Annotated in this window: 52 protein-coding genes, 6 tRNA genes, 3 rRNA genes and 2 pseudogenes (2 of these 63 only partly in view); 50 read left to right on the top strand and 13 right to left on the bottom strand. The window is 59.9% G+C overall.

The features are described 5' to 3' along the window. The 4 genes from RA167_RS11705 to RA167_RS11690 all read left to right on the top strand — a co-directional run. Positions 1 to 375: the 3' portion of a fimbria/pilus chaperone family protein gene (locus RA167_RS11705; protein ID WP_076785673.1), read on the top strand. The gene continues 345 nt to the left of window position 1, outside the view; the window shows 375 of its 720 coding nt (coding positions 346-720); its start codon lies beyond the left edge, outside the window; the stop codon is at positions 373 to 375. Between the two features lie 19 nt (positions 376 to 394). After that, positions 395 to 2,848, top strand: coding sequence for a fimbria/pilus outer membrane usher protein (locus RA167_RS11700; protein ID WP_083705997.1), 2,454 nt, complete (start codon positions 395 to 397; stop codon positions 2,846 to 2,848). 488 nt (positions 2,849 to 3,336) lie between these two features. Further along, complete coding sequence (locus RA167_RS11695; protein WP_076785671.1) at positions 3,337 to 3,990, top strand: peroxiredoxin; 654 nt, start codon at positions 3,337 to 3,339, stop codon at positions 3,988 to 3,990. Positions 3,991 to 4,170: 180 nt separating this feature from the next. Then, positions 4,171 to 4,818, top strand: coding sequence for a LysE family translocator (locus RA167_RS11690; RefSeq protein WP_076785670.1), 648 nt, complete (start codon positions 4,171 to 4,173; stop codon positions 4,816 to 4,818). A gap of 478 nt (positions 4,819 to 5,296) precedes the next feature. Here the strand turns inward: RA167_RS11690 and argC are convergent, their stop codons facing one another. The 3 genes from argC to RA167_RS11675 form a co-directional block, all read right to left on the bottom strand. Next, the gene (gene argC, locus RA167_RS11685) at positions 5,297 to 6,244 is read right to left on the bottom strand and encodes an N-acetyl-gamma-glutamyl-phosphate reductase (protein ID WP_076785668.1); all 948 of its coding nucleotides are present in this window, start codon (positions 6,242 to 6,244) and stop codon (positions 5,297 to 5,299) included. A gap of 90 nt (positions 6,245 to 6,334) precedes the next feature. After that, complete coding sequence (locus tag RA167_RS11680; protein WP_083703744.1) at positions 6,335 to 6,907, bottom strand: YbhB/YbcL family Raf kinase inhibitor-like protein; 573 nt, start codon at positions 6,905 to 6,907, stop codon at positions 6,335 to 6,337. A gap of 313 nt (positions 6,908 to 7,220) precedes the next feature. Next, positions 7,221 to 7,907 (bottom strand): orotate phosphoribosyltransferase, encoded by a 687-nt coding sequence (locus RA167_RS11675; protein ID WP_076785667.1) that lies wholly within the window; start codon positions 7,905 to 7,907, stop codon positions 7,221 to 7,223. Positions 7,908 to 8,127: 220 nt separating this feature from the next. Here RA167_RS11675 and RA167_RS11670 point away from each other — a divergent pair, with 220 nt between their 5' ends. Beyond that, positions 8,128 to 10,398: an NADP-dependent malic enzyme gene (locus RA167_RS11670; protein WP_076785666.1), complete on the top strand. Its 2,271-nt coding sequence runs from the start codon at positions 8,128 to 8,130 to the stop codon at positions 10,396 to 10,398. Between the two features lie 397 nt (positions 10,399 to 10,795). Further along, positions 10,796 to 11,054 (top strand): annotated as a pseudogene (locus tag RA167_RS11665) (Lrp/AsnC ligand binding domain-containing protein); the annotation flags it as partial. A gap of 46 nt (positions 11,055 to 11,100) precedes the next feature. Here the strand turns inward: RA167_RS11665 and RA167_RS11660 are convergent. From RA167_RS11660 to paaA, 8 genes are all read right to left on the bottom strand, one after another. Beyond that, complete coding sequence (locus RA167_RS11660) at positions 11,101 to 11,766, bottom strand: GNAT family N-acetyltransferase (protein ID WP_083705996.1); 666 nt, start codon at positions 11,764 to 11,766, stop codon at positions 11,101 to 11,103. A gap of 219 nt (positions 11,767 to 11,985) precedes the next feature. Beyond that, entirely contained in the window at positions 11,986 to 12,612 is a 627-nt protein-coding gene (locus tag RA167_RS11655) for a TetR/AcrR family transcriptional regulator (protein ID WP_076785664.1), read from the bottom strand. A 53-nt stretch (positions 12,613 to 12,665) separates the two neighbouring features. Then, positions 12,666 to 13,457: a DUF1835 domain-containing protein gene (locus tag RA167_RS11650; RefSeq protein ID WP_076785663.1), complete on the bottom strand. Its 792-nt coding sequence runs from the start codon at positions 13,455 to 13,457 to the stop codon at positions 12,666 to 12,668. A gap of 169 nt (positions 13,458 to 13,626) precedes the next feature. Further along, positions 13,627 to 14,715, bottom strand: a complete 1,089-nt coding sequence (paaE, locus tag RA167_RS11645) for a 1,2-phenylacetyl-CoA epoxidase subunit PaaE (protein ID WP_076785662.1) — start codon at positions 14,713 to 14,715, stop codon at positions 13,627 to 13,629. A 1-nt stretch (position 14,716) separates the two neighbouring features. Further along, entirely contained in the window at positions 14,717 to 15,262 is a 546-nt protein-coding gene (gene paaD, locus RA167_RS11640; protein WP_076785661.1) for a 1,2-phenylacetyl-CoA epoxidase subunit PaaD, read from the bottom strand. A gap of 68 nt (positions 15,263 to 15,330) precedes the next feature. Continuing rightward, positions 15,331 to 16,131, bottom strand: a complete 801-nt coding sequence (gene paaC, locus RA167_RS11635; protein WP_076785660.1) for a 1,2-phenylacetyl-CoA epoxidase subunit PaaC — start codon at positions 16,129 to 16,131, stop codon at positions 15,331 to 15,333. A 20-nt stretch (positions 16,132 to 16,151) separates the two neighbouring features. Then, positions 16,152 to 16,436 carry a 1,2-phenylacetyl-CoA epoxidase subunit PaaB gene (gene paaB, locus RA167_RS11630; protein WP_076785659.1) on the bottom strand — a complete coding sequence of 95 codons (285 nt, stop codon included), beginning with the start codon at positions 16,434 to 16,436 and terminating at the stop codon, positions 16,152 to 16,154. A gap of 31 nt (positions 16,437 to 16,467) precedes the next feature. Then, positions 16,468 to 17,466: a 1,2-phenylacetyl-CoA epoxidase subunit PaaA gene (gene paaA / locus RA167_RS11625; RefSeq protein ID WP_076785658.1), complete on the bottom strand. Its 999-nt coding sequence runs from the start codon at positions 17,464 to 17,466 to the stop codon at positions 16,468 to 16,470. A 610-nt stretch (positions 17,467 to 18,076) separates the two neighbouring features. On the opposite strand from paaA, the gene RA167_RS11620 reads away from it, so the two are divergent. The 6 genes from RA167_RS11620 to RA167_RS11595 all read left to right on the top strand — a co-directional run bounded on the left by RA167_RS11620 (position 18,077) and on the right by RA167_RS11595 (position 23,961). Then, positions 18,077 to 19,609 (top strand): 16S ribosomal RNA (locus tag RA167_RS11620). Positions 19,610 to 19,677: 68 nt separating this feature from the next. Then, a tRNA-Ile gene (locus RA167_RS11615) sits at positions 19,678 to 19,754 on the top strand. Between the two features lie 53 nt (positions 19,755 to 19,807). After that, positions 19,808 to 19,883 (top strand) — tRNA-Ala (locus tag RA167_RS11610). Positions 19,884 to 20,144: 261 nt separating this feature from the next. Next, positions 20,145 to 23,029 (top strand): 23S ribosomal RNA (locus RA167_RS11605). A 109-nt stretch (positions 23,030 to 23,138) separates the two neighbouring features. Continuing rightward, positions 23,139 to 23,252: ribosomal RNA gene (rrf, locus tag RA167_RS11600) — 5S ribosomal RNA — on the top strand. Together the 16S, 23S and 5S rRNA genes with 2 tRNA genes alongside form the textbook arrangement of a ribosomal RNA operon. Before the next feature lie 466 nt (positions 23,253 to 23,718). Beyond that, complete coding sequence (locus tag RA167_RS11595) at positions 23,719 to 23,961, top strand: hypothetical protein (RefSeq protein ID WP_076785656.1); 243 nt, start codon at positions 23,719 to 23,721, stop codon at positions 23,959 to 23,961. Positions 23,962 to 24,121: 160 nt separating this feature from the next. Here RA167_RS11595 and RA167_RS11590 read toward each other — a convergent pair. Further along, a pseudogene (locus RA167_RS11590) lies at positions 24,122 to 24,629 on the bottom strand (integrase core domain-containing protein); the annotation flags it as partial. 542 nt (positions 24,630 to 25,171) lie between these two features. On the opposite strand from RA167_RS11590, the gene RA167_RS11585 reads away from it, so the two are divergent. From RA167_RS11585 to rplL, 12 genes are all read left to right on the top strand, one after another. Continuing rightward, positions 25,172 to 25,855: a hypothetical protein gene (locus RA167_RS11585; RefSeq protein ID WP_175972415.1), complete on the top strand. Its 684-nt coding sequence runs from the start codon at positions 25,172 to 25,174 to the stop codon at positions 25,853 to 25,855. A gap of 221 nt (positions 25,856 to 26,076) precedes the next feature. Beyond that, a tRNA-Tyr gene (locus RA167_RS11580) sits at positions 26,077 to 26,162 on the top strand. A 36-nt stretch (positions 26,163 to 26,198) separates the two neighbouring features. Then, a tRNA-Gly gene (locus RA167_RS11575) sits at positions 26,199 to 26,272 on the top strand. A 15-nt stretch (positions 26,273 to 26,287) separates the two neighbouring features. Further along, a tRNA-Thr gene (locus tag RA167_RS11570) sits at positions 26,288 to 26,362 on the top strand. A 62-nt stretch (positions 26,363 to 26,424) separates the two neighbouring features. Further along, positions 26,425 to 27,615 carry an elongation factor Tu gene (tuf, locus tag RA167_RS11565; protein ID WP_076785645.1) on the top strand — a complete coding sequence of 397 codons (1,191 nt, stop codon included), beginning with the start codon at positions 26,425 to 26,427 and terminating at the stop codon, positions 27,613 to 27,615. A 55-nt stretch (positions 27,616 to 27,670) separates the two neighbouring features. Beyond that, positions 27,671 to 27,746, top strand: a tRNA-Trp gene (locus tag RA167_RS11560). A 39-nt stretch (positions 27,747 to 27,785) separates the two neighbouring features. Further along, the gene (gene secE, locus RA167_RS11555; RefSeq protein ID WP_076785654.1) at positions 27,786 to 28,166 is read left to right on the top strand and encodes a preprotein translocase subunit SecE; all 381 of its coding nucleotides are present in this window, start codon (positions 27,786 to 27,788) and stop codon (positions 28,164 to 28,166) included. A 1-nt stretch (position 28,167) separates the two neighbouring features. Then, complete coding sequence (gene nusG / locus RA167_RS11550) at positions 28,168 to 28,725, top strand: transcription termination/antitermination protein NusG (protein ID WP_013434764.1); 558 nt, start codon at positions 28,168 to 28,170, stop codon at positions 28,723 to 28,725. A 141-nt stretch (positions 28,726 to 28,866) separates the two neighbouring features. Next, positions 28,867 to 29,298, top strand: coding sequence for a 50S ribosomal protein L11 (gene rplK, locus RA167_RS11545; protein ID WP_041753253.1), 432 nt, complete (start codon positions 28,867 to 28,869; stop codon positions 29,296 to 29,298). After that, positions 29,299 to 29,994, top strand: coding sequence for a 50S ribosomal protein L1 (gene rplA / locus RA167_RS11540; protein ID WP_076785653.1), 696 nt, complete (start codon positions 29,299 to 29,301; stop codon positions 29,992 to 29,994). A 310-nt stretch (positions 29,995 to 30,304) separates the two neighbouring features. Next, positions 30,305 to 30,802, top strand: a complete 498-nt coding sequence (rplJ, locus tag RA167_RS11535; protein WP_076785652.1) for a 50S ribosomal protein L10 — start codon at positions 30,305 to 30,307, stop codon at positions 30,800 to 30,802. Positions 30,803 to 30,878: 76 nt separating this feature from the next. Beyond that, positions 30,879 to 31,259 carry a 50S ribosomal protein L7/L12 gene (rplL, locus tag RA167_RS11530; protein WP_076785651.1) on the top strand — a complete coding sequence of 127 codons (381 nt, stop codon included), beginning with the start codon at positions 30,879 to 30,881 and terminating at the stop codon, positions 31,257 to 31,259. A 40-nt stretch (positions 31,260 to 31,299) separates the two neighbouring features. On the opposite strand, the gene RA167_RS11525 is transcribed toward rplL, so the two are convergent. Next, positions 31,300 to 31,503, bottom strand: a complete 204-nt coding sequence (locus tag RA167_RS11525) for a hypothetical protein (protein ID WP_139337013.1) — start codon at positions 31,501 to 31,503, stop codon at positions 31,300 to 31,302. A 124-nt stretch (positions 31,504 to 31,627) separates the two neighbouring features. Between RA167_RS11525 and rpoB the strand changes: the two genes are divergently transcribed. The 26 genes from rpoB to rplF form a co-directional block, all read left to right on the top strand. Then, on the top strand, positions 31,628 to 35,740 hold the full coding sequence (gene rpoB / locus RA167_RS11520) for a DNA-directed RNA polymerase subunit beta (RefSeq protein ID WP_076785650.1): 4,113 nt from the start codon (positions 31,628 to 31,630) through the stop codon (positions 35,738 to 35,740). Positions 35,741 to 35,761: 21 nt separating this feature from the next. Further along, entirely contained in the window at positions 35,762 to 40,012 is a 4,251-nt protein-coding gene (rpoC, locus tag RA167_RS11515) for a DNA-directed RNA polymerase subunit beta' (RefSeq protein ID WP_076785649.1), read from the top strand. A gap of 506 nt (positions 40,013 to 40,518) precedes the next feature. After that, on the top strand, positions 40,519 to 42,420 hold the full coding sequence (locus RA167_RS11510; protein WP_237574238.1) for a type III effector HrpK domain-containing protein: 1,902 nt from the start codon (positions 40,519 to 40,521) through the stop codon (positions 42,418 to 42,420). Between the two features lie 20 nt (positions 42,421 to 42,440). After that, positions 42,441 to 42,938: a GNAT family N-acetyltransferase gene (locus RA167_RS11505; protein ID WP_076785648.1), complete on the top strand. Its 498-nt coding sequence runs from the start codon at positions 42,441 to 42,443 to the stop codon at positions 42,936 to 42,938. 115 nt (positions 42,939 to 43,053) lie between these two features. Beyond that, positions 43,054 to 44,904 (top strand): DNA helicase RecQ, encoded by a 1,851-nt coding sequence (gene recQ, locus RA167_RS11500; protein WP_076785647.1) that lies wholly within the window; start codon positions 43,054 to 43,056, stop codon positions 44,902 to 44,904. A gap of 281 nt (positions 44,905 to 45,185) precedes the next feature. Further along, a complete protein-coding gene (gene rpsL / locus RA167_RS11495) occupies positions 45,186 to 45,566 on the top strand; it encodes a 30S ribosomal protein S12 (protein ID WP_041754145.1) in 381 nt (126 codons plus the stop codon). A gap of 163 nt (positions 45,567 to 45,729) precedes the next feature. Further along, positions 45,730 to 46,200, top strand: a complete 471-nt coding sequence (gene rpsG, locus RA167_RS11490; RefSeq protein ID WP_013434778.1) for a 30S ribosomal protein S7 — start codon at positions 45,730 to 45,732, stop codon at positions 46,198 to 46,200. Positions 46,201 to 46,332: 132 nt separating this feature from the next. Next, on the top strand, positions 46,333 to 48,435 hold the full coding sequence (gene fusA / locus RA167_RS11485; RefSeq protein ID WP_076785646.1) for an elongation factor G: 2,103 nt from the start codon (positions 46,333 to 46,335) through the stop codon (positions 48,433 to 48,435). 46 nt (positions 48,436 to 48,481) lie between these two features. Then, positions 48,482 to 49,672 (top strand): elongation factor Tu, encoded by a 1,191-nt coding sequence (gene tuf, locus RA167_RS11480; RefSeq protein WP_076785645.1) that lies wholly within the window; start codon positions 48,482 to 48,484, stop codon positions 49,670 to 49,672. A gap of 128 nt (positions 49,673 to 49,800) precedes the next feature. Next, positions 49,801 to 50,112 carry a 30S ribosomal protein S10 gene (gene rpsJ / locus RA167_RS11475; protein WP_013434780.1) on the top strand — a complete coding sequence of 104 codons (312 nt, stop codon included), beginning with the start codon at positions 49,801 to 49,803 and terminating at the stop codon, positions 50,110 to 50,112. Between the two features lie 207 nt (positions 50,113 to 50,319). After that, the gene (gene rplC / locus RA167_RS11470) at positions 50,320 to 50,976 is read left to right on the top strand and encodes a 50S ribosomal protein L3 (RefSeq protein ID WP_076787490.1); all 657 of its coding nucleotides are present in this window, start codon (positions 50,320 to 50,322) and stop codon (positions 50,974 to 50,976) included. A gap of 2 nt (positions 50,977 to 50,978) precedes the next feature. Next, entirely contained in the window at positions 50,979 to 51,599 is a 621-nt protein-coding gene (gene rplD / locus RA167_RS11465; RefSeq protein WP_076785644.1) for a 50S ribosomal protein L4, read from the top strand. Next, positions 51,596 to 51,910: a 50S ribosomal protein L23 gene (gene rplW / locus RA167_RS11460; protein ID WP_076785643.1), complete on the top strand. Its 315-nt coding sequence runs from the start codon at positions 51,596 to 51,598 to the stop codon at positions 51,908 to 51,910. Before rplD ends, rplW begins: the two co-directional genes overlap by 4 nt. A gap of 2 nt (positions 51,911 to 51,912) precedes the next feature. Next, on the top strand, positions 51,913 to 52,740 hold the full coding sequence (gene rplB, locus RA167_RS11455) for a 50S ribosomal protein L2 (protein ID WP_076785642.1): 828 nt from the start codon (positions 51,913 to 51,915) through the stop codon (positions 52,738 to 52,740). 10 nt (positions 52,741 to 52,750) lie between these two features. Then, positions 52,751 to 53,026 carry a 30S ribosomal protein S19 gene (gene rpsS / locus RA167_RS11450; protein ID WP_076785641.1) on the top strand — a complete coding sequence of 92 codons (276 nt, stop codon included), beginning with the start codon at positions 52,751 to 52,753 and terminating at the stop codon, positions 53,024 to 53,026. 12 nt (positions 53,027 to 53,038) lie between these two features. Then, on the top strand, positions 53,039 to 53,368 hold the full coding sequence (gene rplV, locus RA167_RS11445; protein WP_076785640.1) for a 50S ribosomal protein L22: 330 nt from the start codon (positions 53,039 to 53,041) through the stop codon (positions 53,366 to 53,368). Between the two features lie 11 nt (positions 53,369 to 53,379). Then, a complete protein-coding gene (rpsC, locus tag RA167_RS11440; protein WP_076785639.1) occupies positions 53,380 to 54,183 on the top strand; it encodes a 30S ribosomal protein S3 in 804 nt (267 codons plus the stop codon). Between the two features lie 2 nt (positions 54,184 to 54,185). Next, positions 54,186 to 54,602: a 50S ribosomal protein L16 gene (gene rplP / locus RA167_RS11435; RefSeq protein ID WP_076785638.1), complete on the top strand. Its 417-nt coding sequence runs from the start codon at positions 54,186 to 54,188 to the stop codon at positions 54,600 to 54,602. 11 nt (positions 54,603 to 54,613) lie between these two features. Further along, the gene (gene rpmC, locus RA167_RS11430; RefSeq protein ID WP_013434789.1) at positions 54,614 to 54,808 is read left to right on the top strand and encodes a 50S ribosomal protein L29; all 195 of its coding nucleotides are present in this window, start codon (positions 54,614 to 54,616) and stop codon (positions 54,806 to 54,808) included. Then, the gene (gene rpsQ, locus RA167_RS11425; protein ID WP_076785637.1) at positions 54,805 to 55,077 is read left to right on the top strand and encodes a 30S ribosomal protein S17; all 273 of its coding nucleotides are present in this window, start codon (positions 54,805 to 54,807) and stop codon (positions 55,075 to 55,077) included. Before rpmC ends, rpsQ begins: the two co-directional genes overlap by 4 nt. A gap of 298 nt (positions 55,078 to 55,375) precedes the next feature. Further along, positions 55,376 to 55,744, top strand: a complete 369-nt coding sequence (gene rplN, locus RA167_RS11420; RefSeq protein ID WP_013434792.1) for a 50S ribosomal protein L14 — start codon at positions 55,376 to 55,378, stop codon at positions 55,742 to 55,744. A gap of 10 nt (positions 55,745 to 55,754) precedes the next feature. Next, positions 55,755 to 56,063, top strand: coding sequence for a 50S ribosomal protein L24 (rplX, locus tag RA167_RS11415; RefSeq protein WP_013434793.1), 309 nt, complete (start codon positions 55,755 to 55,757; stop codon positions 56,061 to 56,063). A gap of 14 nt (positions 56,064 to 56,077) precedes the next feature. After that, positions 56,078 to 56,617 carry a 50S ribosomal protein L5 gene (gene rplE / locus RA167_RS11410; protein WP_076785636.1) on the top strand — a complete coding sequence of 180 codons (540 nt, stop codon included), beginning with the start codon at positions 56,078 to 56,080 and terminating at the stop codon, positions 56,615 to 56,617. 7 nt (positions 56,618 to 56,624) lie between these two features. Beyond that, on the top strand, positions 56,625 to 56,930 hold the full coding sequence (gene rpsN, locus RA167_RS11405; protein WP_013434795.1) for a 30S ribosomal protein S14: 306 nt from the start codon (positions 56,625 to 56,627) through the stop codon (positions 56,928 to 56,930). A 12-nt stretch (positions 56,931 to 56,942) separates the two neighbouring features. Then, a complete protein-coding gene (gene rpsH / locus RA167_RS11400) occupies positions 56,943 to 57,338 on the top strand; it encodes a 30S ribosomal protein S8 (protein WP_076785635.1) in 396 nt (131 codons plus the stop codon). Between the two features lie 21 nt (positions 57,339 to 57,359). Beyond that, a protein-coding gene (rplF, locus tag RA167_RS11395) for a 50S ribosomal protein L6 (protein WP_076785634.1) crosses the window boundary here: on the top strand, positions 57,360 to 57,362 show its beginning. It continues 531 nt past the right edge of the window; only the first 3 of its 534 coding nucleotides appear in the window; the start codon lies at positions 57,360 to 57,362; its stop codon lies off the right edge, out of view.

The raw sequence follows: 57,362 nt of genomic DNA, 5'->3' as shown, positions 1-57,362 counted from the left end.
TTCGAGGGGCTGCCACCCGAACTATCCAGCCATAATGCAGTCGATTTGATCGTGCGGCAAGACCTTCCGGTCATTGTCAAGCCGGCAGCTTTGCCCGTAGACAAGGAACCGTGGAAACGATTAACGGCACAGGTCCGGGACGGCATGGTGACTTTATCGAACCCGTCTAACTATGTCGTACGACTGGAACAGCGTGCCCAGCTTCTGCCGCGCAAGACCACGGTTACGTTATCCCGTCGCTATATTCTGCCCGGCGAACAAGTCCGGGTCGGTGAGGCGAGGCAAGCCGGCACTAAGACGATTCGTTTATTCCCGATGACGCGCTACGGCTATACAGCCAGTGCATATGATCTGCAAGTGACGGCCTCGCACTAAGCCTGGGCGGGGACCCATCGTGCAGCACCGTAACACCGCCACAGGGCACGCTTGGCCGGGTGTGCGATGCGCCCCCGCTGTATTGCTGTATGTCAGCATCACGAGCGCGAGCGCCGCTGCGTGGGCCACCGATAGTGAAGTCAAATTTGACCTGGATAGGCTGCGCGCTCGCGGTCTGCCGGTGGAACTTGCGAACTACTATGAACGTGGCGCCCGCTTCGATCCCGGTTACAACCGCGTATCGCTTTGGGTAAACGGCGCATCACGAGGAGAAATCCAAGCGTATTTCAAGCCGGATGGCAGCCTGTGCGTAACGCGTGAACTGCTCGAGCGCGCCAGCTTGAACGTTCCTGCGGGATTGGCGAGCCCGGCCGACGCGAGCTCTAGCCACGGGGCGTCCCATTCGTCACCGTGCGTCGACTATCAAGCTGCATTTGCGCAGACCTTGATAAAACTGATTCCGCATGCATCCCGCATCGAGTTGATTGTGCCGCCACAGGCGGTTCGTCGCCGAACGCGCGTACCGAAACAGTTTGATGACGGCGGTGTCGCAGGCCTGTTCAATTACGACGCTTATCTGTCTCAGTGGCGTCACCCGACCGGGACAAGCCGCAACTTCAACGTGCGCTCGGAGGGCGGCTTTAATGCCTATGGTTGGATCGTGAGATCGCATCAGTCGCTACGCGAATCGCGGCGCCGCCGATACTTGTTCCACGACAGAGCGTATGCGCAACGAACGTTGCCGGATATGCAAAAGACGCTGCAAGTTGGCCAGATCCTAGTGTCAAACGGGGTAATCGGTGGCATCCCACTCGATGGCGCACAGCTCACACCGGACACCGCGTTGCTTCGCACGCAACTGCGTGCACCGCGTGTGGAGGGCATTGCTTCTTCACAGGCAAGCGTCGTGATCCGGCAAGCCGGTCGCCAGATTTATTCAACGCTCGTTCCACCCGGCCCATTTGCGATAGACGACGTGGAACTGTACAGCGATATGTCCGACTTGACCGTGACGGTCACTGAGGAGGACGGATCTCGGCGCGAGTTCGTCGTGCCCGTTACGTCGCTTGGCGCGGGCGCCGCGGTCGATGCACCAGGATTTTCGTTGGCACTCGGCAATTTCAACGGCCGTACGATAACGTTTCCCGGGGCCGTGCTGACAGGCGCTGGCTGGCTTGGTCCGGCCAGCAGCGCGGCAGCCGCTGCGATCGTGGCACAGCATTACCAAGCTGCGGGAGCAGCGCTGACGGTCTTGCCACGGCGTGGCCCGATGCTTGCGACGCAACTGCTCGCCTCACGACATTCACCGGCATCCGCTTCCGGCATTCGCGCCAGCATACGTGTGAGCAGCCACCTGGGCCGCGACTTTTCCGCCAGTGTATCCGCGGGCGCTCGGAGTGCAGGCTTTCGCCATCTCTTTGATTCGAGAGCGAACAGCAGGCGATGCAGTGCAATGGATTATTCGGTTCAGTTGAACTATGCGGCACCCTATGGATCGGTCGCTCTTGGGTACGGGCAGTCATTTGTTGCCGGCAGCACGACGGGGCGCTACGTGAATGGCGCGATTTCAATGCAAGTGGCCGGCGTATCGGTCGGGCTGGTAGCCCGATGCGATTCATCCCGTTTTGGCAAGGCACGCACTTCGACATACCTGAGCGTTAGTGTTCCACTGGACCGCACTGGCGTTCGCGCACACGCGTCGCTGACAGACTCGGCGCTCCGGAGCGGCATGCGGATGAACCATTCGCTGGGCAGCAGAACGCACTATAGCGGGTCATTTCAGCGCGACCATGCGCGCGGCGACACGTCGGTCGACGTGGACGTGAGTCATGGCAACCGTTTTGCACGTATGTCAGCCGGTGTGTTGCGTTCGTCACGGGCGTTATCCTACTCGGCGGCATTGAGCGGCTCATTGGCGGTACACCGCGACGGGTTCGGATTTTCTCCTTACCGGATCGGAGATACGTTCGGTGTTGTATCGACATCTGGCGTGCCTGGCGTGACGATTCTCACGCGTGCGGGTGTCGTGGAGACGGATCGCACTGGCCATGCGATATTGCCGTCGCTGCCCGCGTACGTGGCCTCGCCTGTCGAGATTGCGACACGTAGCTTGCCACGCAACGCCGACGTGGACAATGGCTACCGGGCCGTGCAGCCCGCACGAGGTTCAGTGCAAAAGGTCCGATTCAACGTGACGACGGTACGCCGTGCGCTGCTGGAGGTATCGACAAAGGGCGGCTCGACGATCCAGCGCGGGACTCCCGTACTGGATGGCATGGGCAATATGGTTGCGACCGTACTGGACGATCAGCAGGTGTTCCTGCCGCTCGCTACGCCAGAGAAACCCTTGACCGTCCGACTCACGGATGGTGGACGTTGCCAACTCACCTACACGTTACCTGACGAGCCGGATCCCAAGCGCACGTTTGAGCGTGTGCCAGCGTACTGTATTCCGGTTCCAACGGAACGGTAACAGTTTACCTTCAATTTTTTTATTTATATATATATATCTGTAATAGTAGTTAACAACAACCGCGTCACGCTGTGGATAACTGCAAAAACACGTTAACGGATCAATACGATACTGTTCTGATAACGCTATGCGGGGTCGGGGGATAGCACAGGCAAAAGTGGGATAACGCGTCTGCGGCTCTGCGTTGCCAATGCATTGTCCAGATTTCACGCAACAGCTGTGCATCCGGCTATCCAGAGGTTGTCCAACGCCATGAGTGGATAACTGTCCAGCACGGGTGCTGGTCGACTGCCTTGGAGGTTGATCGCGCAGCGGCCCGGACGGCTAAGCAGGCAAGTTTGACGACGCGCGCTGATGGACGGCGTTGGGCGAGCACGCTACTCTTCCTATAATTGCACTTCGTGTGCACTGGTTGACGCAGATCTTCGCAGCGGTTGCGTGGTTGGCTGCACGACCGTGCGCCCTCATCATGTCAATGGAGGCCTGATATGTCGATTCGCATAGGCGACGAAGCACCCGATTTCACCGCCGATACCACGGAAGGTCAGATTCGTTTCCACGAATGGATCGGCGACCATTGGGCGATTCTGTTTTCGCATCCGAAGGATTTCACACCAGTGTGCACGACCGAGCTGGGCTACGTCGCGCGGCTGAAACCCGAATTTGACAAGCGCAACACGAAGGTGATCGGCCTGTCGATCGATCCGGTCAGCGACCACAAGCGTTGGGTGGGGGACATCGCCGAGACACAAGGCTATCCGATCAACTATCCGTTGATCGGTGATGAAAATTTGAACGTCGCGAAGTTATACGACATGATTCATCCCAATGCGAGTGCTGGGCCGCGCAACGCGAATGACAATGCGACCGTACGCGCGGTGTTCATCGTTGGTCCGGACAAGAAAATCAAGGCCACGCTCACCTATCCGATGAGCGCGGGGCGCAACTTTGACGAAATCCTGCGCCTGCTCGATGCGTTGCAACTGAACGCGAAGCATTCCGTGGCGACGCCGGCGAACTGGAAGCCAGGCGACGACGTGATCATCCCGACGTCGGTCTCCGACGAAGAAGCGAAGAAAAAGTATCCCGAAGGCTTTAAGAGGCTTAAGCCGTACCTGCGCACTGTCGCGCAGCCGAAGTAACCTAGGTGAGCGACCTCTCATCCGGACCGTTGCGGATGTGTACAGGGGGTTGCGTTTTTGAAGAGCTAGGGTTTATACTTAAATCCGTCTCCTCCATGTCTCCTCCGATATGGATTCAGCCCGCTGCATTGGCGGGCTTTTTTTTGCTCTCGTATTATTTGACCCTGATAAAAGAACGCTGTGACGCTCCATACGTGGTGGCTTTTCGTTGCAACCGTGTTCGTTGTATCGGCCATTCCAGGCCCGAACATGCTGTTGATGATGTCCTGCGGCGCGCGGTACGGCTTGCGCCGAAGCAGTTGGGCGATGGCCGGTTGCCTATCGGCGCTGATGCTGATGTTGTCCGTTTCGGCCGCCGGACTGGGGGTATTCCTGCAAGCTTGGCCAGCAATGTTCAACGTATTACGCGTGGCCGGCGCTGCTTACCTGGTGTACCTGGGCATCAAGGCGTGGCGTGCGCCGGTGGAGTCGGCGCCGCACGGTGCGGCCGATACGCGACCGGTCGAGCGTGATGCGGCGCATCGTGTCACGCGCTTTGCGATGTTTCGCACAGGCTTTCTGGTGGGCGCGAGTAATCCGAAGGCCATACTTTTCGCTGCCGCATTGCTGCCGCAGTTCATTAATGCCGCTGCGCCGACGTGGCCGCAGTTCAGTGTGCTGGTGCCAACGTTTGCGCTTATCGAGGTTGGTTGGTACGTGGTCTATGCCGGATGCGGCTCGCGGATCGGAGCACACCTTCGCAGCCGTAGCATGGCGAAGACGTTCAATCGGCTCACCGGCAGCGCATTCGTCGGCTTTGGCGCGCTGATGGCGCTGGTGCGGCATTAAGTGCCGGCTTAGTATGCGAAGTATAAGTATTGGAATGCGCGCACCGGGTGCCGGAAATCGGCAATGCGCGAGACGTCGTGAACGCGTCGGCGCTTAAAAAAGACGGATCGGCACGACGTAGGAAAGTTGTATCGTTGCAACACTGCGTAGGAAGACCCGGTATGGGCAGAAGTATGTTGCAATGCACCAAATAACTTGTTATAGTGAAGCCGTCTCCTCCATGTCTCCTCTGATATGGATTCAGCCCGCCGAACGGCGGGCTTTTTTTCACCGTGCATCATGGCGACAGCGAAAGCCGCTGCGGTGATTCGACGCACGTCGCGCGTCAGAATTGATTTATACGTCAGTGTCAGGTAAGTCAGGACTAGGGAGGTCTTGAGTTCTCCGTCCGTCACAGCCAGTTTGATGCTATCGGTAGCTTTCACAATCAGCGATGACGTCGTTTTCAGTAGAAAATGCGTCACCGCTGCCTGCAACGTCAGGCCGTTAATCCGATCCGTTCGTCTGCGTCGATGGCGAGGTTCATGCACTGCACGGCTGCGCCGGATGCGCCCTTGCCGAGATTGTCGAGCCGTGCGATCGTCATGATGCGCTCTTCGTTACCGAAGACGAACAAGTCGACGCGATTGGTGTCATTATTGGCTTGCACATCGAAAAAGCCATCGTCCAAGTTCTCCGGCGCACCCAGCGGCATGACCCGAACAAACACTTCGCCGGCATAGTGGTCGGCCAGCACGGCATGAACGTCGGCTGGTGTCACCCGGCGTGCCAATTGCGTCGCGGGAAGATAGGTCGTAACCGCGAGCCCTTTGTAGAACGCGCCGACGATCGGTGTAAACGCCGGCATTACCGTCAGCCCGGAATGGATCGTCATTTCCGGCAGGTGTTTATGCACCAGCCCAAGCGCGTAGGGGCGCGGACTCGATAATGCGGGAGTCGGGTTGCCCTCGTAGGCCGCGATCAATTTTTTGCCGCCACCACTGTATCCGGTGATCGAATAGGCTGTCGCGACGAAGCTGGCCGGCACGATACCGGCATCGACCAGCGGGTGCATGGCCAGCACGAACGCCGACGCATGGCATCCGGGCACCGCAATGCGCTTGCTCGCGCGGATTTTTTCTCGCTGCGCGTAGTTCAGCTCGGGCAACCCGTACGCCCAGTCCGGTTGTGTGCGGAACGCGGTGCTAGTGTCGATGATTACCACGCGGTCGTTGTCAACTAGCGACACGGACTCGCGCGATGCGGTATCCGGGAGGCACAGAAACGTGACGTCGGAGGCGTTGATCAGCCGGCGCCGCTCGTCAGAATCCTTTCGCTTCGCCTCGTCAATACGCAATACCTCAATGTCGCGCCGCTGCGCGAGGTATTCATTGATTTTCAGCCCCGTCGTGCCGTCCTGCCCGTCGACAAAAACTTTGGTTGTCATTGCGCGCCCGCCTTATGCTCCGATACCGTTAAATAGGTATTTTAAGGCCCAGGGCGGGATAGATTCGTGGCGGTTACGAAAAAAATGCCGTTATCGGGTATAGGTCACGATGATCCGCGCGGCGGCGAGGGCGGCCACCGAGATTTCGTGTTCGAACATCGCGGCAGGACGCCCGCTGGCCAGCCGCAGGTCCTGAGTGCGCAGCGCCCACACGGTGACGATATAGCGATGCACTCTGCCGGCCGGTGGACATGGGCCGCCATAGCCGTCATCGCCAAAGTCGTTGCGGGCCTCGATGGCGCCGATCGACTTCAAAAAGCCCGATCCACTGGCATTGGCCGGCAATCGATGGACGTTAGCTGGAATGCCAGCGATGGCCCAGTGCCACCAGCCGCGACCCGGTGCATCGGGATCAAAGACCGTCACCGCAAAGCCCCGGGTGCCGGGCGGCGCGTTACGCCACGACAGGTCCGGGGAATGGTTGAATCCGTTGCAGCCGCCCTTGTTGTAGACTTGCGCGTGCGGCACGTCCTGGTTGGGGTGCAACGCCGCGCTGTACAATTCGAACGGGCGGTTCACGCTGCCCGCCGACGTCGGCATGGTGTTGGCGGGTGCATTATCCGCCTGGGCGAGAGGTTGTGCGATCAGCAGCCACCCGGCCATGGGCAAGGTCTGCCACACGCGAACAGGCAAACGGCGAGATGCTCGAGACTGCTGGCGACGCGGGCGCATGGGCCGGAAACCTCCTGTCCTTGACGCAACGTTGTTATAACGAACAGTCAGGCACAGCGCGTTCGGTGCCGGTCGGCCGGAGCGGGACCGGGCAGCGCCGGTAAACACACAGGCAGTCTATCATCCGGATCCGCTTGCAAGGTAGCTGCGGCGCCGGCGACCACGGCTGAGGGCCTTCCAGATGCGACAAAGCCGCCCGTTAGGGCGGCTTTGTCGCATCTGGCATCGACCTCGATGGGTTCCGCTATTGCGGCGCGGCCGTCGCGCCGCCATGCGCGGCCGACCATTGAGCGGGTGCGTGCAGGAATTTTTCGACTTCGTCTAGCGTTTTCGCGTCGAAGTACCCGTTGTCCTTGGCCACGCGCAACACGTCCCACCAGGTCGCCAGCGCGTGCAGATCGACGCCGACCTCCTTGAGCACTGACACGCTTTCCTTGAAGATGTGGTAGTGGAACAGCACGAAGCAGTGTTCGACGCTCGCGCCGGCGGTGCGCAACGCATTGATGAAGTTGATCTTGCTGCGGCTGTCGGTCGTCAGGTCCTCGACCAGCAGCACCCGCGAACCTTCTTGCAGAAACCCCTCGATCTGCGCATTACGGCCAAAACCCTTTGGCTTTTTGCGAACATATTGCATCGGCAGGCCCATGCGGTCGGCAATCCAGGCGGCGAACGGGATGCCGGCAGTTTCGCCACCCGCCACCGAGTCGATCTGCTCGAAACCGACACCGGCATAAATCGTCGATTCGGCCATGTCCATCAGCGCGCTGCGTACGCGGGGGTAAGAAATCAACTTCCGGCAATCAATATAGACCGGGCTCGCCCATCCGGACGTGAAGATATACGGCTTTTCGGCGTTGAAGTGGACGGCCTGGACCTCGAGCAGAATCCTGGCGGTGGTGTCGGAGATCGTTTGACGATCGATGCCTATCATCGGGAAAATCCTTGGAATCGGGGATGGGTCGGGCGGGACTGCGCGACGCGCGTAGCCCGTTATTATAGCTCAGTCGGACACCATGCTGGCTGACCGCGCCTGGGGTCACGGTACGCGCCGCGGATTGATCTTCCGTACCTGTGTAATCGGACAGCAGTTCATGGGGTGTACACTTATCGCCCCCGCCATATCCAATTTCCATCTATCTACACGTCGCACCATGGACGAACAACTGAAGCAAAGCGCTCTGGCCTATCACCAGAATCCAAAGCCCGGCAAGATCTCGGTCACTCCGACCAAGCCGCTGTCTAACCAATTCGACTTGTCGCTCGCTTACTCTCCAGGCGTTGCGGCCGCGTGCGAGGCGATCCATGCCGAGCCGCTCGACGCGCAGAAGTACACGTCGCGCGGCAATTTAGTGGGCGTCGTCACGAACGGCACGGCGGTATTGGGGCTTGGCAACATCGGGCCGTTGGCCGCCAAGCCGGTGATGGAGGGCAAGGGTTGCTTGTTCAAGAAATTCGCCGGTATCGACGTGTTCGACATCGAGCTTGCGGAATCTGATCCGGACAAGCTAGTCGAAGCGATCGCGATGCTCGAACCGACCCTGGGCGGCATCAATCTGGAGGATATCAAGGCGCCGGAGTGTTTCTACATCGAGCAGAAGCTGCGCGAGCGGATGAAGATCCCGGTGTTCCACGACGATCAGCATGGCACGGCGATCATTGCGTCGGCGGCGATTCTGAACGGCCTGAAGGTCGTCGGCAAGAACATCGCCGAGGTGAAGTTGGTCGCCTCGGGCGCGGGCGCGGCGGCGATTGCGTGCCTGGACCTGCTGGTCAAGCTCGGTCTGAGCAAGGACAATATTCTCGTGGCCGACTCCAAGGGCGTGATCTATGAGGGACGCGGCCATCTCGATCCGTCCAAGCAACGCTATGCCGCGCACACCGATGCGCGCACCCTAGCTGACGCGATCAAAGGTGCCGATGTGTTCCTCGGTTGCTCGAGCGCTGGCGTGCTGAAGCCGGACATGGTCAGGGAGATGGCCAGCAAGCCGTTGATTCTGGCGCTGGCCAATCCGGAGCCGGAGATCCGGCCGGAGGAGGCCAAGAAGGTCAGGCCTGATTGCATTATCGCCACAGGCCGCTCCGACTATCCGAATCAGGTCAATAACGTCCTGTGTTTCCCGTTCATCTTCCGCGGCGCGCTCGACGTGGGGGCGACCACGATCACCGAAGAGATGAAGCTCGCCTGCGTGCGCGCGATCGCGGAGCTGGCCGAGGAAAGTGACCAGGGCGACGAGGTGGCTAAGGCGTACGAGGGCCACACGCTCGAATTCGGCCCTGAGTATCTGATCCCGAAGCCGTTCGATCCGCGACTGATCATCAAGATCGCGCCAGCTGTCGCGCAGGCGGCGATGGATTCACGCGTCGCGACGCGTCCGATCACCGACATGGAAGCCTATCGGGAGCAGCTTGCCACGACGGTGTACCGCACCGGCATGGTAATGCGACCCGTATTTGCCGCAGCCAAGGCGTCCAACGCACGGATCGTGTTCGCCGAGGGCGAGGACGAGCGCGTGCTGCGCGCCGCACAATTCGTGTTGACTGAGCGCATCGCCAAGCCGATCATCGTCGGACGTCCGGCCGTGGTCGAGATGCGGTTGAAGAAGATGGGTTCGAAGCTGCGCGCCGGCCACGACTTCGAGGTCGTCGATCCGGAAGACGATCCGCGTTACCATCGGTGCTGGCAGGACTACCACGAGCTTGGCGCGCGCGCGGGCGTGACGCCCGAAGTGGCCAAGGCCGCGATGCGCAAGTCGAACACATTGATCGGCGCCATGCTGGTGCGGCTCGGCGACGCCGACGGCATGGTGTGCGGCTTGATCGAATCGTTCCATAGCCATCTAAAGTACATTGATCAGGTGCTGGGCCGCGCCAGCGACGCGCAGCACTATGCGGCGATGAACCTGCTGATGTTGCCTGGCCGTAACTTGTTCATTTGCGATACCTACGTGAACGAAGTGCCGAGCGCGGAGCAGCTTGCCGACATGGCGATCCTGGCGGCGCGCGAGGTCGAGAAATTCGGCATCGTGCCGAAGATCGCATTATTGTCGAACTCAAATTTCGGCAGCGTGCCGACGGCTTCCTCGCAGCGTATGGCGCAGGCTCGTGCGTTGATTGCCGAGCGTGCCGCGCACTTAGAGGTCGACGGCGAAATGCACGGCGATGCGGCGCTGTCCGAAGTAATCCGCAAGCAGGCGATGCCCGGCACCACGCTCAGCGGAGAGGCGAATCTACTGATTATGCCGAACGTCGAGGCGGCCAACATTACGTACAACCTGCTGAAGATGATTGGCGGGGAGGGCGTAACGGTCGGGCCATTCTTGCTCGGTGTAGCAAAGGCTGTGCACATTCTGACGCCGGCGTCCACCGTGCGCCGCATCATCAACATGACTGCGGTGGCATCGGCCAACGCACGCGTTGGCTGAGCGGCGCCTCATCGTTGCAGTCGGTTGTCCCTGCCGGCTGCCGTAGCCAGCGACGCGCGCCTCTTGAATCAGCGGCGGATCAGGCCAGCGGATATTGAGTTCGCTGGCCGGCTGCGCACGCGTTCAGGATCCACATCGACGGAGGCGGAGGACTCGACGACTCGGTCACGCATTTCATGGCGGTCCACAGCTCCGGTTTGCCTTCCTCCGATTAGAGCTTGAGATCACCAAAGCTTCAAAAGAGTCGTGGTGTCTTGTGGACACGTGGACTCAGTGCGTTATTTTTGTCGTTGCCCAAAATATTCGCACTTGGGTCAATCCCCCACATGCGCAGCGGTAGGACGCGCTCCTGCCTGGCAACAGGCCAGCGACAGTGTTGGCTGGAGGCGTGAGGGGGATACGCGGATACGTTGCGTTGCTCGGTCCCGGCGCAGTGGGGCTGGCTTGTTGGCGTAAGTGAATGTGCGGCTGGAAAAGTGGGGCGGATTGGGAGGCGGGACGGACGATGATCCGCGCGCGGACGCACCCACTGAGGGTGTGCGCCGCGCCGGCTAAGCGCTGCGACGCCGACGGCAGCCTTCCGTGCCGCGGTCGGATCGTGGCCAGAGGTCGTAGCGTGCTATGCGATGACCGGCGACATGGACTATCTGCAGCGATGGTTTGACGCGTCCAGCCTCACACCATCAGTGAGGCGTGAGGGTATCAAGCGGCCAGCCCGGCAGGCACCATGCGGAAAATATCGAATAGCTGGGACGCGCGCCGCGCCTGGCGCTTCATCGCGTAGTCGAACATCGCAGCCTGTTCTTGCAGCAGTTCGGCCATGATGCTGGATGGGTCTGCTGGCGGCAGCGTCAGGTATGCGTCGGCTTCCCCGTGCGCGTATTCGATTTTCATGCCAGCCTTCCTCGCGATGTGCATCATCGTCAAATTGCGCGACAGGCAATGCATATACAGCGTCGTCACGCGGGTATTCCGGCCACGCATCGCGGCGCGCTCAAACAGTTGCGTGCCGATGCCGCGGCCACGGGCGCACTCAAGCACCGACACGCCGAACTCCGCGGTACGCTTGTCGCCGTTGTCAGGCAGATAGGCAAGATGACCGACACCAACCAACTCGAGGTTGTCGTCGAAGACGCCGAACACCGTATCGCGGGAAAAGTCGATACCCTCGACGTAGTGTTCGATCAGATGGTCGGGAACCCGTTGCCCAAACCGCAGCAGCCGGTCGTCATCGCTCAGCGACAGGAAGTGTGTGTGCAGCCGTACGCAATCGCGTGGCGACAATTCACGCACGAGCGCCGCTTTTGGCGAGGCGCGGCGCAAATCATGCACCGTTATCGGACCAGGGGCCGAGTTCAACGCTTTCATCGGGTTCTCCTGCGGGCGGCGGGCTTACCGCCTGCCCAGCTCGCATCAGTTTCTGATGCACTGCAATATGCATTTTACAGGAAAACCCTAAATTTCTCCGGGAAAACCCTGAGTTGGATTGGAATGGATGTTCTAAAACCGCCATCAAGTAGCGTAAAAACGCCTTATGACAGGCGTTGTGGGTGCTATTGAGCCCCAACGCGGGGCGGATTGTCACAGCTAGGGCACGATTGCTGCAACGTCCGGCGGCGCGACCAGTCCGCGTTCGAGCACGGCGACGACCTCGTTTGCGAAGTTCGCGTAGGTCATCGTGCCGCTCGGCTTGAGCCACGTGAAGGTCCAGTTGATCATGCCGAACACCATCATGGTGAGCGCCATTTGGTTGGACTTGGTCACGCGCCGCGGATAGGCGCGAGCCAGCTGGCGTGCAAACGCGGCAACGATGTCGCGTTGCCGGTCCAGGATGATTTCGCGCTGCGTTTGCACCAGATACTTGACGTCGTTGAGCAACGCGACATGTCGCGTGTGCGACGTTTCGTACTCAGCGAGGAAAGCGCGGATTAACTCCGCGAAGGTTTGCTGCTCGTTCAGTTCCCGTCGCTGACTGGCGCCCTCGACCTCGGCGATGATCAGCATTAGTCGCTTCGTGTACCGGTCCAGCAAATCGAACAAAATGGCCTCCTTGCTCTCGTAATAATGGTACAGGCGCGCTTTCGACGTGCCGCTGGCCGCGGCCAGTTCCGCCATCGACGTGCTCGGGTAGCTGGTCTGCGCGAATTTCTCGGCGGCCAGATTCAAGATCTGCTCGCGCTGGCTTTCGTGATCAGGAGCTCGGGTGCGGGCCATGGGGCAATTCGGTTGAGGATCTGTCCGGTTAGCGTGACATACACGTCGCCGGCCTACGGCCGCCGCACTTGCACATCACGCCACTGTTGACGCGCCTCGCCGCTGAGCGCGAGGCGGCCGGCCGTGACCAGTTCCCTGCACCGCCACAACGCGATCGCATCGGTCACGCAGACACCGAAGTCGACCTTCATGACCTGGGCGGCAACGTTGGTCGCCATTTGCCATCGATCATCGGTATGCTGTAACCATGCGTCGTCGATCGGCGCATAGGTGCCGGTCACGAAGCGGTTCTCGCGCCAGCATCGCACGTCGCCATTGAGCCGCCGCACGTCCTGCCACTCCAGCGCAAGCCGCCCGATGCGCAACACCGAAATCGGCGCGGCCTTCCGGATGCGCGCGGCCAGCGCGTCGGCGCCGAACATGCCGATTGTGCTCGCGCCGTCGGCACGCGGCGCGGTCTCGCGTGGCAACTCGCGTGTGCCAAGGGCCACTTCATTGAGCCGTTGCGGTTGGGTGCGCAGATACCATGCAACCCGACGCAGCATCAGTTGGTCCGACGCGCTTTGCGCGTGCCAGACGACGATATTCGTCGCTGCTGATCCGACGAGACGTTCCAACGTGGCGTTCTGCTCGTTCAGTTCGGACACGACATCCCGGTCCCGTTCGTCGAGGACTTGCTGCCAGAACGCCGCGCGTTCATGCACGTCGCTGTCGACAGCGCGGATCGGGCCAAATGCAAGATTGTCACGCAACGCAAGGACCTCCTCGTTGCGTTGTGTACTGGCCAGCGCTGCACGAAGCGAGGCGGCCGCCACATCCCCGTTGGTAATATGGATTGTTGTCATAGAAGTCGCCCGCTTACGCGGTAAGCGGGCCCGCGCTGCGCGGTTCCCGGCATGCCGCCAGTGCGCTGCGCGAGCCAGGCTATATGTGAACAGGCGCTAGTGTAAGCGATCGTTCCGGATCGTGGCCGGCGACGCAGCGAATGAGAACGGCCGACAGCGCAGTGCCGGCTCAGCGTTCGTCGTAGCTGACTACCACGCGTTCGCTGACCGGGTGGCATTGGCAGGTGAGGACAAAGCCGGCATCCACTTCTTGGGGCTCGAGCGTGTAGTTCTTCTCCATCCGGACTTCTCCCTCGATCACCTTGGCGCGGCACGTGCAGCACACGCCGCCCTTGCACGCGTACGGCAGCGCGAGCCCCGCGCGCAATCCAACATCGAGCAAGCTCACGCCTTCATAGGGCAGGCGCAGCTTGCGGCGCTTGCCGTCGAGCATGATTTCCAGGTCCGCCGCAGGAGTGTGTTCGGTTATTTCGACCGGTGGTACGCCGGCTTGCGGCAGCGGCGTGCCAAAGCGCTCCACATGGATGCGCTGTTGCGGCACCCCGGCGGCTTTCAATGCGTCCTCGGCGGCATCCATCATCGGCGCTGGTCCGCAGATGAAGGCTTCGTCGATCGATTCGGCCGGCACCAGCGATTGCAGGAAGGCGTCGCACTTGGCCCGGTCCAGCACGCCATTGAACAGCTCGACATCCTGCACATCGTCCGACAGCACGTGATACAGGATCAGCCGGTTCATGTACCGGTTTTTCAGGTCTTCCAATTCCTCGGCGAACATGATTGCGTCGACGCTGCGATTGCCGTAGATCAGCGTAAAAGTGCTGCGCGGCTCGACATCCAAGGTCGTCTTGATAATGGCCAACACCGGTGTGATGCCCGAGCCTCCCGCGAACGCGAGATACTGTTTGTCGTGATCGGCATTTAAGTGTGTGAAAAAGCGACCATCGGGCGTCATCACATCGATTGTGTGTCCCGGTTGCAGTGTGTCGAACGCAAAGTTCGAGAAGCGGCCGCCGCGCACCCGTTTGATGCCGATGCGCAATTCGCCGTCCCGCTCGTAGTCGGTGACGCCGACGCAGATCGAATACGAGCGGCGCGTTTCCTCACCGTTGATATGGGCCTTGAGCGTGACGAACTGCCCTTGCGTGAACCGGTACGCATCGCGCAGTTCGACAGGAACCTCGAAAGCGACCGAGACTGCGTCCGGCGTTTCGGCGCGCACTTCGCGGATGCGCAGCGGATGAAATTGCACAGTGGCCATATTAATATGGTTTGAAGTAATCGAAAGGTTCACGGCAGGTAATACAGCGGTATAGCGCCTTACACGCGGTCGAGCCGAACTGCGACAGCCGCTCGGTGTTCGGCGAGCCGCAGTGCGGGCAGGCGGGCTGTTGCGCTTGCTCGCGTTCGTCGCGCGACACGATCCTGACCGGCTGCTGCGCTTGCGTTCCCTGCGTCGCGCAAGTCCGTGACGGCGGTGCGATCCCGTAGCGGCGCAGCTTTTCGCGCGCGCCCTCGGTGATCCAGTCGGTGGTCCATGCAGGCGCGAGCACGCTGATGACACGGTGCGGCGCGAGCCCCACGCCATCCAGCGCCGCGCCGATGTCCTCGGCGATCTGCGCCATTGCCGGACAACCCGAGTAGGTTGGCGTGATCACCGCTTCAATGACGCCGTCTGGTGCCTGTCGCACGTCGCGAAGAATGCCGAGTTCGCGGATCGACACGACCGGGATTTCCGGGTCGGGTACCGCGTCCAGCGCCGCCCACGCGCGGGCAACGGGTGAAGTGTCGGTCGAACTGTCTGGCATGCGTTTCTCTGTCGAATTCGGAAGCCGGTGCGAATGCCGGAATGGGGCCGAGAGTGGCCCGCACCGTCCTACCAGCGGGCGCCGGGATGCTGGCGGGCCAGACTCTGCATTTCCGCCAGCAGATAGCCCATGTGCTCGGAGTGCTCGCCCAGCTTGCCTGTCGTCACATATTGACCCATGGTCGGCCACGCAAGCGTGGCTTCGTTGAGCGCCGCCCGGACATGCGCCGACCAGTCTGGCTGCAGCGTCGCGTTCCGCGGGCCGATGCCCTGTGCCGCGATGGACTGCTCGAGTTCGTCGCCGGAGAAGAACTCGCTCGTGTACGGCATCAGGAAGTCGACTGCGGCCTGTGTGCGGCGATGTGATTCGTCTGTGCCGTCGCCAAGCCGTACCAGCCAGTCGCGCGCGTGGTGCACGTGGTATCGCGTTTCCTTGAGCGATTTGGCGGCGATCGCGGCCAACTCGGCATCGCTTGAGTGCAGCAGCGCATTCCAGACGAGCAGCATCAGCGTTGAATACAGAAAATGGCGCACGATCGTTACCGCATAGTCCCGGTCGGGGCGTACAGTGCCGCCATACGGGCCGGCGTGCGGCAGCTCGAGCATCGTGTAATTGCGGAATTCGCGCTCCTCACGGAAGAACGCGTAGTCGTCTTCATCGCGCGCTTGACCAGTGAGCGCGGCCTCCAGTGAGCCGGCGTGCGTATAGAGCAGCCGGGCCTGGCCGATCAAGTCCAGGCTGATATTGGCCAGCGCGATGTCCTCTTCGAGGACCGGGCCATGCCCGGTCCATTCAGCATTGCGCTGGCCGAGAATCAAGGCGTTGTCCGCGAGGCGCAGCACATACGCCAGATGGTGTTGCGTTGGCATGGGCGTGGTCCGTCCTGACTTTACATGTGGTTGACTTTGTCCGGTAACTGGTAGAAGGTCGGATGGCGGTATATCTTGTCGCCGGCCGGATCGAACAGTTCGGACTTTTCTTCGGGCGCCGATGCGGTAATCGCCGCGGCTGGTACGACCCAGATGCTCACACCTTCTTGCCGGCGCGTATAGACGTCACGCGCCATGCGCAGCGCCATTTGTGCGTCCGCCGCATGCAGGCTGCCACAATGTTTGTGGTCCAGCCCCTGTTTGCTGCGTACAAATACTTCCCAAATCGGCCATTCTTTGCTCATGGGTTCCTCCTCGATCCTTGCTGGCGCACCACTACGCCGCTTTCTGTTTGTTGCGCCGAGCCTGCTTGGCCTCGTACGCTAGCGCCGCCTCGCGTACCCAGGCGCCGTCCTCATGCGCCTTCACACGCGTGGCCAGCCGCTCGCGGTTGCAGGGGCCGTCGCCGTTGACCACGCGCCAAAATTCTTCCCAGTCCACTGTGCCGTAGTCGTAGTGGCCGCGCGCCTCATTCCACTTCAAATCCGGATCGGGCAGCGTGACGCCGAGGACCTTGGCCTGCTCGACGGTCGCATCGACAAATTTTTGCCGAAGGTCGTCGTTCGATATGCGCTTGATACCCCATTTGGCGGACTGGTTGCTGTGCACCGAGTCTTTGTCGCTCGGACCGAACATCATGAGCACTGGCCACCACCAGCGGTTCACGGCCTGTTGCACCATCTCGCGCTGTGCTGCGGTACCCTGCATCATGACCAGCAACGCATCGAAGCCTTGGCGTTGGTGGAACGACTCTTCCTTGCAGATGCGGATCATCGCGCGCGCATAAGGGCCATACGTGCAGCGGCACAGCGGGATCTGGTTCATGATCGCAGCGCCATCGACTAGCCACCCGATCACGCCGACGTCGGCCCAACTCGGCGTGGGATAGTTAAAAATGCTCGAATACTTTGCACGGCCGCTGTGCAGCGCATCGAGCATCTGATCGCGCGACACGCCCAGCGTTTCCGCGGCGCTGTACAGGTACAGCCCATGCCCGCCCTCGTCCTGCACCTTAGCTAACAGGATCGCCTTGCGTTTCAAGCTCGGCGCACGACTGATCCAGTTGCCTTCGGGCAGCATGCCGACGATTTCGGAGTGCGCGTGCTGTGAGATTTGCCGCACTAACGTCTTGCGATAGGCATCGGGCATCCAGTCCTGCGGCTCGACCTTGTCGTCCGCGGCGATGCGCGCGTCAAAACGCTGCTGATCTATGCTGGCAACGGGGCTGTCGGCCAGCGCGGTGTTGCCCGGTAGGTCGAGCGATTGCGTATACATGGGGAGTCTCCATCAGGATTCTCTACGCAGTATAAACCTACCGACCGGTCGGTTAATAGCTTTTTATCCTGTGAACCCGCTGCCGGTTAGGCGGCGCGTCATGCCGGTGGCCGGCCGAGTTGGCGGCAAGGCTTGCGCTGAAAAAAATATTTGCTAGCTCTTGTGGTGAGCGTGCTATTGGCCTATGATTCGCACCCTCGCTGCAGGCAGTAGCGGGGCCGCTGAAGGAGCAAACGCAGCGGGCGGGGTGGGCAACGGGGTGTGAGGCGATCAGCATCGCACCGGAGTGGTAAAAAAAGTTGTTGACGCTTCGCAAGATTGTGTTCATAATCTCGTTTCTCTGCTGCTGATGCAGCGACGCGATGCGGGGGCCGAGGCCGGCTAGGTTGAGGCGAAACGGTTGCGATGCTCTTTAACAAGTAACAGCCGATAAGTGTGGGTACTTGATGGTGCAGGCGTGCTGCGCCCGGGTGGTAAAAGCCGGGTGGGGCGATGCGAAAGAATCATTAAGTCTCATACGAAATGAAGGTAGGTTTTGAGAGAATCGAAACCTGTCAACGTTTTGAGTTGAGCGACAGGGTCCTTTGTGGCCCGAACAAGTAACAGGTTTGAACTGAAGAGTTTGATCCTGGCTCAGATTGAACGCTGGCGGCATGCCTTACACATGCAAGTCGGACGGCAGCGCGGGCTTCGGCCTGGCGGCGAGTGGCGAACGGGTGAGTAAGACATCGGAACGTGTCCTAGAGTGGGGGATAGCCCGGCGAAAGCCGGATTAATACCGCATACGCTCTGAGGAGGAAAGCGGGGGACCCGTAAGGGCCTCGCGCTCAAGGGGCGGCCGATGGCAGATTAGCTAGTTGGTAGGGTAAAGGCCTACCAAGGCGACGATCTGTAGCTGGTCTGAGAGGACGACCAGCCACACTGGGACTGAGACACGGCCCAGACTCCTACGGGAGGCAGCAGTGGGGAATTTTGGACAATGGGGGCAACCCTGATCCAGCAATGCCGCGTGTGTGAAGAAGGCCTTCGGGTTGTAAAGCACTTTTGTCCGGAAAGAAAACGGCCTGGCGAATAACTAGGTTGGATGACGGTACCGGAAGAATAAGCACCGGCTAACTACGTGCCAGCAGCCGCGGTAATACGTAGGGTGCGAGCGTTAATCGGAATTACTGGGCGTAAAGCGTGCGCAGGCGGTTTGCTAAGACCGATGTGAAATCCCCGGGCTCAACCTGGGAACTGCATTGGTGACTGGCAGGCTAGAGTATGGCAGAGGGAGGTAGAATTCCACGTGTAGCAGTGAAATGCGTAGAGATGTGGAGGAATACCGATGGCGAAGGCAGCCTCCTGGGCCAATACTGACGCTCATGCACGAAAGCGTGGGGAGCAAACAGGATTAGATACCCTGGTAGTCCACGCCCTAAACGATGTCAACTAGTTGTTGGGGATTCATTTCCTTAGTAACGTAGCTAACGCGTGAAGTTGACCGCCTGGGGAGTACGGTCGCAAGATTAAAACTCAAAGGAATTGACGGGGACCCGCACAAGCGGTGGATGATGTGGATTAATTCGATGCAACGCGAAAAACCTTACCTACCCTTGACATGGTCGGAACCCTGCTGAGAGGTGGGGGTGCTCGAAAGAGAACCGGCGCACAGGTGCTGCATGGCTGTCGTCAGCTCGTGTCGTGAGATGTTGGGTTAAGTCCCGCAACGAGCGCAACCCTTGTCCTTAGTTGCTACGCAAGAGCACTCTAGGGAGACTGCCGGTGACAAACCGGAGGAAGGTGGGGATGACGTCAAGTCCTCATGGCCCTTATGGGTAGGGCTTCACACGTCATACAATGGTCGGAACAGAGGGTTGCCAACCCGCGAGGGGGAGCTAATCCCAAAAAACCGATCGTAGTCCGGATTGCAGTCTGCAACTCGACTGCATGAAGCTGGAATCGCTAGTAATCGCGGATCAGCATGTCGCGGTGAATACGTTCCCGGGTCTTGTACACACCGCCCGTCACACCATGGGAGTGGGTTTTACCAGAAGTGGCTAGTCTAACCGCAAGGAGGACGGTCACCACGGTAGGATTCATGACTGGGGTGAAGTCGTAACAAGGTAGCCGTATCGGAAGGTGCGGCTGGATCACCTCCTTTCTGGAGCAAGAAGTCTGCGCTTCAAGTACTCACGCTTATCGGCTGTGAAAGTCACAGGGACAGACGAAGGGTCTGTAGCTCAGTCGGTTAGAGCACCGTCTTGATAAGGCGGGGGTCGTTGGTTCGAATCCAACCAGACCCACCACGCGAGTCTGGTGTGCGCCACGAGCGCTGCGCGCAGCGCGGCCCGAACCCAAGGGGGGCATAGCTCAGCTGGGAGAGCACCTGCTTTGCAAGCAGGGGGTCGTCGGTTCGATCCCGTCTGCCTCCACCACTGCTCAATCGCGAGCGCTCCCAAACGGAGTGTTGGCGATTGACCCGTGGGTCAAGCAGTGCAGTATGGCTGTGACGTTCTTTAACAATCTGGAAAAAGAAGCAGTAATGTCTATTGGACGCGTCTTGAGATGGGCGCAGAAGATAGACGGGTAGTGATTGAAAGTATTGTTTTGAGTGATCTGAAAAGACGCTTGGAAGATACGGCACAACGCGAAAACTCAACCTATAGCCGGTGCGTTGCAAGACGGACTTGTTATAGGGTCAAGCGAACAAGTGCATGTGGTGGATGCCTTGGCGATCACAGGCGAAGAAGGACGCGGTAGCCTGCGAAAAGCTGCGGGGAGCTGGCAAACGAGCTTTGATCCGCAGATGTCCGAATGGGGCAACCCGGCCCGTATGGGTCATCCGTGACTGAATCCATAGGTCACGTGAAGCGAACGCGGCGAACTGAAACATCTAAGTAGCCGCAGGAAGAGAAATCAACCGAGATTCCCAAAGTAGTGGCGAGCGAAATGGGATCAGCCTGTACCATTTAGCCTCTGAGTTAGCCGAACGCTCTGGAAAGGGCGGCCGTAGCAGGTGATAGCCCTGTAGGCGAAAACTCAGATGTGGAACTAGGGGTACGACAAGTAGGGCGGGACACGTGAAATCCTGTCTGAAGATGGGGGGACCATCCTCCAAGGCTAAATACTCGTGATCGACCGATAGTGAACCAGTACCGTGAGGGAAAGGCGAAAAGAACCCCGGGAGGGGAGTGAAATAGATCCTGAAACCGCATGCATACAAACAGTCGGAGCCTCGCAAGGGGTGACGGCGTACCTTTTGTATAATGGGTCAGCGACTTACGTTCAGTAGCGAGCTTAACCGGATAGGGCAGGCGTAGCGAAAGCGAGTCCGAATAGGGCGAACAGTTGCTGGGCGTAGACCCGAAACCAAGTGATCTATCCATGGCCAGGTTGAAGGTGCGGTAACACGTACTGGAGGACCGAACCCACTAACGTTGAAAAGTTAGGGGATGAGCTGTGGATAGGGGTGAAAGGCTAAACAAACTTGGAAATAGCTGGTTCTCTCCGAAAACTATTTAGGTAGTGCCTCGTGTCTCACCTTCGGGGGTAGAGCACTGTCATGGTTGGGGGGTCCATTGCGGATTACCTCGCCATAGCAAACTCCGAATACCGAAGAGTGCAATCACGGGAGACAGACGCCGGGTGCTAACGTCCGACGTCAAGAGGGAAACAACCCAGACCGCCAGCTAAGGTCCCTAAAATTGGCTAAGTGGGAAACGAAGTGGGAAGGCGAAAACAGTCAGGAGGTTGGCTTAGAAGCAGCCACCCTTTAAAGAAAGCGTAATAGCTCACTGATCGAGTCGTCCTGCGCGGAAGATGTAACGGGGCTAAGCCAGTTACCGAAGCTGCGGATGCGCACGCTAAGTGCGCATGGTAGGAGAGCGTTCCGTAAGCCTGCGAAGGTGCATTGAGAAGTGTGCTGGAGGTATCGGAAGTGCGAATGCTGACATGAGTAGCGATAAAGGGGGTGAAAGGCCCCCTCGCCGTAAGCCCAAGGTTTCCTACGCAACGTTCATCGGCGTAGGGTGAGTCGGCCCCTAAGGCGAGGCAGAAATGCGTAGCTGATGGGAAGCAGGTTAATATTCCTGCACCGTCGTTAGATGCGATGGGGGGACGGATCGCGGAAGGTTGTCCGGGTGTCGGAAATCCCGGTCCCTGCATTGGAGAAGGCGCTTTGGCAAATCCGGGCGCGTAATTCAAGGGTGTGGGGCGAGCGGCGTTTAAGCTGCGAAGCAATCGGAAGGGGTCCCAAGAAAAGCCTCTAAGCTTCAGTCTAACGAGACCGTACCGCAAACCGACACAGGTGGGCGAGATGAGTATTCTAAGGCGCTTGAGAGAACTCGGGAGAAGGAACTCGGCAAATTGGTACCGTAACTTCGGGATAAGGTACGCCCTGCTAGCTTGACTGGCTCGCGCCAGAAGGGTGAAGGGGTTGCAATAAACTGGTGGCTGCGACTGTTTAATAAAAACACAGCACTCTGCAAACACGAAAGTGGACGTATAGGGTGTGACGCCTGCCCGGTGCCGGAAGATTAAATGATGGGGTGCAAGCCCTTGATTGAAGTCCCGGTAAACGGCGGCCGTAACTATAACGGTCCTAAGGTAGCGAAATTCCTTGTCGGGTAAGTTCCGACCTGCACGAATGGCGTAACGATGGCCACACTGTCTCCTCCCGAGACTCAGCGAAGTTGAAGTGTTTGTGATGATGCAATCTACCCGCGGCTAGACGGAAAGACCCCATGAACCTTTACTGTAGCTTTGCATTGGACTTTGAACCGATCTGTGTAGGATAGGTGGGAGGCTTAGAAGCGCGAACGCTAGTTTGCGTGGAGCCGTCCTTGAAATACCACCCTGGTTTGTTTGAGGTTCTAACCTAGTGCCCTGAATCGGGCACGGGGACCGTGCATGGTAGGCAGTTTGACTGGGGCGGTCTCCTCCCAAAGCGTAACGGAGGAGTACGAAGGTACGCTAGGTACGGTCGGAAATCGTGCTGATAGTGCAATGGCATAAGCGTGCTTAACTGCGAGACCGACAAGTCGAGCAGGTGCGAAAGCAGGTCATAGTGATCCGGTGGTTCTGTATGGAAGGGCCATCGCTCAACGGATAAAAGGTACTCTGGGGATAACAGGCTGATACCGCCCAAGAGTTCATATCGACGGCGGTGTTTGGCACCTCGATGTCGGCTCATCTCATCCTGGGGCTGTAGCCGGTCCCAAGGGTATGGCTGTTCGCCATTTAAAGAGGTACGTGAGCTGGGTTTAAAACGTCGTGAGACAGTTTGGTCCCTATCTGCCGTGGGCGTTGGAAGTTTGAGGGGGCCTGCTCCTAGTACGAGAGGACCGGAGTGGACGAACCTCTGGTGTACCGGTTGTCACGCCAGTGGCATCGCCGGGTAGCTATGTTCGGAAGAGATAACCGCTGAAAGCATCTAAGCGGGAAACTCGCCTCAAGATGAGACTTCCCCGGGGACGCGATCCCCTTGAAGGGTCGTTCAAGACCAGGACGTTGATAGGTCGGGTGTGTACGCGCAGTAATGCGCTCAGCTAACCGATACTAATGGCCCGTAAGGCTTGATCCTATAACTGGTCCGTTTTACCGTTGTGCCGTCCTCGACGACATAATCCTACCGGCTGCTTCTTGTTCCAGATTCGCTGGCGCGCCCCGCCGCGCGACAGCTCCCCCTTTTGCCTGATGACCATAGCGAGTCGGTCCCACCCCTGCCCATCCCGAACAGGACCGTGAAACGACTCCACGCCGATGATAGTGCGGATTGCCCGTGTGAAAGTAGGTAATCGTCAGGCTCCCCCCTTGCCCCCCAACGCCCGCTTCCCTCCCCGAAGCGGGCGTTGGGCTTTGCGGCCCACCGCTGAGTACGCCTGCTCGTGCACAGCACTGCAATGGTGCCGTGCACCGCCTGGACCGAGTGGGGTGGCCCCCCTCGCTGCAGTGCCACCTCGTATGGACGAGCTTGACCCAATCAGTCGCGCCGTCCCCCACGCCCCTCGTCATTGAAGTCATCGCTCGCGTGATGCAACCCGCTCGGGCCCAGTGCGGGCCCCGCGGTGCGATGCGTGCTAGTTCCTGTGCCGAGAAACGCATAACACCCAGGCTTGGTCTGCAGCATGAACGAGATGAGATGACGTGCTTCGTATAGCGCTGGTTCATTTCGGAAAATGCATCCGGTCTCACGGTGCCATCGGCACACTGGGTAACGCGCAACGCGTTTACGATGCGATGCGTTTTATTAACTGTTTATGAGGAGCGGATATGGACCCCATCGGCCCAATGCAAGGTATCAGCGGCTCAACAATACAAGGTGCTCTCAAACCGACGAAATCTTATATCGGGGAGGACGGGAACTTGCTGCCGGATGCTGAAAAGCTGGATCTTCAAAATAACTCCTGGAGCGTGTGGGACGGCAACGACTGGAAACCGACTTCTTCTAATCTTATGAACCAAGCAGCTAAAGACGTTACGACTGCATTAAAAGCCCAGATTATGCTCCGGTAAGTTAGTCACCAAATCTCATTTTTTACTGGGTGATGTGCTCGATTATGCCGTCCTAGTGGCTACAAGGTGACATTTCGCAGCATTGAACAGGCGGCGCGCTTGGCTGTAGCGGTCCCGCGCTGCCTGCCTAGAAGAAACTCGACAAATTTAACTTGCCTTCTTAGCTTCTTAGGGCCAACCGGGTTTTTAGCAAAGTACCAATTTCATGAAAAGCGGCAGGAGCGTCCGCTGCTGCCCGATGTTTCACCGCAAACTCTGCTGGTAAAAGGTAATTCAGTGCGCTGTGCGGTCCTTCTTCGTTGCAGCCCTAGCGCTATGCCGTGATGGGCAGCCCGAGCATGCGCGGGGCTCGTCAACCATTGCCCATTGACGCATTCATCGCGAAACTTGCCGTTGAACGACTCGATGAATGCGTTCTGCGTCGGTTTGCTCGGCTGAACAATTTCAGCGTCACGCCGTTGCCGTACGCCCATTGGCCGATCGCTCGGCTCGTCACTTCAATTCCGGCCTCTGATCCGCCTTGCAGCCCTTTCGAAATAGCTTTGGAAACGCGCCGCTCAGTTCAACATTCGTGCGACATACAAGCCAAAGATGGTGTGATCCACGATGATATCGATAGCCTCCTAGGTGAGACGGTTGACGATAGCCAGGCGCTTCAAACGGCGACCAATCACGAATAGCCGCCTTCCTACACCAACTGCATGACGCAATTGAGCCCGACGCTAGGTCGGTCATCCATGGCGCTTGCTCCTATCTGGACATCTCGATTCTGTCGCGAAGCGCCCATAAAGACGATGCGAAGCCGACGTTTAATAAACGAATTCGGTGCAAGCGTCGGGATCCGTATGCATTCCCATCCGTCGCGGCAAGTGCCTTATCAGACAAGCCTATGAGCCCTATACCGCAGCCGTTGTCGCACTGTCCCCCACTGGGCCTCCCAAACTTTGTGCGTTAGCAGACCGAGGCTGCGAAGGCGGTTAAGCAACGATCTGTATCGGATAACGTAAATCCGGCTCAACGAAAAGGAGATGAAAAAATGAAGGCGGTGTCGATTGCGATTGCGGCCATTACTGTTGGAATCCTAACAGGATGTAACAGCGGGCTGACAGAGGTTTCACCTTCAGCAGCCAATAGGAGCGCCAATGCCGGAAGCGGTCCGAATGGCGGGCATACGGGCAGCCGTCCGGGTAATGACGGCAATCGGCCCGTAGTGAGCCTTGCGCAAGGATACTACGTGGGCATGACGACGCCGGGTCAGCGAGAGGTGGGTATCGTTCGGGATGACGGCGTGTTCTGGATTGCCTACGACCGCGGCACGCCGGGATTGGGCGGCTTTGTCAGCGGCACCAGTACGACGAGCGGCACGCAGGCCAGCGGCACGTTCACCTCGACGGACGCGATCCGCTATGACTTCGCGCAGCGCACGAGCGACGCGGAACGGGTAGACGCAAATTATGTGTACAAGGACTGCCTGTGCGGCCGCAGCACGAATGCGTCGGGTACGGTGGGGGTGGAGTTCGGCTCAACCTACCAAGGGCTGTACGAGCGGCAGCCGACGCTCGCGGCGTTAGCTGGAACGTACAGTGACGGGGTCGCGCAAACGCTGGTGGACGATCAGGGTGTCACGTTGCAGATCGATGCGGGCGGCACGCTGAACGCCCGGACGGCCAATGCGTGCACGCTGACGGGTACGTTTCAGCCGCGCACGGTGGGCAATCTGTACGACGTGACGGTCACGGCCGGGCCCGCGCCTTGCGCGACACCCGGCACAGTGTATGCGGGTGCGGCGGTGCTGGACAGTGGCAAGCTGCTGGTGATGGCCACCGATGCCTCACGTCAGGCCGCTCTGGTACTAACGGGTACGCGAGCGACGGCCGCACCGGCTCTTCAATGAGTCGCGCCTCAAACCGGTGCTCCGACACGGCGAATTCGCTGCACCGGAACACCGGTAACCGTCGGCGATACGCATATCGCTTGCCTTCGGCACCCGCGTAGTTGACAATTGCTATCTTGCCGGAAGGCGAACGACTGACGGTCACCAAGTACCAGGTCGGCGGGTGGGTGCAGGGCAGTTGACACTTGCAACTAATTAGCCGATAATCGTCAGTTCTCTGCGGAGGGGTGCCCGAGTGGCTAAAGGGGGCAGACTGTAAATCTGTTGGCTTACGCCTACGTTGGTTCGAATCCAACCTCCTCCACCAGAATTTTACGGCAGCGGTACTGGGTGGAAGCACCTCGCGGGTGTAGCTCAATGGTAGAGCAGAAGCCTTCCAAGCTTACGACGAGGGTTCGATTCCCTTCACCCGCTCCAGCGTTTCAGATGTTCGCCCATGTGGCTCAGTGGTAGAGCACTCCCTTGGTAAGGGAGAGGTCGGCAGTTCGATCCTGCCCATGGGCACCAGCAAGTGTCGGTGATGCGTTTGCGCGCGGCGCAACGGACCAAATTCCTGTTAGGAGTCGAATATGGCCAAAGGCAAGTTTGAACGGACCAAGCCGCACGTGAACGTGGGCACGATCGGTCACGTTGACCATGGCAAGACCACGCTGACGGCGGCGATCGCGACGGTGCTGTCGTCGAAGTTTGGCGGCGAAGCGAAGAAGTACGACGAGATTGACGCGGCGCCGGAAGAGAAGGCCCGTGGCATCACGATCAACACGGCGCACATCGAGTACGAGACAGAGCAGCGTCACTATGCGCACGTGGACTGCCCGGGTCACGCGGACTACGTGAAGAACATGATCACGGGTGCGGCGCAGATGGACGGCGCAATCTTGGTGGTGTCGGCCGCAGACGGCCCGATGCCGCAAACGCGTGAGCACATTCTGCTGGCGCGTCAGGTGGGCGTGCCGTACATCATCGTGTTCCTGAATAAGTGCGACATGGTGGACGACGCAGAGCTGCTCGAGCTGGTGGAAATGGAAGTGCGCGAGCTGCTGTCCAAGTACGAGTTCCCGGGCGACGACACGCCGATCATCAAGGGCTCGGCGAAGCTGGCGCTGGAAGGGGATAAGGGCGAGTTGGGCGAGGCGGCGATCCTGAGTCTGGCCGATGCGCTGGACACGTACATTCCGACGCCCGAGCGTGCGGTGGATGGCACGTTCCTGATGCCGGTGGAAGACGTGTTCTCGATCTCGGGTCGTGGCACGGTGGTCACCGGGCGCGTGGAGCGCGGGGTGATCAAGGTCGGCGAGGAAATCGAGATTGTGGGCATCCGTGACACGACGAAGACGACGTGCACGGGCGTGGAGATGTTCCGCAAGCTGTTGGACCAGGGCCAGGCCGGGGACAACGTGGGTATTCTGCTGCGTGGCACTAAGCGCGAGGATGTGGAGCGTGGTCAAGTGCTGGCCAAGCCGGGCACGATCACGCCGCACACGCACTTCACGGCGGAAGTGTACGTGCTGAGCAAGGATGAGGGCGGGCGCCACACGCCGTTCTTCAACAACTACCGGCCGCAGTTCTACTTCCGCACGACGGACGTGACCGGCTCGATCGAGTTGCCCAAGGACAAGGAAATGGTGATGCCGGGTGACAATGTGTCGATCACGGTCAAGTTGATCGCACCGATCGCGATGGAAGAAGGCCTGCGCTTTGCGATCCGCGAAGGCGGCCGTACCGTCGGCGCCGGTGTCGTCGCCAAAATCATCGAGTAAGCCAGTTATTCGATGATCACGATAGGGGCGGCGGTTGCCGCCTCAACAGGGTTTTAGGGGTATAGCTCAACTGGCAGAGCGTCGGTCTCCAAAACCGAAGGTTGGGGGTTCGATTCCCTCTGCCCCTGCCACTACAGCGCCGCTTATGCGGCGCGTTCGTTTAAGGTGTTATGGCGAATCCATCCGTCGAAACTGTGAATACCGCAAGCGACAAGCTCTTGCTTGCGCTGGGCGTATTGCTCGTGATCGCCGGGATCGCCGGGTTCTACCTGCTGGGTACGCACGAGTGGTATGTGCGTGGTGCGGCGCTGGTGGTCGGCATTGCCGCGGGCATCGCGGCGGCGCTCGCCTCTGCGTCAGGCAAGGGTTTTATTGCATTCGCGAAGGACTCGTACCGCGAGGTGCGCAAGGTCGTGTGGCCAACCCGCAAAGAGGCTGGCCAGACGACGTTGGTCGTATTCGGTTTCGTGCTCGTGATGGCGATCTATCTTTGGGTTAGCGATAAGACCATCGAATGGGTCATCTTCTCGCTAATTCTAGGTTGGAAATGATATGAGCGATAGCGCAGCGTCATCGGGTGGAAAGCGTTGGTACGTCGTGCACGCCTACTCCGGTATGGAGAAAAGCGTGCAACGTGCGCTTCAGGAGCGCATTGAGCGTGCTGGCATGCAGGACAAATTTGGCCAGATCTTGGTCCCGACCGAAGAGGTCGTCGAGATCAAGGGCGGGCATAAGTCGGTCACCGAGCGCCGGTTCTTTCCGGGCTATGTGTTGGTCGAAATGGAAATGACAGACGAAACCTGGCATTTGGTGAAAAATACCGCTAAAGTGACCGGTTTCGTTGGCGGCGCACGGAACCGTCCGAGCCCGATCTCGCAGCGCGAAGTCGACAAGATCATGTCGCAAATGCAGGAGGGCGTCGAAAAGCCGCGGCCGAAGACGCTGTTTGAGGTCGGGGAGCTGGTTCGCGTCAAGGAAGGTCCGTTCACAGATTTCAACGGTAGCGTCGAGGAAGTCAATTACGAGAAGTCGCGCGTGCGTGTCTCGGTGACGATTTTTGGTCGCGCGACGCCGGTTGAGCTTGAGTTCGGCCAAGTTGAGAAGGTCTGATATGGGTTTCGTGCGTGACGCAACGCGTCACGCGGCAAAGTGTTGACAGCCCGCTTCATTGGCTGTTGAGGAGCGCTGGTACGGTTTGCCGGAAAGCGCGTTATCACTCACCGAACGCCAGGCGTTCACCCGAGGTTTCAAATGGCAAAGAAAATCATCGGCTTTATTAAGCTGCAGATTCCTGCAGGTAAAGCCAATCCGTCGCCGCCCGTCGGCCCGGCGCTGGGTCAGCGTGGCCTGAACATCATGGAGTTCTGCAAAGCGTTTAACGCGCAAACGCAGAGCCTCGAGCCGGGTCTGCCGACGCCGGTCGTGATTACCGCCTATGCGGACAAGAGTTTTACGTTCGTCCTGAAGACGCCGCCGGCAACCGTGCTCATCAAGAAGGCGGCGAAGGTCGACAAAGGCTCGAGCAAGCCGCACACGGACAAGGTGGGCAAGATCACGCGCGCACAAGCCGAAGAAATTGCCAAGACGAAGATGCCGGATCTCACCGCAGCCGACCTCGATGCGGCGGTTCGTACGATCGCTGGCAGCGCCCGTTCGATGGGCATTACCGTGGAGGGTGTGTAAATGGCCAAGGTTTCAAAGCGCCTGAAGGCACTGGAAGGCAAGGTCGATCACCTGAAGCTGTATCCCGTGGACGATGCGCTCGCGCTCGTGAAGCAATGCGCGACCGCTAAGTTTGATGAGTCGATCGATGTCGCGGTGCAGCTCGGTATTGACGCGAAAAAATCGGACCAAGTGGTGCGGGGCTCGGTTGTGTTGCCGGCCGGCACCGGCAAGAGCGTGCGCGTTGCCGTGTTCGCGCAAGGCGACAAGGCGGAGCAGGCAAAAGCCGCGGGCGCGGACATCGTCGGGATGGAAGACCTGGCTGAGCAAGTGAAGGCGGGTAATCTGAATTTCGACATCGTGATCGCGTCGCCGGATACGATGCGCGTGGTGGGTACGCTCGGCCAGATCCTGGGTCCGCGCGGCTTGATGCCGAATCCGAAGGTGGGCACGGTCACGCCGGACGTGGCGACCGCGGTGAAGAACGCGAAGGCGGGGCAGGTGCAGTTCCGTGTCGACAAGGCCGGGATCATCCATGCAACGATCGGCCGCGCGTCGTTCGAACCGACCGCGCTGAAGTCCAACCTTGCCGCGTTGGTCGACGCGCTGCAAAAGGCGAAGCCGGCGACGAGCAAGGGCGTTTATCTGCGCAAGATCGCGGTGTCGAGCACGATGGGCGTCGGTGTGCGCGTCGACTCGAGCACGGTTGTCGCGTAACGATCGATAACGCGGCGAGATGCGACGATGGTCGCGCTTCGCCGCACACAGGCTTTGGGCGGTTGTGTCGTTGCTGTGGGACGACGCAGCCGGTTGTCAAAGACCGTTGGCGGAAGGGTGGTTGTATCGCCTGACCTTAATCAGAAGCCAACGCAGATGGCGAACCCGAAACAGTTTTGCAGAATGGAAACCGGACACTGTGACAGGTGTACCGGCGGAAATACTCCTAACAACCTCGGACGCCGTTTATGAAACGCGGTGCGCGACGTGGTCGGAACGACCCCTAGCGGACCGAATCTGGAGGTTAAACGTGCCACTCAATCGTGAAGATAAGCGGGCCGTCGTGGCTGAGATTTCTGCGCAAGTCGCGAAAGCTCAGACCATCGTGCTGGCCGAATATCGTGGGATTGCGGTTGGCGATCTGACCAAGCTTCGTGCGAAGGCGCGCGAGCAACAGGTGTACCTGCGCGTGTTGAAGAACACGCTCGCGCGTCGCGCGGTCGAAGGTACGCCGTTTGCCCCGCTCGCCGAGCAGATGACCGGTCCCTTGATTTATAGCATTTCGGACGATGCAGTCGCGGCAGCCAAGGTCATCCATGACTTTGGCAGGACCACCGACAAGCTCGTGATCAAGGCCGGCTCCTACGAAGGCAAGGTGATGGACAAGGCTGACGTGCAAGCGCTGGCTTCCATTCCGAGCCGCGAGGAACTGCTCGCGAAGCTGCTGGGCGTCATGCAGGCACCTGTTTCCGGCTTCGCGCGTGCTTTGGCCGCGCTGGCCGAAAAGAAGCAGGGCGAGGCGGCCTGACAGGCGGCCGGGCGCAAGCCCGGTTGGCCGCGGATCGTTGGCTGAGAATCCAAATTCCAAGTTAGGAGTATTTTAAATGGCAATCGCAAAAGAAGACATCCTGGAAGCCGTTGGCGCGATGTCGGTTCTGGAACTGAACGAGCTGGTTAAGGCGTTCGAAGAGAAGTTTGGCGTGTCGGCCGCTGCGCTGGCCGTTGCGGGTCCGGCGGGTGCCGGCGGCGGTGCTGCTGCGGCGGCGGAAGAGCAGACCGAATTCACGGTCAACCTGCTCGAAGCCGGTGCGAACAAGGTGTCGGTCATCAAGGCCGTTCGTGAACTGACGGGCCTGGGCCTGAAAGAAGCGAAAGACCTGGTTGACGGCGCACCGAAGCCCGTGAAGGAAGCGGTGCCCAAGGCTGCCGCTGAAGAAGCGAAGAAGAAGCTCGAAGACGCTGGCGCAAAAGCTGAAATCAAATAACTTTCGGCATTTTGCGCGAAGGGCTGGCGGTTTCGGACCGTCAGCCTTTTTGCGCTTTGTGAATCTGGCGGGCGCCATGCAGGTCGGGCACCGCGATGATCGCCAGAGAAGTCAAAGAAAAGGTCACCGTGCAGAGCACATGCCCTTTTCTTTGTCTTCTGAAGCGACTGCAGAAGGCAAGTTTGGTCGGGTAGCGGGCAACATGGGCATCCGCTGCCGTCAGCCAGCGGTTGGTAGCGGCCAACCACCAAGCTTCTTGGTCCGTTCGAGCGTTTGGACGGCCACAGGGTCTCAGTCGGTGAACACTCGGGCAATCCGGTTCACTGCTGTCGGAGCAATGAACCACCCCGCCGTGATTCGGAGATCGTATGCACTATTCCTTCACCGAGAAGAAGCGTATTCGCAAGAGTTTCGCGAAGCGCCCCATCGTTCACCCGGTTCCTTTCCTGCTGGCCACCCAGCTTGAATCATTCAGCACTTTCCTGCAAGCGGATGTGCCTGCCACGCAACGCAAGCCGGAAGGGCTGCAGGCTGCGTTCACATCGGTCTTCCCGATTGTCTCGCACAATGGCTTTGCTCGGCTCGAGTTCGTCAGCTATGCGCTGTCGTCGCCGGCGTTCGACGTCAAAGAGTGCCAGCAGCGCGGCTTGACCTATTGCTCCGCGTTGCGGGCAAAAGTTCGCCTGGTGATCCTCGACAAGGAATCGCCGACTAAGCCGGTCGTCAAAGAAGTTAAGGAGCAGGAAGTGTACATGGGCGAGATTCCGCTCATGACGCCGACCGGCTCGTTCGTGATCAATGGCACCGAGCGCGTGATCGTCTCGCAGTTGCACCGCTCGCCGGGCGTGTTCTTCGAGCACGACAAGGGCAAGACGCACAGCTCGGGCAAGCTGTTGTTCTCGGCGCGCATCATCCCATACCGCGGCTCGTGGCTGGACTTCGAGTTCGACCCGAAGGACATTCTGTACTTCCGTGTCGACCGTCGCCGCAAGATGCCGGTGACGATTCTGTTGAAGGCCATCGGCTTGACGCCTGAGCAGATCCTGGCGAATTTCTTTGTGTTCGACAACTTCACGTTGATGAACGAAGGCGCGCAGATGGAATTCGTGCCCGAGCGGCTGCGCGGCGAGGTCGCGCGCTTTGACATCGCCGACCGGGACGGCAAGGTTATTGTCCAGAAGGACAAGCGCATCAACGCGAAGCACATCCGCGACCTCGAGAATGCGAAGACGAAGTACATCTCGGTGCCGGAGGACTACCTGATCGGTCGTGTCCTCGCGAAAAACGTGATCGACGCGGACACCGGCGAAGTGATCGCCAATGCGAATGACGAGATCACCGAGAGCGTGCTCGAGAAGCTGCGCGAAGCGAGCGTGAACGAAATCCAGACGTTGTACACGAACGATTTGGATCAGGGTCCGTACATCTCGTCGACGCTGCGTATCGACGAGACCACCGACAAGACTGCTGCGCGCATCGCGATCTACCGGATGATGCGGCCGGGTGAGCCGCCGACGGAGGAAGCGGTCGAGGCGTTGTTCAACCGTCTGTTCTATAGCGAGGATGCGTACGACCTGTCGAAGGTCGGTCGCATGAAATTTAATCGCCGCGTCGGTCGTGACGAGATTCACGGCCCGATGACACTGACCGACGATGACATCCTCGCGGCGATTAAGATTCTGGTCCAGTTGCGCAATGGCAAGGGCGAGGTCGACGATATCGACCACCTCGGCAACCGCCGCGTGCGCTGTGTCGGCGAGCTGGCCGAAAACCAGTTCCGTGCTGGCCTAGTGCGCGTGGAGCGGGCGGTGAAAGAGCGTCTTGGCCAGGCCGAGAGCGAGAACCTGATGCCGCACGACCTGATCAACTCGAAGCCGATTTCGTCGGCGATTCGCGAGTTCTTCGGCTCGTCGCAGCTGTCGCAGTTTATGGACCAGACCAACCCGCTGTCGGAGATCACGCACAAGCGGCGTGTGTCTGCGCTGGGACCGGGCGGCTTGACGCGTGAGCGCGCCGGCTTCGAGGTGCGCGACGTGCACCCGACCCACTACGGCCGAGTGTGTCCGATCGAAACGCCGGAAGGTCCGAACATCGGCCTGATCAACTCGCTCGCGCTGTACGCGCACCTGAACGAATACGGCTTCCTCGAGACGCCGTACCGGAAGGTGATCGACGGCAAGGTGACCGACCAAATCGACTACCTGTCTGCGATCGAGGAAGGTCGGTACGTGATCGCGCAGGCGAATGCGGCGATCGACGACGAAGGCAAGCTGATTGACGAGCTGGTTTCAGCCCGCGAAGCTGGCGAAACGCTGATGGTCACGCCGGACCGGATCCAATATATGGACGTCGCACCGTCGCAGATTGTGTCGGTGGCCGCCTCGCTGATTCCGTTCCTCGAGCACGATGACGCAAACCGTGCATTGATGGGTTCGAACATGCAGCGGCAGGCGGTGCCTTGCCTGCGACCGGAAAAAGCGGTGGTTGGCACCGGTATCGAGCGTACGACCGCGGTGGACTCCGGCACGACGGTGCAGGCGTTCCGCGGTGGCGTGGTCGACTATGTTGACGCGGGTCGCGTGGTGATTCGCGTGAACGATGACGAAGCGGTGGCGGGTGAGGTCGGCGTCGACATCTACAATCTGATCAAATACACGCGCTCGAACCAGAACACGAACATCAACCAGCGCCCGATCGTGAAGGTCGGCGACCGTGTCGCGCGTGGCGACGTGATCGCCGATGGTGCATCGACGGACCTGGGCGAGCTCGCGCTCGGCCAGAACATGCTGGTCGCGTTCACGCCGTGGAACGGCTACAACTTCGAGGACTCGATCCTGATCTCCGAGCGCGTCGTCGCCGACGACCGTTATACGTCGATCCACATCGAGGAGCTCAATGTCGTGGCGCGCGACACGAAGCTCGGGCCGGAAGAAATCACGCGCGACATCTCGAACCTGGCTGAAGTACAGCTGGGCCGCCTGGACGAATCGGGCATCGTCTACATCGGCGCCGAAGTCGAAGCGGGCGACGTGCTGGTCGGCAAGGTGACGCCGAAGGGCGAGACGCAACTGACGCCGGAAGAAAAGCTGCTGCGCGCGATCTTCGGCGAGAAGGCATCCGATGTGAAGGATACGTCGCTGCGTGTGCCGTCGGGCATGACCGGCACCGTGATCGACGTGCAAGTGTTCACGCGCGAAGGGATCCAGCGCGATAAGCGTGCACAGCAGATCATCGATGACGAACTCAAGCGCTATCGGCTGGATTTGAACGACCAGTTGCGCATCGTCGAAGGCGACGCATTCGAGCGGCTGGCACGGATGTTCGACGGTAAGATTGCGAACGGCGGTCCGAAGAAGCTGGCGAAGGGCGCGAAGATCACGCGCGAATACTTGGATGACCTCGACCATTATCACTGGTTCGACATCCGGCTGGCCGACGAGGACGCAGCGGCGCAACTGGAAGCGATCAAGGAATCGATCGAGCAAAAACGCCATCAGTTCGACCTCGCGTTCGAGGAAAAGCGCAAGAAGCTCACGCAAGGCGATGAACTGCCCCCGGGCGTGCTGAAGATGGTCAAGGTGTACCTGGCGGTCAAGCGCCGCTTGCAGCCGGGCGACAAGATGGCGGGCCGCCACGGGAATAAGGGTGTTGTCTCCAAGATCGTTCCGGTTGAAGACATGCCATACATGGCGGACGGCCGTCCGTGCGATGTCGTGCTGAATCCGCTGGGCGTGCCGTCGCGGATGAACGTCGGCCAGATTCTCGAGACCCACTTGGGCTGGGCCGCAAAGGGCTTGGGTTGGCGTATCGGCGAAATGCTGCAAGCCAAGAAAGCGACGCTAGTGCAGGATCTGCGATCGTTCCTGACAAAGGTCTATAACGAATCGGGTCATCCGGAGTCGATCGACGAAATGTCCGATGATGAAATCGTCGAGCTTGCGCAGAACCTGAAGGAAGGCGTGCCGTTCGCGACGCCGGTGTTTGACGGCGCGCACGAGAAAGAGATTTCGCGCATGCTCGATCTCGCGTTCCCAGATGAGGTGGCGCAGCAGCTTGGGATGACGAAGTCGAAGAACCAGGTGACGCTGTACGACGGGCGCACGGGCGAGGCGTTCGAACGCCCGGTGACGGTCGGCTACATGCACATGCTGAAGCTGCACCACCTGGTCGACGACAAGATGCACGCGCGCTCGACCGGCCCATACTCGCTGGTGACGCAGCAGCCGTTGGGCGGCAAGGCGCAGTTCGGCGGTCAGCGCTTCGGGGAAATGGAAGTGTGGGCGCTTGAGGCGTATGGCGCATCGTATGTGTTGCAAGAAATGCTGACGGTGAAGTCGGACGACGTGACGGGGCGCACGAAGGTGTACGAGAACCTCGTGAAGGGCGACCACGTGATCGACGCGGGGATGCCGGAGTCGTTCAACGTGCTGGTGAAGGAAATCCGGTCGCTCGGTATCGATATCGACCTGGACCGGAACTAATCGGACTACTGGAGAGAAGCGATGAAAGCTTTGCTCGATCTATTCAAGCAAGTCCAACAAGAAGAAATTTTTGATGCGATCAAGATCGGTCTGGCCTCGCCGGACAAGATCCGGTCGTGGTCGTTTGGTGAAGTGAAGAAGCCGGAGACCATCAACTACCGCACGTTCAAGCCGGAGCGCGATGGTTTGTTCTGCGCGAAGATCTTCGGCCCAATTAAGGACTACGAGTGCCTGTGCGGCAAGTACAAGCGCTTGAAGCACCGCGGCGTAATCTGCGAGAAGTGTGGCGTTGAGGTGACGCTCGCGAAGGTGCGCCGCGAGCGCATGGGCCATATCGAGCTTGCCTCGCCGGTCGCGCACATTTGGTTCCTGAAGTCGCTGCCGTCGCGCCTGGGCATGGTGCTCGACATGACATTGCGCGACATCGAGCGCGTGCTGTACTTCGAAGCCTATGTCGTGATCGATCCGGGCATGACGCCGCTCAAGGCGCGGCAGATCATGACCGAAGAGGATTACTACAATAAGGTCGAGGAGTACGGTGATGAGTTCCGCGCCGAAATGGGCGCGGAAGGGGTGCGCGAGCTGCTGCGCTCGATCGACATCGATGCGCAGGTCGAGCAGCTTCGCACCGAGCTGAAGAACACCGGCTCCGAAGCGAAGATTAAGAAGTACGCGAAGCGCTTGAAGGTGCTCGAGGCATTCCAGCGTTCAGGCATCAAGCCGGACTGGATGATTCTCGAGGTGTTGCCGGTGCTGCCGCCGGAGTTGCGTCCGCTGGTGCCGCTGGACGGCGGCCGGTTCGCGACGTCGGACCTGAACGACCTGTATCGTCGTGTGATCAACCGTAACAACCGGTTGAAGCGTCTGCTTGAACTGAAGGCGCCCGAGATCATCGTGCGCAACGAAAAGCGGATGTTGCAGGAAGCGGTCGACTCGTTGCTCGACAATGGGCGCCGCGGCAAGGCGATGACCGGCGCCAATAAGCGACCGCTGAAGTCGCTTGCCGACATGATCAAGGGCAAGGGCGGCCGCTTCCGCCAGAACCTGCTCGGCAAGCGCGTCGACTACTCGGGCCGCTCGGTGATCGTCGTCGGTCCGACGCTCAAGCTCCACCAGTGTGGCCTGCCGAAGTTGATGGCGCTCGAGTTGTTCAAGCCGTTCATCTTCAACAAACTTGAGGTGATGGGCGTCGCGACGACGATCAAGGCGGCAAAGAAGGAAGTTGAAAGCCAGACGCCGGTCGTGTGGGACATCCTCGAAGAGGTGATCCGCGAGCACCCGGTGATGCTGAACCGCGCGCCGACGCTGCACCGTCTGGGGATCCAGGCGTTCGAGCCGGTGCTGATCGAAGGCAAGGCAATCCAACTGCACCCGCTTGTGTGCGCGGCGTTCAACGCCGACTTCGACGGCGACCAGATGGCCGTGCACGTGCCGCTGTCGCTTGAAGCGCAGATGGAGGCGCGCACGCTGATGCTCGCGTCCAACAACGTGTTGTTCCCGGCCAACGGCGATCCGTCGATCGTGCCGTCGCAAGATATCGTGCTGGGTCTGTACTACGCGACGCGCGAAGCGATCAATGCGAAGGGTGAAGGGATGACCTTCACCGGCGTGAGCGAAGTCCTGCGAGCATATGAGAACAAAGAAGTGGAGTTGGCCTCGCGCGTGAACGTGCGGATCACCGAGATGGTGGTCAACGAGGATCGCTCCGACGGTGCGCCGAAGTTTGTGCCGAAGGTCTCGCTGTATGCGACCACCGTTGGCCGTGCGATCTTGTCGGAGATCCTGCCGCCGGGTTTGCCGTTCAGCGTACTAAACAAACCGCTGAAGAAGAAGGAGATCTCGCGGCTAATTAACACGGCCTTCCGCCGTTGCGGCCTGCGCGAGACAGTGATCTTCGCTGACCAGCTGATGCAGTCCGGATTCCGGCTGGCCACGCGTGCCGGGATCTCGATCTGCGTCGACGACATGCTCGTGCCGCCGCAAAAGGAAACGATCGTGGGCGAGGCCGCCAAAAAGGTCAAGGAATACGATCGCCAGTACATGTCGGGCCTGGTCACCGCGCAGGAACGCTACAACAACGTGGTTGACATCTGGTCGGCGACGTCCGAGTCGGTCGGCAAGGCGATGATGGAGCAGCTGTCGACCGAACCGGTGGTAGACCGCGGCGGCAACGAGACGCGCCAGGAGTCGTTCAACTCGATCTACATGATGGCGGACTCCGGTGCCCGTGGTTCGGCGGTGCAGATTCGCCAATTGGCGGGCATGCGTGGGCTGATGGCCAAGCCGGATGGCTCGATCATTGAGACGCCGATTACCGCGAACTTCCGCGAAGGCCTGAACGTGCTGCAGTACTTCATCTCGACGCACGGCGCACGTAAAGGCTTGGCGGATACCGCGTTGAAGACGGCGAACTCGGGCTATCTGACCCGTCGTTTGGTTGACGTGACGCAGGACCTCGTGGTGGTCGAGGACGATTGCGGCACCAGCCAGGGCGTGGCAATGAAGGCGCTGGTCGAAGGCGGTGAAGTCGTCGAGGCCCTGCGCGACCGGATTCTCGGCCGCGTCGCGGTGGCCGACGTCGTCGATCCGGAAACCCAGGAGACACTGTACGAATCGGGCACGCTGCTGGACGAAACCGCAGTCGAGGAAATCGAGCGCCTCGGTATCGATGAAGTGCGCGTGCGCACGCCGTTGACCTGCGAAACGCGCTACGGGTTGTGCGCGAAGTGCTATGGTCGCGACTTGGGACGTGGCTCGCTGGTGAACGTGGGCGAGGCGGTCGGCGTGATCGCCGCGCAGTCGATCGGCGAGCCGGGTACGCAGCTGACGATGCGCACTTTCCACATCGGTGGCGCGGCTTCGCGCGCGGCGGTGGCCTCTAGCGTCGAGGCGAAGTCCAATGGTACCGCGCGCTTCACCGCGACGATGCGCTATGTCACGAACGCGAAGGGCGAGCAGATCGTCATTTCGCGCTCCGGCGAAGTGGTCATCGCGGACGATCACGGCCGCGAGCGCGAACGCCATAAGATTCCGTACGGTGCGACGCTGCTGCAGCTGGACGGCGTGCAGATCAAGGCCGGTACGCAGCTCGCGACGTGGGACCCGATGACGCGTCCGATCATCACCGAGTACGGTGGCACGGTGAAGTTCGAGAACGTCGAAGAGGGCGTGACCGTCGCGAAGCAGATCGACGAAGTGACCGGCCTGTCAACGCTCGTCGTGATCGACTCCAAGCGCCGCGGCTCGCAGTCGTCCAAGAGCGTGCGTCCGCAAGTGAAGCTGCTCGATGCGACCGGCGATGAAGTGAAGATTCCGGGAACCGAGCATGCGGTGCAGATCGGCTTCCAGGTCGGTGCGCTGATCACGGTAAAGGATGGTCAGCAAGTCCAAGTCGGTGAAGTGCTGGCGCGGATTCCGACCGAGTCGCAGAAGACGCGTGACATTACCGGCGGTCTGCCACGGGTTGCCGAGTTGTTCGAGGCGCGTTCGCCGAAGGATGCGGGCATCCTGGCGGAAGTCACCGGGACGGTGTCGTTTGGCAAGGACACGAAGGGCAAGCAGCGCCTGGTCATCACGGATCTGGACGGCAATCAGCACGAATTCCTGATCGCGAAGGAAAAGCAGGTGCTTGTGCACGATGGCCAGGTTGTCAACAAGGGCGAGATGATCGTGGACGGGCCGGCTGATCCGCACGACATCCTACGCTTGCAGGGCGTCGAAGCGCTGTCGCGCTACATCGTCGATGAAGTGCAAGACGTGTATCGTTTGCAGGGCGTGAAGATCAACGACAAGCACATTGAAGTGATCGTGCGCCAGATGCTGCGCCGCGTGCAAATCGTTGACAACGGCGATACGCGGTTCATCCCGGGCGAACAAGTCGAGCGTTCCGACATGCTCGACGAGAATGACCGGATGATCGCGGAAGACAAGCGGCCGGCAACCTACGAGAACGTGCTGCTGGGTATCACGAAGGCGTCGCTGTCGACCGATTCGTTCATCTCGGCTGCCTCGTTCCAGGAGACGACGCGCGTGCTGACCGAAGCCGCGATCATGGGCAAGCGCGACGACCTGCGTGGCCTGAAGGAGAACGTGATCGTCGGTCGCCTGATCCCGGCCGGTACGGGGCTTGCGTTCCACAAGGCGCGCAAGAGCAAGGAGACGGCGGATCGCGAGCGTTTCGAGCAGATTGCGGCAGAGGAAGAGCACGCGAGCCCATTCGACTTCGCCACGCCGGAAACGCCGGTCGAGCATCCGCATTCGGGAAACGAGTGACGCATGCTGCCGGCGACAGGTTGCGGCGCCGGCAGCCTCTTGTGACCGCATGACAGCGTGCCCGGCTAGGCACCGCGTGTTGGCAGACTGTCAGCCTGCGGCGCCCGATGGCTGAACACTGAACCCCACGTACGAGAGTGCGTGGGGTTTTGTCTTTATGTGGATCAAAGGAGCGTTCAGCGGTTGGAGATTAGAGGCAAGAGGCAGGGGGTAGGAGGTAGGGGATCGGGATCAAAGATCAGGGCCAGGGCCAGGGCCAGCGGACATCGGTCGACAATGAGAAGTTGGAATGGGTGCAGTTGGCATCCGGCCTGCCAGGGTCTTCAAGGCGGCGGACGCCAACTGTCACATAGGGCGAGACAGGGATTCGCATCAAGCCACGGCAGTTCGCAGTTTCCGGAGCCTGGTTCGGCGACATGCTGATAATCGATTCACGATCCGTTGCCCCGCAGGGCATGTCTTGCGCACCACTGTTGCTGGCGCGCCACCGAGAGGAGCCAAACTCGATGAATACCTTAGTGCAGCAGTGGAGTGGCCCATGGCTCAACACGGGACTGCAAACTCCTGAAGCCAACGCCAAGGGTGACAAGTTGGACGCACAGAGTGATAAACTCCCGCCCCACTTGAGCCTGTTGGGGCTGTCCTACCTAGATTTGGAGTGGGAAGACTCCGATGTCGAGGACAGCGACTCGGAGACCGATACATGGGCTCCCCCGACGCAGACGGCGCGCGACGGCACGAAAGCGAGCCCGTTCGGCACCGCATCGAATACGCCATCGAGCAGCGAAACATCGGCTTCACCAGCCTTCGGAGACCGCGCCTTTGTAATCCGTGCGCCGTTCGTTACCGTCAACGACGAGCAGGATTGGTCAGACGATGATTCGACCATCGTGGACGGGGCCGACACGAACACTGACACGACAGAATGTGGTTGTGACGACGAGTTTATTCCAGGCGATCCGAAGTATGCCACCCTTGATCATTTCATTGACCAGTACGAAGGTGATGACTTATCGAAGTGGAACGACATGGCCTCGGCCGATCAATGCATCCAGTTGGAGCGCCCGATTGCCGCGATGCAGATCCTGAGCGGCCAAGTCGATGGGGCCACCGATGAGATGAAGCAAGCCGCGCTGCAGTATGTCAACGACAATCCGTCGCTCAAGAGTGCGTTGCAAGGAACCGGTGCATTGAAGGATGATGGAACGGTCGACCAGGGAAAAATGGGCGACTTTTTAAAATCGGTTCATAAAAACCTGGAACAGGCCGATAACAATATCCAGGAGTATATGAAGAAGCACCCAGACGCCGATCCCGACTCGTTGGCAACGGCGCGCTCGGCTGCACTGCTGCAAGCCTACATCGCGATCACCGGCCAGTCCACGGGCCATCAGGATGCCGGTGGCAAGAACCATAACTACAACGGCGGAAAGGGCGGCGGCATGGTGGCGACTAAACAGCAGGTCTCCGATCTACAAAACAACAGCGGTTTCAGCGACGCGCTGAAGAATGCCGCGAAGGCATTGTCGACCAACGGCGGGTTCGACGCGCTTGACCGCGCCGGCGTTGACAAGGCGACGAACAAGGCCGACAACCTTATCAACGACGACAATCTGACCAGTTTCATCAAGGATGAGGCGCCGACGGACGAACAATCCGACCTGAGCTTTTTGAAAGACGCAGGCTTGAAAAACCTCACCGCCAATACCGATATCAGTACGCTGAATCAGGACATCTTCGCTCATCCGGACAAGTACACGGCGGAGCAAAAGGCCGCGGTCATGTGCAAGCTGATGCAGACGCTGATCAACGTGCAGGCCGGCGGTAGCGATCATTTACGCAACGTCGACGAGACAGTTAAAGTGCTCACGCAGGACATCCAGACACTGGCCAATGATCCGGCCGTGGGCGAGTACCTGAAGAAGAAACTGCCGCCCGAAATGGAGAACTTGGCGCAGTTGTTCGAAAAGGCGGGCGGCGGCGCAGCGGACAGTGCGCAAAATGCCGATTCCACCTCCAGCAGCAACGGCTCATCCGGCGCGAATCCGCTCGACATCATCGACACGATCAAGGACGCGGTCAAGGATACCAAGGACATTGGCTCATGGCTGACCCGTGGCGCCGGGGCGGCTGGTGAGGCTGCGGCAGAAACGGGTGAAGTCGCCACCAAGATTGCGACGACCGCTGCCCGCGTCGCGGGTAACGTGGCGGGCGAAGCGGTTGCCGGGATCGTCAGCGCGGTATCGACGGTGCTTGATGCACTCGGGCCAATTGGTGAAATTGCCGGCGTGATCGCAACGATTGTGTCTGCAATCGTCGAAGCGGTGCACAAGAAGCAAAATCAGGAGAAGTTTGCCGATAACGTGAATCCGACGCTGCAGCAATTCGGCATTCCATTGCCAACCTAATTCGCTGTTTGAACCAGATTATGCGACGAATCGTGTATCACCGCAGCGACGAGGTCATGCGTTTCGTCGCTGCGGCAACGGGCGAGACGAGCTACCACGACTGCACGACGATCGGGCTCGAAAAAGACGGCGATATCGTGGCTGGCGTGGTGTACCAGGGGTATAACGGCCCGAACGTGCTGATGCACTGCGCGATGCTGGAATCGCGTCATCTGCTGACGCCGGCGTTCCTGTCGGCGGTCTTTCTGTATCCGTTCGTGGTGCTCAACTGCCGGCGGGTGACAGGGTTGGTGCGCGCGGATAACCTGCGTGCGCAGCGGCTCGACGAGCACCTAGGTTTTCGGCGTGAAGGCCTCATGCGCGAGGGTGCCGGAGATGGCACGGATTTCATCCTCTATGGCATGCTCAAGCAGGAATGCCGCTTCCTGCGCGGACGATATTTACAGGCACTGCACAATGAGCTGGGGCTGGCCATGCCGAGGCCGGCGCAGGCCCGGCGCGCCGAACTGCCCAAGTGACTACTGGACGGCGGCCTGCATCGGCCATCGGGCAGATATCGCTTCCCGCGCGTGATTGGTAAAATGCACTGATCCGAACGCGCACGCTGCGTGCCGTTCCCATCCGTGGAGTTGCATGTCCCGCTGTCTTGCGTTGCTTAAAGAGGTCTTCGGCTATCCGGCGTTTCGCGGGCCGCAGGCCGATATCGTCGAACATGTCGCAGCGGGGCACGACAGCCTCGTGCTGATGCCCACCGGTGGCGGCAAGTCGTTGTGCTACCAGATTCCCGCGCTGGTGCGTCACGAAGCCGGCCTGGGCGCTGGCATCGTGGTGTCGCCGCTGATCGCGTTGATGCAGGACCAGGTCGCGGCGTTGACCGAGGCGGGGGTGCGGGCGGCCTATGTGAACTCGGCGCTCACCGCAGCCGAGGCGGCGGCAACCGAGCGCGCGTTCACGCGCGGTGAGTTGCAATTGTTGTACGTTGCACCGGAGCGACTGCTGACGGAGCGGTTTCTGGAACTGCTCGCGCGCAGCCGGATAGGGTTGTTTGCGATCGACGAAGCCCACTGCGTGTCGCAGTGGGGCCATGATTTTCGGCCCGAATACATGCAGCTATCCGCGTTGCATGAGCGTTTCCCGCAGGTGCCCCGCATCGCGTTGACCGCGACGGCGGATGCGCTCACGCGCGAGGAAATCATCGAGCGGCTCGCGCTGAACAACGCTCGGGTGTTTATATCGAGTTTCGACCGGCCGAACATTCGTTACCGGATCGTCGAGAAGGACAACGCGCGTGTGCAATTACTCGACTTTATCCGAGCCGAGCACACCAACGTGGACGGCACCACTGATTCGGGCATTGTCTATTGCCTGTCGCGGCGCAAGGTCGAGGAGACGGCCGACTGGCTCGTGCAGCAGGGGCTGCGCGCGTTGCCGTATCACGCCGGCATGGACGCGCAGCTTCGCCAGCGGCACCAGCAGGTCTTTCAGCGCGAGGAGGGTGTCGTAATGTGCGCGACAATCGCGTTTGGAATGGGGATCGACAAGCCGGATGTACGCTTCGTCGCGCATCTAGACCTGCCTAAGAGCATCGAGGGCTACTATCAGGAAACCGGCCGGGCCGGCCGCGATGGCCTCGCATCCAACGCATGGATGGCCTACGGGCTGGGCGACGTCGTGCAACAGCGCAAGATGATCGACGAGTCCGAGGCCGACGAACTGCACAAGCGAGTGCAAACGGCGAAGCTCGATGCGTTGCTTGGGTTGTGCGAGACGGCTGGATGCCGGCGCGTGCATCTGCTCGGCTATTTTGGCGAAACGGGCCAGCCATGTGGCAACTGTGATACCTGCCTGGAGCCGCCGGCAACCTGGGACGGCACGCGTGAGGCGCAGATGGCGCTCTCGTGCGTGTACCGTGCGCAGCGGGCCAGCGGCTTTGGATTTGGCGCGGGCCACTTGATCGACATATTGCGTGGCAATGCAACCGAGCGCGTCAAGCAGCGAAGGCATGACGCGTTAAGCACTTTTGGTATCGGCGCGGCGTTGTCAGAGGCACAATGGCGGGCGATTTTCCGTCAGTTGATTGCGCTCGGCCTGCTTGCAGTCGATCACGGAGGCCACGGCGTGTTGGTGCTCACGGAGGCGAGCAAGCCGGTGTTGAAGGGGGAGCGCAACATCACGCTGCGCCGATATGCTAAACCCAAACGGGTGCGCGAGGCGGATGGCGCGCGTCGCGGCGAGCGCACCGATCCGACCGCCGGTATGTCGCCACGCCAGCGTGCGCGCTGGGACCGGTTGCGCGCCTGGCGCAGCGAGACGGCCAAGGCCGATGGCGTGCCGGCCTACGTGATTTTTCACGATGCGACGTTGGCCGAACTGGCCCGCAGCGCGCCGGTTTCACTCGATGAGTTGCGCGGCGTACCGGGTCTGGGTGCGCGCAAATTCGAGCGCTTCGGTGACGAGCTGCTCGACGTGATCAACGACGATTGACGGCGGTAGTCGCTCCGCCGGCGTGATCTAATGCACGCAAACTGTTGACGTACTTGCAAATTTTGGATTACTATGCCAGGTTCCGGTATTCGGCGGAAGTGCGCTCGCGTCGCTGGTCGCCCTCTGTGTCACTGTGGGCCGGTCGATGGTTAGCATGGCGGGCACGGCACCATCGCCGCCGATATTCCGGTGTCGGTTCATCGGGTGGCGTGCGTGCAGCCATTCAGGTTCGCTTGCCCGGGCCTGCGTCGTCCGGTTTTATCTATTTCCAGGAATCAACAATGCCAACCATCAATCAATTGGTTCGCAAAGGCCGCACTTCGGAGCATGTGAAGAGCAAGAGTCCGGCCTTGCAGGACTGTCCGCAGCGTCGCGGTGTGTGCACTCGTGTGTACACGACGACGCCAAAAAAGCCGAACTCGGCGCTTCGTAAGGTCGCGAAAGTTCGTTTGACGAACGGCTTCGAGGTCATCTCGTACATCGGTGGTGAAGGCCACAACCTGCAGGAGCACTCGGTCGTGCTGATTCGCGGTGGCCGGGTCAAGGACTTGCCGGGTGTGCGTTACCACATGGTGCGCGGCTCGCTCGACACGCAAGGCGTCAAGGACCGTAAGCAGGCTCGTTCGAAGTACGGTGCGAAGCGCGCCAAGGCGGGTAAGTAAGCTGCATCGCCCGTCGATGCAAAGGCGGTGGTGCCGGATCGATCGGTGCTATCGAGTAAGTGGTCACCCGGCCAAGCTGGTTAGTCGTGAGATGGATCGGGTTAGTTGGTGGCCGCGGGGTGGGGAAAGCAACCGCTCCAACTGAACAGTCAAAGGAACAGAAATGCCGCGTCGTCGCGAAGTCCCCAAGCGGGAAATATTGCCGGACCCGAAGTTCGGTAATGTTGATGTTGCAAAATTCATGAACGTACTGATGCTGTCGGGCAAGAAGTCAGTGGCCGAACGCATCGTGTACGGGGCTTTCGAGCAAATCCAGGGCAAGGCCGGCAAGGACCCCCTGGAAGTGTTCACTGTCGCGCTGAGCAACGTGAAGCCGGTGGTTGAAGTGAAAAGCCGCCGCGTTGGAGGTGCGAACTACCAGGTTCCGGTCGAAGTGCGCCCGTCGCGTCGTATGGCATTGGCGATGCGCTGGTTGCGTGAGGCCGCGAAAAAGCGTAGCGAGAAGTCGATGGCGCTGCGCCTGGCCGGTGAACTGCTCGAGGCCGCGGAAGGTCGGGGCGGCGCGATGAAGAAGCGCGACGAAGTGCACCGGATGGCGGAAGCGAACAGAGCTTTCTCGCATTTCCGTTTCTAACGGCCGTTTAGGCTGGAAAGCCTGGTAAACGGAGAAGGAAATTCCGGGCGGGTGCGCTTCCGAAGCGCCTCGCCCGTTTGTGTTAAGGCGCACCGCGGTTCTTCCGCTGCGCAATCCTCTTGAGAGATTAAAGTGGCTCGTAAGACTCCTATCGAGCGTTACCGTAATATCGGTATCAGCGCTCACATCGACGCCGGCAAAACGACGACGACCGAGCGCATCCTGTTTTACACTGGTGTGAACCACAAGATCGGCGAAGTGCACGATGGTGCCGCGACGATGGACTGGATGGAGCAGGAGCAGGAACGTGGCATCACGATCACGTCCGCTGCGACGACGGCGTTCTGGAAAGGCATGGGTAACAACTACCCGGAACACCGCATCAACATCATCGACACGCCGGGACACGTGGACTTCACGATTGAGGTTGAGCGCTCGATGCGCGTGCTCGATGGCGCGTGCATGGTGTACTGCGCGGTCGGCGGCGTGCAGCCGCAGTCGGAAACCGTGTGGCGCCAGGCCAATAAGTACAAGGTGCCGCGGCTCGCGTTTGTGAACAAGATGGACCGTACCGGCGCAAACTTCTTCAAGGTGTACGACCAGTTGAAGACGCGCCTGAAGGCTAACCCGGTGCCGATCGTCGTGCCGATCGGTGCGGAGGAGTCGTTCAGGGGTGTCGTCGACCTATTGAAGATGAAGGCGATCATTTGGGACGACGCGTCGCAGGGAACGAAGTTCGAATATGCCGATATTCCGGCTGAACTCGTGGACACGTGTAACGAGTGGCGCGAGAAAATGATCGAGTCGGCGGCTGAGGCGAGCGAGACGCTGATGGAAAAGTATCTCGGTGGCGACGCGCTGACTGAAGCTGAGATCGTCAAGGCGCTGCGCGATCGTACGATCGCTTGCGAAATTCAGCCGATGTTGTGCGGGACCGCGTTTAAGAACAAGGGTGTGCAACGCATGCTGGACGCGGTGATCGACTTCCTGCCGTCGCCGGTCGACATTCCGCCAGTCAAGGGGGAGACCGAGAGTGGTGAGGATGCAGAGCGCAACGCATCCGACGACGAGAAATTCTCGGCGCTCGCGTTCAAGATCATGACGGACCCGTTCGTTGGCCAATTGATTTTCTTCCGCGTGTATTCGGGCGTCGTCAATTCTGGCGATACCGTGCTGAATTCGACGAAGGGCAAGAAGGAGCGCGTCGGACGGATTCTGCAAATGCACGCGAACCAGCGCGAGGAAATCAAAGAAGTGCGCGCTGGCGACATTGCCGCTGCGGTCGGCCTGAAGGAGGCGACCACCGGTGACACGCTGTGCGATCCGGCCAACCCGATCGTGCTTGAACGTATGGTGTTCCCGGAGCCGGTGATTTCGCAGGCCGTCGAGCCGAAGACGAAGGCCGACCAGGAAAAGATGGGCATCGCGCTGAACCGCCTGGCGCAGGAGGATCCGTCGTTCCGCGTCAAGACCGACGAGGAATCGGGCCAGACGATCATCTCGGGCATGGGCGAATTGCACCTGGAAATCCTGGTCGATCGGATGAGGCGCGAATTCAACGTCGAGGCGACGGTCGGCAAGCCGCAGGTTGCGTACCGCGAAACGATCCGCAGCTCGGCGGCGGACGTCGAAGGCAAGTTCGTCAAGCAGTCCGGCGGTCGCGGCCAATACGGCCATGCGGTGATCACGCTGGAGCCGAACGAGCAAGGCAAGGGCTATGAATTCCTTGACGAGATCAAGGGCGGCGTGATTCCGCGCGAGTACATCCCCGCGGTCGATAAGGGTATCCAGGAAACGCTCAAGAGCGGTGTGCTGGCCGGTTTCCCGGTCGTCGACGTGAAGGTGCACCTGACGTTCGGTTCGTACCACGACGTGGACTCGAACGAAAACGCGTTCCGGATGGCCGGCTCGATGGCGTTCAAGGAAGCGATGCGCCGGGCGAATCCGGTGATTCTCGAGCCGATGATGGCCGTCGAAGTCGAAACGCCGGAAGAGTACATGGGCAATGTGATGGGCGACCTGTCAGGTCGTCGCGGCATCGTGCAGGGCATGGAAGACATGGTCGGCGGCGGCAAGATCGTCCGTGCGGAAGTGCCGATGTCGGAAATGTTCGGCTATTCGACGTCGCTGCGCTCGCTGACGCAAGGCCGTGCGACCTACACGATGGAGTTCAAGCACTATGCCGAGGCTCCGCGTAACGTGGCTGATGCGATCATCAACGCGAAAGCGAAGTGATCGGTCGGCAAACTCATTCACGAACCACTATTGAAAGAAGAGAAACATGGCTAAAGGTAAATTTGAACGGACCAAGCCGCACGTGAACGTGGGCACGATCGGTCACGTTGACCATGGCAAGACCACGCTGACGGCGGCGATCGCGACGGTGCTGTCGTCGAAGTTTGGCGGCGAAGCGAAGAAGTACGACGAGATTGACGCGGCGCCGGAAGAGAAGGCCCGTGGCATCACGATCAACACGGCGCACATCGAGTACGAGACAGAGCAGCGTCACTATGCGCACGTGGACTGCCCGGGTCACGCGGACTACGTGAAGAACATGATCACGGGTGCGGCGCAGATGGACGGCGCAATCTTGGTGGTGTCGGCCGCAGACGGCCCGATGCCGCAAACGCGTGAGCACATTCTGCTGGCGCGTCAGGTGGGCGTGCCGTACATCATCGTGTTCCTGAATAAGTGCGACATGGTGGACGACGCAGAGCTGCTCGAGCTGGTGGAAATGGAAGTGCGCGAGCTGCTGTCCAAGTACGAGTTCCCGGGCGACGACACGCCGATCATCAAGGGCTCGGCGAAGCTGGCGCTGGAAGGGGATAAGGGCGAGTTGGGCGAGGCGGCGATCCTGAGTCTGGCCGATGCGCTGGACACGTACATTCCGACGCCCGAGCGTGCGGTGGATGGCACGTTCCTGATGCCGGTGGAAGACGTGTTCTCGATCTCGGGTCGTGGCACGGTGGTCACCGGGCGCGTGGAGCGCGGGGTGATCAAGGTCGGCGAGGAAATCGAGATTGTGGGCATCCGTGACACGACGAAGACGACGTGCACGGGCGTGGAGATGTTCCGCAAGCTGTTGGACCAGGGCCAGGCCGGGGACAACGTGGGTATTCTGCTGCGTGGCACTAAGCGCGAGGATGTGGAGCGTGGTCAAGTGCTGGCCAAGCCGGGCACGATCACGCCGCACACGCACTTCACGGCGGAAGTGTACGTGCTGAGCAAGGATGAGGGCGGGCGCCACACGCCGTTCTTCAACAACTACCGGCCGCAGTTCTACTTCCGCACGACGGACGTGACCGGCTCGATCGAGTTGCCCAAGGACAAGGAAATGGTGATGCCGGGTGACAATGTGTCGATCACGGTCAAGTTGATCGCACCGATCGCGATGGAAGAAGGCCTGCGCTTTGCGATCCGCGAAGGCGGCCGTACCGTCGGCGCCGGTGTCGTCGCCAAAATCATCGAGTAAAATCGCTGGTTTGCTGTAGCGGTACATTATAGTGTCCGGAGCGGGCTGCCCGTTTCTCGATTGGGGGCCTGCTTCACGTTCTTTGGTTATGGCGGTGCCATATCGCCTCGCTCTTTACAGGAAATGTCATGCAAAAGCAGAAAATCCGTATCCGCCTGAAAGCTTTCGACTACAAGCTGGTCGATCAATCAGCGCGGCAGATTTTCGAGACGGTACAGCGCACCGGCGCGATCCTCGTCGGCCCGATCCCGCTGCCGCGGCGCATCCAGCGCTTTGACATCCTGCGTTCGCCGCACGTAAATAAGACGTCGCGCGATCAGCTGGAAATCCGCACGCACCTGCGTCTGCTGGACATCGTCGATCCGACCGACAAGACCGTGGATGCGCTAATGAAGCTCGACTTGCCGGCGGGCGTTGACGTCGAAATCAAGCTGCAGTAACGCGGCTTGACGGCGCGCCCTGCATGGCGATGGCATGGTGCGCCTAAGTCATTGATTGCTTGCAAAAAACGAAAAGCCTTGCTACAATGCTAGGCTTTTCGCGTATTTGCGTTAAAAAGCCGTGTGACAGGTTGGCATCAGTCTCTTCCTGTTCGCCGGTGTTTCGTAATCAGCCCTGACCAATCGCAGTCGGGAATGGAGAAAACGATGAGCCTTGGACTCGTAGGTCGCAAGGTTGGAATGACCCGTATTTTTACGGCTGACGGTGATTCGATTCCCGTAACCGTGCTAGACGTGTCGGACAACCGCGTGACGCAGATCAAGACCGTTGAAACGGACGGTTATACGGCCGTGCAGGTTACTTTCGGCGAGCGTCGCGCGTCGCGTGTGACCAAGCCGCTGGCTGGTCATCTCGCCAAAGCCGGTGTTCAGGCCGGCGAAATCCTGAAGGAATTCCGCATCGAAACTGACAAGGCGGTCGAGCTGTCGCCGGGCGCGGTGATCGGTGCCGATTTGTTCGAAGTGGGTCAGAAGGTCGACGTGCAGGGCGTGTCCATCGGTAAGGGTTATGCCGGTACGATCAAGCGCTATAACTTCGGTTCGGGCCGCGCGTCGCACGGTAACTCGCGTTCGCACAACGTGCCGGGCTCGATCGGTATGGCGCAGGATCCGGGTCGTGTGTTCCCGGGTAAGCGCATGACCGGCCACCTCGGTGATGTGAAGACCACCACGCAGAATCTCGAGATCGCACGTATCGACGCGGAGCGCAAGCTTATCCTCGTCAAGGGTGCGGTGCCGGGCGCCAAGGGCGGCAAAGTTTTTGTGACGCCGGCCGTTAAGGCTCGCGCGAAGAAGGGGGCGTGACAATGGAATTGAAGCTCCTGAACGACCAAGGTCAGGAAAGCGCGGGTGTGAACGCGTCGGACGTCGTGTTCGGCCGTGACTACAATGAAGCGCTGATTCACCAGATCGTCGTCGCGTACCAGGCGAACGCGCGCAGCGGTAACCGCGCGCAGAAGGATCGCGAACAAGTTAAGCACACGACGAAGAAGCCGTGGCGCCAGAAGGGCACAGGTCGCGCCCGCGCCGGTATGTCGTCGAGCCCACTGTGGCGCGGCGGTGGCCGTATCTTCCCGAACTCGCCGGAAGAAAATTTCGGCCAGAAGGTCAATAAGAAGATGTTCCGCGCTGGCGTCTGTTCGATCCTGTCGCAGCTCGCTCGCGAAGGCCGGCTGTCGGTCGTTGACGACATCAAGCTCGAGGCGCCGAAGACCAAGCTGCTGGCGGCCAAGTTCAAGGCCATGGGGCTCGAGTCGGTGCTCGTGATTACCGATACCGTTGACGAGAACCTGTACCTCGCGTCGCGCAACCTGCCGCATGTGGCGGTTGTCGAGCCGCGTTATGCCGACCCGTTGTCGCTGATCTACTTCAAGAAAGTGCTGGTCACGAAAGCTGCGGTCGCCCAGATCGAGGAGTTGCTGTCATGAGCGAAATGCGCAAGAACGATCATCGTTTGATGCAGGTTCTGCTCGCGCCGGTGATCTCTGAGAAGGCGACGCTGGTGGCTGACAAGAACGAGCAAGTCGTATTCGACATTGCGCCGGACGCCACGAAGCAGGAAGTCAAGGCGGCAGTCGAATTGTTGTTCAAGGTCGAAGTGGATTCGGTCAACGTGCTGAACGTGAAGGGCAAAGCCAAGCGCTTTGGCCGTTTCATGGGCCGCCGCAAGGACGTACGCAAGGCGTACGTGAACCTGAAGCCGGGCCAAGAAATCAATTTTGAAGCGGAGGCCAAGTAATCATGGCACTCGTTAAGCTCAAGCCGACTTCGCCTGGCCGTCGTGCGATGGTGAAGGTGGTCAATAAGGAACTGCATAAGGGCAAGCCGTACGCGGCGCTGCTTGATAAGCAAAGCTCCACGGCTGGCCGCAACAATAATGGTCATATCACGACGCGCCACAAGGGCGGCGGTCACAAGCATCACTATCGCGTGGTTGATTTCCGCCGCAACAAGGACGGTATCCCGGCGAAGGTTGAGCGTCTCGAATACGACCCGAACCGTAGCGCGAACATTGCCCTGCTGTGCTATGCCGACGGCGAGCGCCGTTACATTATCGCACCGAAGGGCGTGATGGTTGGCGCGCAACTGTTGTCGGGCTCGGAAGCGCCGATTCGTGCAGGCAATACGCTGCCGATCCGCAATATTCCGGTGGGTACGACCATTCACTGTGTTGAAATGCTGCCGGGCAAGGGGGCGCAAATCGCGCGCTCGGCCGGTGCGTCGGCGATGCTGCTGGCTCGCGAGGGCACGTATGCTCAGGTCCGCCTGCGCTCGGGTGAAATCCGCCGCGTGCATATCGAATGCCGTGCAACGATCGGTGAAGTCGGCAACGAGGAACACAGCCTGCGCCAGATCGGCAAGGCTGGTGCGAATCGTTGGCGCGGTATCCGTCCGACGGTCCGCGGCGTTGCAATGAACCCGATCGACCACCCGCACGGTGGCGGTGAGGGTCGTACGGCGGCGGGTCGCGATCCGGTGAGCCCGTGGGGTACGCCGACGAAGGGCTTCCGCACGCGTCGCAACAAGCGCACGACGACGATGATCGTCCAGCGCCGTCACAAGCGTTAAGGAGTAGGCAATGGCACGTTCTGTTAAAAAAGGTCCGTTCTGCGACGCCCATTTGCTGAAGAAGGTTGAGGCGGCTGCAGCTTCGCGTGACAAGAAGCCGATCAAGACCTGGTCGCGTCGTTCGACGATCCTGCCGGATTTCATCGGCTTGACGATCGCCGTGCACAACGGCCGTCAGCATGTTCCGGTGTATGTGTCGGAAAACATGGTCGGCCACAAGCTCGGCGAATTCGCGTTGACCCGTACGTTCAAGGGACACGTGGCCGACAAAAAGGCCAGGAAATAAGGGGCAATCAAGATGGAAGTGAAAGCAATTCATCGCGGTGCCCGCATTTCGGCGCAGAAGACGCGCCTTGTGGCTGACCAGATTCGCGGTTTGCCGGTCGACAAGGCGCTGAACATTCTGACGTTCTCGCCGAAGAAGGCAGCGGGTCTCGTCAAGAAGGTGGTGCTGTCGGCGATCGCGAACGCGGAGCACAATGAAGGCGCGGATATCGACGAGCTGAAGATCAAGACGATCTACGTCGACAAGGCGGCCTCGCTGAAGCGTTTCACCGCGCGTGCGAAGGGCCGCGGTAACCGCATTGAGAAGCAATCCTGTCACATCACTGTGACGGTCGGGAATTAAGGGGTCACACGATGGGACAAAAAATTCATCCGACTGGCTTCCGTCTGGCCGTCAGCCGTAACTGGGCGTCGCGTTGGTACGCGAACAATACCCAGTTTGCGGGGATGCTGAAGGAAGACATCGGCGTTCGCGAATACCTGAAGAAGAAGCTGAAGAACGCGTCGGTGAGCCGCGTTGTGATCGAGCGTCCTGCAAAGAACGCGCGTCTGACGATCTTCAGCTCGCGTCCGGGCGTTGTGATCGGCAAGAAGGGTGAGGATATCGAGTTGTTAAAGACCGAACTGCAGCGCCGCATGGGCGTGCCGGTTCACGTCAACATCGAAGAAGTCCGTAAGCCGGAAACCGATGCGCAACTGATCGCCGATTCGATCACACAGCAGCTTGAGCGCCGGATCATGTTCCGTCGCGCAATGAAGCGTGCGATGCAAAATGCGATGCGTCTGGGTGCGCAGGGCATCAAGATCATGAGTGCGGGTCGTCTGAACGGCATCGAAATCGCACGGACCGAATGGTACCGTGAAGGCCGTGTGCCGCTGCATACGCTGCGCGCCGACATCGACTATGCGACGTCGGAAGCGAAGACGACGTACGGCATCATCGGCGTCAAGGTGTGGGTCTACAAAGGCGATACGCTCGGCCGCAACGATCTGCCGGTCGTCGAAGAGCCGACGGAAGACAAGCGTGGGCGCCGCAATGCCCGCCCGGGCGATCGTCGCCCGCGCCGTGATGGCGAAGGCGGCGCACCGGGCGCACGTCGGGGCGGTCCGCGCCGTAGTGGTGCCGGTGCTGGCGGCGACGCGAAGAGTGGAGAATAACCATGCTGCAACCGAAACGCAGAAAGTACCGCAAAGAGCAAAAGGGTCGTAATACGGGCGTCGCAACGCGTGGCAATGCGGTGTCGTTCGGTGAGTTTGGCCTGAAAGCGGTCGGGCGCGGCCGTTTGACCGCGCGCCAGATCGAAGCCGCGCGTCGAGCGATGACCCGTCACATCAAACGTGGCGGCCGCATCTGGATTCGCATCTTCCCGGACAAGCCGATTTCGCAAAAGCCGGCTGAAGTGCGGATGGGTAACGGTAAAGGTAACCCTGAGTACTACGTCGCCGAGATCCAGCCCGGCAAGATGCTGTACGAAATGGATGGCGTTAACGAAGAGCTGGCGCGTGAGGCGTTCCGTCTGGCAGCGGCGAAGTTGCCGCTGAAGACGATGTTCGTCGCCCGCCAGATCGGCGCCTAAGGAGTCAAGCGATGAAAGCTTCCGAACTTCGCGACAAGGATCAGGCCGCGCTCAACAAGGAGCTGTCGGACCTGCTGAAGGCCCAATTCGGTCTGCGCATGCAGCTCGCGACCCAACAGCTGCAGAACACCAGCCAGCTGAAGAAGGTCCGCCGCGACATCGCGCGTGTGCGTACCGTGTTGACTGAAAAGGCGAACCAGAAATGAACGATAGCGTTAAAACCTCGCTTAAGCGGACGCTGGTCGGCAAGGTCGTCAGCAATAAGATGAACAAGACCGTGACCGTGCTCGTCGAGCATCGCGTCAAACACCCGATCTACGGCAAGTACGTTGTGCGCTCGAAGAAGTACCACGCGCACGACGAGGCGAACACGTACAACGAGGGCGACCTCGTGGAGATCCAGGAAAATCGTCCGATTTCGAAGACGAAGGCCTGGACCGTGTCCCGCCTGGTTGAAGCGGCGCGCATCATCTGAACGAAGGCGGCGTGAGCCGCCGCAGTATCGCAATAAGTTGTTGCAAGTCCGGGATTATTTGATATAATCTCGGACTTCCCTCATATAAGGGATGCCCCGTCGCGGGTAAGTGGTGGGGCTAAGTTGGCCAGTGCGCGTGTGGGTGGCTGTCATCCGCGCCGCAGGATTCACCGATTGCGATGGCGGGTTTCGTCTGCCGTCGCTGCTGTTCTAACCCAAGCAGCCGATCGGCTGACGGGACCAAGACTGACCGGCCGCGCCATGGTGGCGTGCCGGATTAAGTTGGGAAAGATAAACCATGATCCAGACCGAAACTCGGCTTGAAGTAGCCGATAACACGGGTGCACGCGAAGTGTTGTGCATCAAGGTGCTCGGCGGCTCGAAGCGTCGTTACGCGAGCATTGGCGACATCATCAAGGTGAGCGTCAAGGAAGCCACGCCGCGTGGGCGCGTCAAGAAGGGCGAAATCTACAACGCCGTGGTGGTTCGCACCGCCAAGGGCGTGCGTCGTCAGGACGGCTCGCTGATCAAGTTCGACGGCAATGCCGCCGTGCTGCTGAACAACAAGCTTGAGCCGATCGGTACGCGCATTTTCGGGCCGGTCACGCGTGAATTGCGTAGCGAACGTTTCATGAAGATCGTTTCGCTCGCGCCGGAAGTGCTGTAAGGGAGTCGCGATGAACAAGATTCGCAAGGGTGACGAAATCATCGTCATCGCAGGCAAGGACAAGGGCAAGCGCGGCACCGTGCTGGCAGTTGCGGGCGATCGTGTGACGGTTGAAGGTATCAATCTCGTGAAGAAGCACGTGAAGCCGAACCCGATGAAGGGCACGACCGGCGGTGTGGAAAGCAAGTCGATGCCGTTGCACATCTCCAACGTTGCGTTGGTCGATGCGAACGGCCGTGCGTCGCGGGTGGGCATCAAGGTCGAGGAGGGCAAGAAGGTGCGCTTCCTAAAGACCACCGGTGCTGTGCTGAGCGCCTGAGTCGGGAGTCGAAAATGGCACGTTTGCAGCAGGTTTACAAAGAGAAGATTGTTCCCGAACTGACGCAAAAGTTCGGCTACAAGTCCGTCATGGAAGTGCCGCGCATCACCAAGATCACGCTGAACATGGGTCTGGGTGACGCGGTCGCTGACAAGAAGATCATTGACAACGCGGTGGGTGATCTGACGAAGATCGCCGGTCAGAAGCCGGTCGTGACGAAGGCGCGTAAGGCAATCGCGGGCTTCAAGATTCGCCAGGGCTATCCGATTGGCGCGATGGTCACACTGCGTGGTCGCGCGATGTATGAGTTCCTGGATCGCTTCGTGACAATCGCGTTGCCGCGAGTGCGCGATTTCCGCGGCATCTCGGGCCGGGCATTCGATGGCCGCGGCAACTACAACATCGGGGTAAAGGAGCAGATCATTTTCCCCGAAATCGATTACGACAAGATCGACGCGCTGCGTGGGCTGAATATCAGCATCACGACGACTGCGAAGACCGACGAAGAAGCGAAGGCACTGCTCGCCAGCTTCAAGTTCCCGTTCAGAAACTGAGGTTACCGTGGCTAAACTGGCACTGATCGAACGTGAAAAGAAGCGTGCTCGTCTCGCAGCGAAGTATGCGCCAAAGCGCGCGGCGCTGAAGGCGATCATTGACGATACGAGCAAGTCCGACGAAGAGCGCTACGAAGCGCGCCTGAAGCTGCAGCAACTGCCGCGCAACGCGAACCCGACCCGCAAGCGCAATCGCTGCGCGATCACCGGGCGTCCGCGTGGCACGTTCCGCAAATTTGGCTTGGCGCGCGGCAAGATTCGCGAAATCGCATTCCGCGGCGAGATTCCCGGCCTGACGAAGGCGAGCTGGTAAGGAGCAACATAAATGAGCATGAGTGATCCTATCGCCGATATGCTGACTCGCATCCGCAACGCGCAGATGGTCGAGAAGGCTGCGGTGACGATGCCCTCGTCGAAAGTGAAGGTCGCAATCGCGCAGGTTCTGAAGGACGAAGGCTACATCGACGACTTCGTCGTGAAGGCCCATGGCCCGAAGGCGGAACTGAACATTGCGTTGAAGTACCACGCCGGCCGGCCGGTCATCGAGCGTCTGGAACGCGTGTCCAAGCCTGGCCTTCGCGTGTATCGTGGTCGCAACGAGATCCCGCAGGTCATGAATGGCCTGGGCGTCGCTATCGTGTCCACGCCGAAGGGAGTGATGACCGATCGCAAAGCGCGCGCCACGGGTGTGGGCGGCGAAGTCATTTGCTACGTCGCGTAAAGCCCGACAGGAGAGTGAAACATG

It is taken from the genome of Mycetohabitans endofungorum (assembly GCF_037477895.1).
Classification (GTDB): domain Bacteria; phylum Pseudomonadota; class Gammaproteobacteria; order Burkholderiales; family Burkholderiaceae; genus Mycetohabitans.
Note: the sequence above shows the minus strand (reverse complement) of the source record. Positions and strands in the feature narration are given on the sequence as shown.

Coding starts and splice junctions, on each gene's coding strand:
- RA167_RS11695 (WP_076785671.1), top strand. CDS start 3,337: ATGTCGATTCGCATAGGCGACGAAGCACCCGATTTCACCGCCGATACC.
- argC (WP_076785668.1), bottom strand. CDS start 6,244: ATGACAACCAAAGTTTTTGTCGACGGGCAGGACGGCACGACGGGGCTG.
- RA167_RS11680 (WP_083703744.1), bottom strand. CDS start 6,907: ATGGCCGGGTGGCTGCTGATCGCACAACCTCTCGCCCAGGCGGATAAT.
- RA167_RS11675 (WP_076785667.1), bottom strand. CDS start 7,907: ATGATAGGCATCGATCGTCAAACGATCTCCGACACCACCGCCAGGATT.
- RA167_RS11670 (WP_076785666.1), top strand. CDS start 8,128: ATGGACGAACAACTGAAGCAAAGCGCTCTGGCCTATCACCAGAATCCA.
- RA167_RS11660 (WP_083705996.1), bottom strand. CDS start 11,766: ATGAAAGCGTTGAACTCGGCCCCTGGTCCGATAACGGTGCATGATTTG.
- RA167_RS11655 (WP_076785664.1), bottom strand. CDS start 12,612: ATGGCCCGCACCCGAGCTCCTGATCACGAAAGCCAGCGCGAGCAGATC.
- RA167_RS11650 (WP_076785663.1), bottom strand. CDS start 13,457: ATGACAACAATCCATATTACCAACGGGGATGTGGCGGCCGCCTCGCTT.
- paaE (WP_076785662.1), bottom strand. CDS start 14,715: ATGGCCACTGTGCAATTTCATCCGCTGCGCATCCGCGAAGTGCGCGCC.
- paaD (WP_076785661.1), bottom strand. CDS start 15,262: ATGCCAGACAGTTCGACCGACACTTCACCCGTTGCCCGCGCGTGGGCG.
- paaC (WP_076785660.1), bottom strand. CDS start 16,131: ATGCCAACGCAACACCATCTGGCGTATGTGCTGCGCCTCGCGGACAAC.
- paaB (WP_076785659.1), bottom strand. CDS start 16,436: ATGAGCAAAGAATGGCCGATTTGGGAAGTATTTGTACGCAGCAAACAG.
- paaA (WP_076785658.1), bottom strand. CDS start 17,466: ATGTATACGCAATCGCTCGACCTACCGGGCAACACCGCGCTGGCCGAC.
- RA167_RS11595 (WP_076785656.1), top strand. CDS start 23,719: ATGGACCCCATCGGCCCAATGCAAGGTATCAGCGGCTCAACAATACAA.
- tuf (WP_076785645.1), top strand. CDS start 26,425: ATGGCCAAAGGCAAGTTTGAACGGACCAAGCCGCACGTGAACGTGGGC.
- secE (WP_076785654.1), top strand. CDS start 27,786: ATGGCGAATCCATCCGTCGAAACTGTGAATACCGCAAGCGACAAGCTC.
- nusG (WP_013434764.1), top strand. CDS start 28,168: ATGAGCGATAGCGCAGCGTCATCGGGTGGAAAGCGTTGGTACGTCGTG.
- rplK (WP_041753253.1), top strand. CDS start 28,867: ATGGCAAAGAAAATCATCGGCTTTATTAAGCTGCAGATTCCTGCAGGT.
- rplA (WP_076785653.1), top strand. CDS start 29,299: ATGGCCAAGGTTTCAAAGCGCCTGAAGGCACTGGAAGGCAAGGTCGAT.
- rplL (WP_076785651.1), top strand. CDS start 30,879: ATGGCAATCGCAAAAGAAGACATCCTGGAAGCCGTTGGCGCGATGTCG.
- rpoB (WP_076785650.1), top strand. CDS start 31,628: ATGCACTATTCCTTCACCGAGAAGAAGCGTATTCGCAAGAGTTTCGCG.
- rpoC (WP_076785649.1), top strand. CDS start 35,762: ATGAAAGCTTTGCTCGATCTATTCAAGCAAGTCCAACAAGAAGAAATT.
- RA167_RS11510 (WP_237574238.1), top strand. CDS start 40,519: ATGAATACCTTAGTGCAGCAGTGGAGTGGCCCATGGCTCAACACGGGA.
- RA167_RS11505 (WP_076785648.1), top strand. CDS start 42,441: ATGCGACGAATCGTGTATCACCGCAGCGACGAGGTCATGCGTTTCGTC.
- recQ (WP_076785647.1), top strand. CDS start 43,054: ATGTCCCGCTGTCTTGCGTTGCTTAAAGAGGTCTTCGGCTATCCGGCG.
- rpsL (WP_041754145.1), top strand. CDS start 45,186: ATGCCAACCATCAATCAATTGGTTCGCAAAGGCCGCACTTCGGAGCAT.
- rpsG (WP_013434778.1), top strand. CDS start 45,730: ATGCCGCGTCGTCGCGAAGTCCCCAAGCGGGAAATATTGCCGGACCCG.
- tuf (WP_076785645.1), top strand. CDS start 48,482: ATGGCTAAAGGTAAATTTGAACGGACCAAGCCGCACGTGAACGTGGGC.
- rpsJ (WP_013434780.1), top strand. CDS start 49,801: ATGCAAAAGCAGAAAATCCGTATCCGCCTGAAAGCTTTCGACTACAAG.
- rplC (WP_076787490.1), top strand. CDS start 50,320: ATGAGCCTTGGACTCGTAGGTCGCAAGGTTGGAATGACCCGTATTTTT.
- rplD (WP_076785644.1), top strand. CDS start 50,979: ATGGAATTGAAGCTCCTGAACGACCAAGGTCAGGAAAGCGCGGGTGTG.
- rplW (WP_076785643.1), top strand. CDS start 51,596: ATGAGCGAAATGCGCAAGAACGATCATCGTTTGATGCAGGTTCTGCTC.
- rplB (WP_076785642.1), top strand. CDS start 51,913: ATGGCACTCGTTAAGCTCAAGCCGACTTCGCCTGGCCGTCGTGCGATG.
- rpsS (WP_076785641.1), top strand. CDS start 52,751: ATGGCACGTTCTGTTAAAAAAGGTCCGTTCTGCGACGCCCATTTGCTG.
- rplV (WP_076785640.1), top strand. CDS start 53,039: ATGGAAGTGAAAGCAATTCATCGCGGTGCCCGCATTTCGGCGCAGAAG.
- rpsC (WP_076785639.1), top strand. CDS start 53,380: ATGGGACAAAAAATTCATCCGACTGGCTTCCGTCTGGCCGTCAGCCGT.
- rplP (WP_076785638.1), top strand. CDS start 54,186: ATGCTGCAACCGAAACGCAGAAAGTACCGCAAAGAGCAAAAGGGTCGT.
- rpmC (WP_013434789.1), top strand. CDS start 54,614: ATGAAAGCTTCCGAACTTCGCGACAAGGATCAGGCCGCGCTCAACAAG.
- rpsQ (WP_076785637.1), top strand. CDS start 54,805: ATGAACGATAGCGTTAAAACCTCGCTTAAGCGGACGCTGGTCGGCAAG.
- rplN (WP_013434792.1), top strand. CDS start 55,376: ATGATCCAGACCGAAACTCGGCTTGAAGTAGCCGATAACACGGGTGCA.
- rplX (WP_013434793.1), top strand. CDS start 55,755: ATGAACAAGATTCGCAAGGGTGACGAAATCATCGTCATCGCAGGCAAG.
- rplE (WP_076785636.1), top strand. CDS start 56,078: ATGGCACGTTTGCAGCAGGTTTACAAAGAGAAGATTGTTCCCGAACTG.
- rpsH (WP_076785635.1), top strand. CDS start 56,943: ATGAGCATGAGTGATCCTATCGCCGATATGCTGACTCGCATCCGCAAC.